Annotated in this window: 49 protein-coding genes (2 of these 49 running past the window's edge); 30 read left to right on the top strand and 19 right to left on the bottom strand. The window is 55.2% G+C overall.

From position 1 onward, the window contains the following. Nucleotides 1-260: the start of a hypothetical protein gene (locus CA54_RS18950; protein WP_146372576.1), read on the bottom strand. 295 nt of this gene lie to the left of the window's left edge; only the first 260 of its 555 coding nucleotides appear in the window; its start codon is at nucleotides 258-260; its stop codon lies beyond the left edge, outside the window. Nucleotides 261-617: 357 nt separating this feature from the next. Between CA54_RS18950 and CA54_RS18945 the strand changes: the two genes are divergently transcribed. After that, complete coding sequence (locus CA54_RS18945) at nucleotides 618-1,280, top strand: hypothetical protein (protein WP_146372575.1); 663 nt, start codon at nucleotides 618-620, stop codon at nucleotides 1,278-1,280. Between the two features lie 121 nt (nucleotides 1,281-1,401). Then, nucleotides 1,402-2,196: a class I SAM-dependent methyltransferase gene (locus tag CA54_RS18940; protein WP_146372574.1), complete on the top strand. Its 795-nt coding sequence runs from the start codon at nucleotides 1,402-1,404 to the stop codon at nucleotides 2,194-2,196. Nucleotides 2,197-2,274: 78 nt separating this feature from the next. Here the strand turns inward: CA54_RS18940 and CA54_RS18935 are convergent, their stop codons facing one another. Next, complete coding sequence (locus CA54_RS18935; RefSeq protein WP_146372573.1) at nucleotides 2,275-3,672, bottom strand: hypothetical protein; 1,398 nt, start codon at nucleotides 3,670-3,672, stop codon at nucleotides 2,275-2,277. Between CA54_RS18935 and CA54_RS29470 the strand changes: the two genes are divergently transcribed. The 5 genes from CA54_RS29470 to CA54_RS18915 all read left to right on the top strand — a co-directional run bounded on the left by CA54_RS29470 (nucleotide 3,650) and on the right by CA54_RS18915 (nucleotide 9,524). Continuing rightward, nucleotides 3,650-3,826: a hypothetical protein gene (locus CA54_RS29470; RefSeq protein WP_197532611.1), complete on the top strand. Its 177-nt coding sequence runs from the start codon at nucleotides 3,650-3,652 to the stop codon at nucleotides 3,824-3,826. The genes CA54_RS18935 and CA54_RS29470 overlap by 23 nt on opposite strands. A gap of 278 nt (nucleotides 3,827-4,104) precedes the next feature. Then, nucleotides 4,105-5,451, top strand: coding sequence for a glycosyltransferase (locus CA54_RS18930; RefSeq protein WP_146372572.1), 1,347 nt, complete (start codon nucleotides 4,105-4,107; stop codon nucleotides 5,449-5,451). Between the two features lie 23 nt (nucleotides 5,452-5,474). Continuing rightward, nucleotides 5,475-6,470 carry a glycosyltransferase family 2 protein gene (locus tag CA54_RS18925; RefSeq protein ID WP_197532610.1) on the top strand — a complete coding sequence of 332 codons (996 nt, stop codon included), beginning with the start codon at nucleotides 5,475-5,477 and terminating at the stop codon, nucleotides 6,468-6,470. Between the two features lie 304 nt (nucleotides 6,471-6,774). After that, nucleotides 6,775-8,271: a hypothetical protein gene (locus CA54_RS18920; RefSeq protein ID WP_197532609.1), complete on the top strand. Its 1,497-nt coding sequence runs from the start codon at nucleotides 6,775-6,777 to the stop codon at nucleotides 8,269-8,271. 464 nt (nucleotides 8,272-8,735) lie between these two features. Continuing rightward, entirely contained in the window at nucleotides 8,736-9,524 is a 789-nt protein-coding gene (locus tag CA54_RS18915) for a TIGR01457 family HAD-type hydrolase (RefSeq protein ID WP_146372569.1), read from the top strand. 14 nt (nucleotides 9,525-9,538) lie between these two features. Here the strand turns inward: CA54_RS18915 and CA54_RS18910 are convergent, their stop codons facing one another. Continuing rightward, a complete protein-coding gene (locus CA54_RS18910; RefSeq protein ID WP_146372568.1) occupies nucleotides 9,539-10,528 on the bottom strand; it encodes a Gfo/Idh/MocA family protein in 990 nt (329 codons plus the stop codon). A gap of 331 nt (nucleotides 10,529-10,859) precedes the next feature. Here CA54_RS18910 and CA54_RS18905 point away from each other — a divergent pair, with 331 nt between their 5' ends. The 3 genes from CA54_RS18905 to CA54_RS18895 all read left to right on the top strand — a co-directional run bounded on the left by CA54_RS18905 (nucleotide 10,860) and on the right by CA54_RS18895 (nucleotide 12,953). Beyond that, on the top strand, nucleotides 10,860-11,441 hold the full coding sequence (locus tag CA54_RS18905) for an NADPH-dependent FMN reductase (protein WP_146372567.1): 582 nt from the start codon (nucleotides 10,860-10,862) through the stop codon (nucleotides 11,439-11,441). Between the two features lie 118 nt (nucleotides 11,442-11,559). Then, nucleotides 11,560-12,579, top strand: a complete 1,020-nt coding sequence (gene nadA, locus CA54_RS18900; RefSeq protein ID WP_146372566.1) for a quinolinate synthase NadA — start codon at nucleotides 11,560-11,562, stop codon at nucleotides 12,577-12,579. After that, nucleotides 12,579-12,953, top strand: coding sequence for a hypothetical protein (locus CA54_RS18895; protein ID WP_146372565.1), 375 nt, complete (start codon nucleotides 12,579-12,581; stop codon nucleotides 12,951-12,953). Before nadA ends, CA54_RS18895 begins: the two co-directional genes overlap by 1 nt. A 190-nt stretch (nucleotides 12,954-13,143) precedes the next feature. Here CA54_RS18895 and CA54_RS18890 read toward each other — a convergent pair whose 3' ends face one another. Next, a complete protein-coding gene (locus CA54_RS18890) occupies nucleotides 13,144-14,937 on the bottom strand; it encodes an aspartate kinase (RefSeq protein WP_146372564.1) in 1,794 nt (597 codons plus the stop codon). Nucleotides 14,938-15,158: 221 nt separating this feature from the next. Between CA54_RS18890 and CA54_RS18885 the strand changes: the two genes are divergently transcribed. The 6 genes from CA54_RS18885 (at nucleotide 15,159) to CA54_RS18860 (ending at nucleotide 20,244) form a co-directional block, all read left to right on the top strand. Further along, complete coding sequence (locus tag CA54_RS18885) at nucleotides 15,159-15,860, top strand: NAD(P)-dependent oxidoreductase (RefSeq protein WP_146372563.1); 702 nt, start codon at nucleotides 15,159-15,161, stop codon at nucleotides 15,858-15,860. A 172-nt stretch (nucleotides 15,861-16,032) separates the two neighbouring features. Further along, nucleotides 16,033-17,145: a hypothetical protein gene (locus CA54_RS18880; RefSeq protein WP_146372562.1), complete on the top strand. Its 1,113-nt coding sequence runs from the start codon at nucleotides 16,033-16,035 to the stop codon at nucleotides 17,143-17,145. A gap of 118 nt (nucleotides 17,146-17,263) precedes the next feature. Continuing rightward, entirely contained in the window at nucleotides 17,264-18,298 is a 1,035-nt protein-coding gene (locus CA54_RS18875; protein WP_146372561.1) for a ThuA domain-containing protein, read from the top strand. Nucleotides 18,299-18,469: 171 nt separating this feature from the next. Then, complete coding sequence (locus tag CA54_RS18870) at nucleotides 18,470-18,913, top strand: hypothetical protein (protein WP_146372560.1); 444 nt, start codon at nucleotides 18,470-18,472, stop codon at nucleotides 18,911-18,913. A gap of 390 nt (nucleotides 18,914-19,303) precedes the next feature. Continuing rightward, the gene (locus CA54_RS18865) at nucleotides 19,304-19,858 is read left to right on the top strand and encodes an RNA polymerase sigma factor (RefSeq protein WP_146372559.1); all 555 of its coding nucleotides are present in this window, start codon (nucleotides 19,304-19,306) and stop codon (nucleotides 19,856-19,858) included. Then, entirely contained in the window at nucleotides 19,855-20,244 is a 390-nt protein-coding gene (locus CA54_RS18860; RefSeq protein WP_146372558.1) for a DUF6768 family protein, read from the top strand. Before CA54_RS18865 ends, CA54_RS18860 begins: the two co-directional genes overlap by 4 nt. A gap of 25 nt (nucleotides 20,245-20,269) precedes the next feature. Here the strand turns inward: CA54_RS18860 and CA54_RS18855 are convergent, their stop codons facing one another. Both CA54_RS18855 and CA54_RS18850 read right to left on the bottom strand, forming a co-directional pair. Then, nucleotides 20,270-21,205, bottom strand: a complete 936-nt coding sequence (locus CA54_RS18855; protein WP_146372557.1) for a hypothetical protein — start codon at nucleotides 21,203-21,205, stop codon at nucleotides 20,270-20,272. A 333-nt stretch (nucleotides 21,206-21,538) separates the two neighbouring features. Further along, on the bottom strand, nucleotides 21,539-22,300 hold the full coding sequence (locus CA54_RS18850) for a gamma-glutamyl-gamma-aminobutyrate hydrolase family protein (protein ID WP_146372556.1): 762 nt from the start codon (nucleotides 22,298-22,300) through the stop codon (nucleotides 21,539-21,541). A 457-nt stretch (nucleotides 22,301-22,757) separates the two neighbouring features. Here CA54_RS18850 and CA54_RS18845 point away from each other — a divergent pair, with 457 nt between their 5' ends. The 5 genes from CA54_RS18845 (at nucleotide 22,758) to CA54_RS18825 (ending at nucleotide 30,999) form a co-directional block, all read left to right on the top strand. Next, nucleotides 22,758-24,941, top strand: a complete 2,184-nt coding sequence (locus CA54_RS18845) for a DUF1549 domain-containing protein (protein WP_146372555.1) — start codon at nucleotides 22,758-22,760, stop codon at nucleotides 24,939-24,941. 74 nt (nucleotides 24,942-25,015) lie between these two features. Beyond that, entirely contained in the window at nucleotides 25,016-26,443 is a 1,428-nt protein-coding gene (locus tag CA54_RS18840) for a DUF1501 domain-containing protein (RefSeq protein ID WP_146372554.1), read from the top strand. A 346-nt stretch (nucleotides 26,444-26,789) separates the two neighbouring features. Then, on the top strand, nucleotides 26,790-27,392 hold the full coding sequence (locus tag CA54_RS18835; RefSeq protein WP_146372553.1) for a metal-dependent hydrolase: 603 nt from the start codon (nucleotides 26,790-26,792) through the stop codon (nucleotides 27,390-27,392). Between the two features lie 84 nt (nucleotides 27,393-27,476). Further along, a complete protein-coding gene (locus tag CA54_RS18830; RefSeq protein WP_146372552.1) occupies nucleotides 27,477-28,073 on the top strand; it encodes a hypothetical protein in 597 nt (198 codons plus the stop codon). A gap of 55 nt (nucleotides 28,074-28,128) precedes the next feature. Continuing rightward, a complete protein-coding gene (locus tag CA54_RS18825; protein ID WP_146372551.1) occupies nucleotides 28,129-30,999 on the top strand; it encodes an FAD-dependent oxidoreductase in 2,871 nt (956 codons plus the stop codon). Here CA54_RS18825 and CA54_RS18820 read toward each other — a convergent pair. From CA54_RS18820 to CA54_RS18805, 4 genes are all read right to left on the bottom strand, one after another. Continuing rightward, complete coding sequence (locus CA54_RS18820) at nucleotides 30,996-31,226, bottom strand: carbon storage regulator (protein WP_146372550.1); 231 nt, start codon at nucleotides 31,224-31,226, stop codon at nucleotides 30,996-30,998. The genes CA54_RS18825 and CA54_RS18820 overlap by 4 nt on opposite strands. Before the next feature lie 437 nt (nucleotides 31,227-31,663). After that, a complete protein-coding gene (locus CA54_RS18815; protein ID WP_197532608.1) occupies nucleotides 31,664-32,074 on the bottom strand; it encodes a hypothetical protein in 411 nt (136 codons plus the stop codon). Nucleotides 32,075-32,163: 89 nt separating this feature from the next. Beyond that, on the bottom strand, nucleotides 32,164-32,589 hold the full coding sequence (locus tag CA54_RS18810) for a hypothetical protein (RefSeq protein WP_197532607.1): 426 nt from the start codon (nucleotides 32,587-32,589) through the stop codon (nucleotides 32,164-32,166). Between the two features lie 144 nt (nucleotides 32,590-32,733). Then, nucleotides 32,734-33,840 (bottom strand): GTP-binding protein, encoded by a 1,107-nt coding sequence (locus CA54_RS18805; RefSeq protein ID WP_146372549.1) that lies wholly within the window; start codon nucleotides 33,838-33,840, stop codon nucleotides 32,734-32,736. A 135-nt stretch (nucleotides 33,841-33,975) separates the two neighbouring features. On the opposite strand from CA54_RS18805, the gene CA54_RS18800 reads away from it, so the two are divergent. Further along, entirely contained in the window at nucleotides 33,976-35,175 is a 1,200-nt protein-coding gene (locus CA54_RS18800; RefSeq protein WP_146372548.1) for a DegT/DnrJ/EryC1/StrS family aminotransferase, read from the top strand. A gap of 134 nt (nucleotides 35,176-35,309) precedes the next feature. On the opposite strand, the gene lipA is transcribed toward CA54_RS18800, so the two are convergent. From lipA to der, 3 genes are all read right to left on the bottom strand, one after another. After that, entirely contained in the window at nucleotides 35,310-36,248 is a 939-nt protein-coding gene (gene lipA / locus CA54_RS18795) for a lipoyl synthase (RefSeq protein ID WP_146372547.1), read from the bottom strand. Then, nucleotides 36,235-36,972 carry a lipoyl(octanoyl) transferase LipB gene (locus tag CA54_RS18790; protein ID WP_146372546.1) on the bottom strand — a complete coding sequence of 246 codons (738 nt, stop codon included), beginning with the start codon at nucleotides 36,970-36,972 and terminating at the stop codon, nucleotides 36,235-36,237. Before CA54_RS18790 ends, lipA begins: the two co-directional genes overlap by 14 nt. A gap of 199 nt (nucleotides 36,973-37,171) precedes the next feature. Continuing rightward, nucleotides 37,172-38,563 (bottom strand): ribosome biogenesis GTPase Der, encoded by a 1,392-nt coding sequence (gene der / locus CA54_RS18785; protein WP_145425562.1) that lies wholly within the window; start codon nucleotides 38,561-38,563, stop codon nucleotides 37,172-37,174. A 143-nt stretch (nucleotides 38,564-38,706) separates the two neighbouring features. Between der and hpnC the strand changes: the two genes are divergently transcribed. From hpnC to CA54_RS18770, 3 genes are all read left to right on the top strand, one after another. Continuing rightward, nucleotides 38,707-39,639, top strand: coding sequence for a squalene synthase HpnC (gene hpnC / locus CA54_RS18780; protein WP_231963126.1), 933 nt, complete (start codon nucleotides 38,707-38,709; stop codon nucleotides 39,637-39,639). Between the two features lie 57 nt (nucleotides 39,640-39,696). Next, the gene (locus tag CA54_RS18775) at nucleotides 39,697-40,611 is read left to right on the top strand and encodes a phytoene/squalene synthase family protein (RefSeq protein WP_146372545.1); all 915 of its coding nucleotides are present in this window, start codon (nucleotides 39,697-39,699) and stop codon (nucleotides 40,609-40,611) included. A gap of 525 nt (nucleotides 40,612-41,136) precedes the next feature. Further along, nucleotides 41,137-43,101 (top strand): protein kinase domain-containing protein, encoded by a 1,965-nt coding sequence (locus CA54_RS18770; RefSeq protein WP_146372544.1) that lies wholly within the window; start codon nucleotides 41,137-41,139, stop codon nucleotides 43,099-43,101. 81 nt (nucleotides 43,102-43,182) lie between these two features. On the opposite strand, the gene aroE is transcribed toward CA54_RS18770, so the two are convergent. Continuing rightward, the gene (gene aroE / locus CA54_RS18765) at nucleotides 43,183-44,037 is read right to left on the bottom strand and encodes a shikimate dehydrogenase (RefSeq protein WP_146372543.1); all 855 of its coding nucleotides are present in this window, start codon (nucleotides 44,035-44,037) and stop codon (nucleotides 43,183-43,185) included. Between the two features lie 255 nt (nucleotides 44,038-44,292). Between aroE and CA54_RS18760 the strand changes: the two genes are divergently transcribed. Further along, a complete protein-coding gene (locus tag CA54_RS18760; protein WP_146372542.1) occupies nucleotides 44,293-45,513 on the top strand; it encodes a hypothetical protein in 1,221 nt (406 codons plus the stop codon). A 17-nt stretch (nucleotides 45,514-45,530) separates the two neighbouring features. Here CA54_RS18760 and CA54_RS18755 read toward each other — a convergent pair whose 3' ends face one another. Then, complete coding sequence (locus tag CA54_RS18755) at nucleotides 45,531-45,923, bottom strand: hypothetical protein (protein WP_146372541.1); 393 nt, start codon at nucleotides 45,921-45,923, stop codon at nucleotides 45,531-45,533. A 439-nt stretch (nucleotides 45,924-46,362) separates the two neighbouring features. Then, nucleotides 46,363-47,418 carry a DUF1559 domain-containing protein gene (locus CA54_RS18750; RefSeq protein WP_146373389.1) on the bottom strand — a complete coding sequence of 352 codons (1,056 nt, stop codon included), beginning with the start codon at nucleotides 47,416-47,418 and terminating at the stop codon, nucleotides 46,363-46,365. 873 nt (nucleotides 47,419-48,291) lie between these two features. Between CA54_RS18750 and CA54_RS18745 the strand changes: the two genes are divergently transcribed. Further along, entirely contained in the window at nucleotides 48,292-49,353 is a 1,062-nt protein-coding gene (locus CA54_RS18745; RefSeq protein WP_197532606.1) for a leucine-rich repeat domain-containing protein, read from the top strand. Between the two features lie 69 nt (nucleotides 49,354-49,422). On the opposite strand, the gene CA54_RS18740 is transcribed toward CA54_RS18745, so the two are convergent. Next, nucleotides 49,423-52,410 carry a PVC-type heme-binding CxxCH protein gene (locus CA54_RS18740; RefSeq protein ID WP_146372539.1) on the bottom strand — a complete coding sequence of 996 codons (2,988 nt, stop codon included), beginning with the start codon at nucleotides 52,408-52,410 and terminating at the stop codon, nucleotides 49,423-49,425. Nucleotides 52,411-52,960: 550 nt separating this feature from the next. Between CA54_RS18740 and CA54_RS18735 the strand changes: the two genes are divergently transcribed. Both CA54_RS18735 and CA54_RS18730 read left to right on the top strand, forming a co-directional pair. Further along, nucleotides 52,961-53,620, top strand: coding sequence for a PEP-CTERM sorting domain-containing protein (locus CA54_RS18735; protein ID WP_146372538.1), 660 nt, complete (start codon nucleotides 52,961-52,963; stop codon nucleotides 53,618-53,620). Between the two features lie 203 nt (nucleotides 53,621-53,823). Continuing rightward, on the top strand, nucleotides 53,824-54,246 hold the full coding sequence (locus CA54_RS18730; RefSeq protein WP_146372537.1) for a hypothetical protein: 423 nt from the start codon (nucleotides 53,824-53,826) through the stop codon (nucleotides 54,244-54,246). A gap of 45 nt (nucleotides 54,247-54,291) precedes the next feature. Here the strand turns inward: CA54_RS18730 and ftsH are convergent, their stop codons facing one another. Continuing rightward, nucleotides 54,292-56,295: an ATP-dependent zinc metalloprotease FtsH gene (ftsH, locus tag CA54_RS18725; RefSeq protein ID WP_231963125.1), complete on the bottom strand. Its 2,004-nt coding sequence runs from the start codon at nucleotides 56,293-56,295 to the stop codon at nucleotides 54,292-54,294. 334 nt (nucleotides 56,296-56,629) lie between these two features. Here ftsH and CA54_RS18720 point away from each other — a divergent pair, with 334 nt between their 5' ends. Further along, nucleotides 56,630-57,289: a DUF2459 domain-containing protein gene (locus CA54_RS18720; protein ID WP_197532605.1), complete on the top strand. Its 660-nt coding sequence runs from the start codon at nucleotides 56,630-56,632 to the stop codon at nucleotides 57,287-57,289. 138 nt (nucleotides 57,290-57,427) lie between these two features. Here CA54_RS18720 and CA54_RS18715 read toward each other — a convergent pair whose 3' ends face one another. Beyond that, nucleotides 57,428-57,671: the end of a glycosyltransferase family 2 protein gene (locus CA54_RS18715; RefSeq protein WP_146372535.1), read on the bottom strand. It continues 578 nt past the right edge of the window; 244 of the gene's 822 nt are visible here — the last part of the coding sequence; its start codon lies beyond the right edge, outside the window; it ends in the stop codon at nucleotides 57,428-57,430.

Below are 57,671 nucleotides of genomic sequence, written 5' to 3'. Positions count from 1 at the left end.
TCCGCAGAACCACTGACCGAGGAAAACTCGCCGAGGTACACCTCTGTTGGTTCTTTAGATTTTGCTGCTTGAGCAGATTGGACAGTCTCCTCGGGAGCATGATGTTCGCCGTTGACCGGGTGGCTGAACCACACAATCAGCCCCGCCACGGGAGCGAAGACCAGACTGAGCGAGCCAACAATCTTGACTATATCCCAGATGGTTTGGCGACGACTGTTGGCCGTCACACGCGAACGAATGAGTGCTTGAAGTCTTTGCATAAGTGAGTCGCTAAATCAGTCGGCGCAAGTGGGACAATGACGGTACTGACGGACAAATGCCCACGTCGAACGACGTAAAACCGGGCGCACAATAAAACATAGCTCACGTCTGAGCCCGGTTTGGGGCCACATTCGCCGGATTTCTTCATTTTGCAACGATTTTATGGGGACAAAACATTCTTGTGACTCCAGAAGTCGCGATTTTTCCGGACCAAGGCGATCCCGATAATTTTTGCCCGCATTGATGAAAAATGCGAGGTATAATAGGGGGATTGTGTCGCCCGGGTGAATTTCCGCCGCCGCGATTTCCTACTCTCAATCGACCCGAACCCAGTGATTCCCTTCGGAGAGAACGTCATGGCCCAAATCAACTCAATATTTGCTCTCGCGTTTCTCGGCTGTGTGGTAGCCCTCCCCCTGGGAACGCTGTCGAATGTCGCTCACGCCCAAGACAACGACATTTTCGTGCCGCCGGCCGAAGCGGTTACTACTCCCCAGTTGACCGAAGCGGAGATTCGGCATGAATTGGACAAATGGAACGATCTGGAGATCACGCAACGCAAAGACAAGGCACGGCAGTTGATCGCCAAATATCCCAATACCCGGACCGCTCGTCTGGTACAACGCTATCTAGAAGAACTTGAACTCTACGACCAAGCGGCTCAAACGCAGCGTGACGTTGCTGCGGCGCGTGCGGCCCGCGTTCGAGAGTTCTGGCGGCAACGCATCGACGCGGAATTGTCGATGGTCCCCAACTATCAAACACTGCCTTTGGTGCGCCTGACCAATAAAGCTGATCAGGCCGTCCTGTTCCAACTTCGCGGCTATGGCATGGGCTGGACGCGTCCTCGGTTACTGTTGGCTGGGGCTTCTGAAACAGTGAATTATCCGGTGGAATATCGCCGAATCACGACCGCAGGCACCACGACCTACATGCTACATCCGGGAAATGAGTTCGTCTTCCGCCAATCCAAGCCGGACGAGATGCCGCGACTTTATGAAGCTGCGGCAGCGCAATGACCCCATCGGCCTGCCGTGTGGAATCGTCGCATTTTGTCGTTGCCTGATGAATACCGCCCCCTGAGACCGATATGGTCTTTGTGGGGCAATGTTGGCAATGTATTGAGATGGGGTTTGCAGCATGATCACGGATGATCTCTTGCGCAAAGGAACGGCGCAACACAGCCAGGGGCAACTGGTGGAGGCGACGCAGTCGTTTCGCGCCGTCTTGCGAATCAATCCCACTCATCCGGCAGCGACACGATCACTGCTGAGCATCGCCAAGCAACTCCGCCAACCGGCCTCCCAGCCGACGGCTGGTGTGGACCAGCAAATTGATCAAGAACGTCGCAAATATGAGCAGGTGTGGCAGTGCGACGACTACCGCCGATTTTCGCCCGGTTTGCAGGGCGCGCAGCTGGTCGATCTCATCGGTTATTTCCGCCAGCACCAAGTGCGGACAATCCTAGATGCCGGTTGCGGTTCTGGGCAGCTGATGCAACAAATCATGACCGAATTCCCCGAGGAATTCGATCTGCATGGGTTTGACATCTCCGCGAATTGTCTCGACCCATTTTTTGACGCGATCCGCGACGAAATTCTCACCGTCGGCTGTCTGTGGAATTTGGCAGAATTCGGGGAGATCTACGACGGCGTGATCTGCACCGACGTCATGGAGCACATCCCCACACATCAAGTCCCTGCTTGTTTGGAGAACCTTCGTCAGTGCACGGCGAAGGCCGCCTATTTAGGCATTGCTCTGTTTCCCGACGGTTACGGGCAAAAGATCCTCGGCGAACCTTTGCATCTGACCGTCAAAGAGCCGCAGTGGTGGATTTCGGCGATTCGGAACGCAGGATTCACCGTCACGAAGGCCTTGGTGGAAAACGGCCCCAATGAGAATCCCATGTGGCTGCATGCACTGCTGACGGTTTGAATCGTGATGTCCCGAGCAACCATGCTCGGAACGTAGCCCTACGGTTTCAGCGGCGATTCTGCGCGATACTCGTAGCCGTTAGGCTACTTGGTTGTGCGCCGCCGTACTAGGCCGTTCGTAGCCGAAAGTGCGGCAGTAGTCGTCGCATGTGCTCCAAACACGATTCACGAATGCGACCAATTCCGGTCGGCGCTCCAGCAAATGCCGCTCTGCCGGGCCATCGGCCAACGGCACGCTTTCGCCGGCAGGTCCGGGAATTTCAACGCCCAGTGTTTCAGGCAGCCGTTGCAAGCCGCCGGGGGTTGCTAACTCTTCGTAGCGGATAAGAATGTGCGGTCGCTGTGAGATTTCCATCAAGGCCGCTGCCGAGGTCCGTGTGCGGTGTTCGACAAACGAGCCATCAATCGGAATTCCCATCCGCAGCGCCACATCAACGTGCGACAATACGACATCGCGAATGTCGCGTACGCACAAAACTAGGTTCCGAGGCGGATAGGTTTCGAGCAACTGTTGCCAGCCCTCCAAACGTGTTGTTCGCAATCCCCATTGAGGAATGGCAGCTAGTTTCGGCAAGACCTGCACGTCGAAGAACTCTTGAAAGGTTAGGTACTTTTTTCGGGTCCAGTCTTGCTCATCAATTTCAATACCACACTTGCGCAGTTGTGTGTGAACGTGCCGGGCCCATTCGTGGCCCAGAATGGCCGGTTCGTCGAGGATGATGCGTTGATTGGGAATCGTCATCAGTTCGGCGATTTCGCGGGTTCCACAGCCGATCAAACCGAAGAGGGTGAAGTCCATTCCGTAGTCGACTTCTTGGGGCGCAGTCCCCTCAGTCGCCCCGTGTTTGATTCGAAATTTCGTGAGCACTCGTTTCGCCACGGCATTCTGCTCCGACTCGTTGCCGTCGATCCGGTGTAGTGAAATCGGATGTGGGATCTTCACACAGCGGCCTTGTTCCCAGATCCGCAGGAATTGATCAAATTCGTGGCCCTCCGATAGCGACTCATCATGCAGAAACTGCTGAGCGACGCTCGTTTTCAGCATGTGCCCGGACTGCAGCGACGCTTCCGGGCGGTAGGTCAGCAGTTCCGCAAAGGAATCGGTGTGGTCGATCTGCGGCTCGCGTTTGATCGCTTCGCTACTTCCCTCTTGGAACGTGTACAACTGGCCCCAAATGGCATCGTAGTCGTCGAGAAACGGTTTGATGTCGCCCAGCGCATTAGCGGCGAGCAGGTCTTTGGCATCGATGCACAGGACCCAGTCCGCACCGCGCGATGCGGCGGCTCCCACGGCAAGATTTCTAGCCTGGGACACACTCATCGTGCCGTTGTGATCGTCGATCCGCAGTGCGATCAGGTTTGCGAAGCCGCCATTATTGGTTTGGTAGGCGCGTTTGATCGACTCGGTGCATTGGACGTAAGCAGCTTCTTGTCCGCTGGCAACGAACGTCACAATGGCAACTGTGGATTTGGGCATGATCGCTCCGGCTTGGCGATGTTTGGCTAGTGACGATGTGCTGATCGGACGAAATTGTGCGGCAGCGGGATTTGAGATACCCGCAGCGGAGCCACACGACCCGCGCAATCGTTACAACCCGTATCGACCGTCTCCCGCTTGGGGCATGAAGTAATTCGCCAGGTTCAGTGGACCAAAACAATTCGGTTGGAAACGGCCTGTGTCAATTGAGTGTTCCACGATGTCCTGAGCCCCCTATACAACTCAAGCGGTCTTGCGAAAAAACAGCGATATTGATAGGTTACGCGCGGATCGCATCTCAGAATCGGGGGTCTTCCGGTCGGGCGGGATCCACACGTTCGTCGTTCCTGTTAGTGCAGCCAGTTTCGCGTTCATGGATGATCTCGAATCACTTTGTCAAGGACCGGTCGCCGGACCGGACAATACAGCGGTATGCGGTTTTTGGTTCTCGCCTATTCCTATCCCCCCACCGTCAATCCACGGGCCGTTCGTTGGGGTGCCATTGCTCAGCGCTGGGCGGCAATGGGGCATCACGTCGACGTAATCAGCGGGTGGGCGCCGGGACAACCGCGTGAAGAATGCCACAATCAACTCCATATTCGCCGCGTCGGGGGGAACCTCACCGAACGCATGAGAGGACTGCTGCGTCCGGGCGGTGCGATTGCTTCACCGAAAACGGATCGCCGGTCCAGCGAAACACAACACGTCGGACGCCATTCATTAAAAAAAATAGCGCGTGCCTGTCACGATGCGACTTGGAAGAAACTGTACTGGCCCGATTCCAATTGCCTATGGCAGACGCCGGCGGTTAAGACGGCGGGCCGGTTGCTCGAGGAACATCGCTACGATGCCGTCGTTTCGGTGTCGATTCCGTTTACGTCGCACTTAGTTGCTCACCGTCTGCGTTCGCAGATGCGCAACGCAACCTGGCTGGTCGATGTCGGCGACCCGTTTTCCTTCATGGATCAGTGCACCCCGAACAATACGGCGCTGTACCGAGGAAAAAACACAGCCTGGGAGCATCGCATCTTTCGTGGCTCGTCGGCGGTCTCAGTGACTAGCGACGAGACAGCGGACCGATATCGTGATCTTTTCCCGGATTGTGCTGACAAAATTCATGTCATCCCGCCACTGGCGACGCAGCCGTGTGGCCCTGTGAATCGCCAATTGCAATCCGAACCCCTCAAACTGGTTTACACTGGTACGTTGTACCGCGACATTCGTAACCCCAGATTTTTATTCGAACTGTTTGGGGAAATGCTCAAAACAATACCGCGGCGGGGATTGGAATTGCATCTGTACGGGCTTGTCAATGATTGCAGCGATATCGTCGCCACGTATCAACGCAAATTCGGCAGCGCACTGCGAGTTCACGGAACCGTGCCGCCTGCGGCGGCGCAACAGGCCGTCGCGAATGCCGATGTCCTCATCAATTTGGGGAATTCCACCAGCTATCAGTTGCCCAGTAAAATTGTCGACTATGCGGCGACAGGAAAACCGATTCTCAATTTAACGACGATCGACCACGACAGCTCCGCCGCATTTTTGTGTACTCATCCGGCAACGATGACGGTCCGCCACAATGACTTCTTGGACCAAGAAAGAATCATCCGTGATGTCGTCGGATTTATAGCCGCGCCTCCCACTGTCGATGCGGCTACGTTATTTCAATGGATGAGTCCCTTCACAGTCGAAAACATCGCAGACCGATATCTGCAATTGGTCGTTCCTACGGAAACGGTTCAAGATCCCACAACGATCTGGCGAAATGCCGCATGAAAACTTCGATGGAATCAAAGCCAGTGAATAGCATTAAGATAGCGGAGTCCACCACCAAGGAACCGCGTAGCACGCAGACACCAACATTTTCTGTGATGACTCCTGTCTACAACGGCGAGGCGTTTATCCATCGCTGTTATGGAGTACTCCGAGAGCAAACGTTTACGGATTGGGAATGGGTCGTGGTGGACGACGGCTCCACAGACGGGACCGCCGAGATTGTTCGGTTGATCGACGATGATCGGATTCGCCTCATCAGTTATCCGGAAAACCAAGGTCGCGGTTATGCGCGGACCGAAGCGCTCAAAGCCTGCCGTGGTGATTGGGTTGTTTTGTGGGACGCCGACGACATTTACTTTCCGGACCGCTTGGAACGGATCGAAGCGGCCCGTAAGCAAGATTACGATTATTATTGTTCATATGCCGTCGTTGTCGACAACACATTGCGGATCAAAGGCGTGCGAGGATTCTTACCGGCATCGGGCATTCTGCCGCGATTCTTCGTGCATTCCACATTGGCCTGTCCGGTCGAGTTGGCCCGGGAGATTGGTTATGACATCTTTCGCGAGAAAGGTGGGCCGGGAGAGGATTTTCGGATCGTGATGACCTTGGGCGGCCATTACAACGGTTTTTATGACAACGATGCTTCGGCCGTGTATCAAGAGGACCGCGAAGTCAATTTGCAGAAATCTATTGATACTAACAAAGCCCAGAAGCGGGCATTACGGATGCTGTACCACGAAGGAATCCTGCCGCAACGTCCCTGGGGTTTATTCGCCCTCATGGTACGGCGGTCGATAAAAATCACAATTTTGCACCTCATGCGAATCGCCCCCGGGTTGTATCTGCGGACGGTCAAGCTTCGAGCCTACGGCGATACCGCACCCGGTTTTCAGCTTTCCCAACAACGGCGGGAATTCATCGACTGGGTCCATCGCACCGACTTTTCAGAGTCGATTCAGCAACCGCAGGCCTGTCCGCTCGTGTTTCCAACAACGCCACTGCGCAAAGCGAATTAGCTGTTGAGTGGGGCGTTCTCCGCGTGGAGGACAACGTTTTGGTCAAGCGACTTCTTGAAATGTCAGGTCGCTGAGGCCCGTTCACCCGTCCGGCTCGCTCAAGGGAACTGGCAAAATCAAAATTGCCAGCCTCTACACTTCTTGACAACAGTGCTGCCAAAGTGCACGCTATAAGTTGGGCGTTGTCTTGGGATGAGGCTAGGGGGCGCGGAACTCGTTTTGAATCGCGCTCGAATTGCCAAATTCCAGACTTTTTTTCAGGCGGAGAATGGCCACAGTGACTTCATTGCGGAAGGGTAACACGATGTCGGCCCGGGATATGCGGTTGGGACTGATGGGGGTGATTGTCGCCGGTCTAGCCATGGCTGGTGCCGTCGGCTGCGGGGGCATAGGTGGCGACCCGGTACCGGTTGCCGGCGCCGTCTCGCTGAACGACACTCCGTTACCATTTGCCCGTATCATTTTTCATCCTCAACAAGTGGGAGGGCGAACGGTCGCTGCGGTCACCGATCTCCGCGGCCGCTATGATATTCGCGACGGCGACCGTTTGGGACTGCCGCCGGGGCCGTATGTGATCACAGTCGATTACTATGTCAGTGGCAACGATTCTCCCCAACGCCCTGAGCCGACGGTCAGTTTTAGTGGGGAGGGTTTGAAGCAACTCCTGCCGGAGAAGTACAGCGACGAAGCGCAGTCAGAACTCTCCGCACTGGTCTTGCCGCCCGATGCAGAAACCGAAGCAGGAAATGTATTCATCTTTCCTTTGACGGGGGACACTGTTCCGTTGCCATCCGGTGCTGAACGATTCCCTGGCCCACAACCTGGCCCGATAGGCGACGGTTCTTCGGATCCGGCCCCTTCGCCTCAACAGATGCCAAGTACTTTTCCGATCGCCAACCTTTTAGTCTACGTTGGTGGTGGTTTGATTTTTCTCGCGGTCGTAGGGGGGATGTTGTTCCTCTTCAAACGGCAAAGTAGTGGTCCCGCAATGGGAGACGGCTCAGCTTACCAGTATGACGGAGAAGCGGAAGGCGATAGCAGTGCCGCAGAGATGCAGCAACCAGCTCGTGCGGCGCCGCGGCGGAAGAAGAAACGTAAGAAAAAGAAGGTCCGCAAAAAAGGCGAGGCGGATGCAGGTGATATCGGCGCGCCGACTCTCGAAACGTCGGCCGATGAACCGGAACCGGAATTCTCTGGAAGCCCGTTTCCCGTTTTGGATGAAGGTATGGACGACGACGATGTCGCCGCCGCATTTTTGGCGGCGGATGACGAGACGGTTCCCGCCCCTAAAAAAACCGGCGAAGCGGATGTCGTTAAGTGGATGTTGAGTGTTGGCGGCTTTGTCAAAATTCAAACGGCTGGCAAAAAAGTACTCAACGTCAAATCACTCGAGGCATTACCCGACGAAAAATTCCAAATCCAGGGAGCGTTCTTCGAAGGGGTCGAGGATTTTGGCGACGAGGAATTGGCGAAGATCAAGAAGCTGCCGCACCTCGACACGTTGGATTTAATTTCCACCAACATCAGTGATGCAGGCTTGGCCGCGTTGGAAAAACTCCCCAGCATTCGAACCTTGGCCTTGTCACGCACGTCGATTACCGATGACGGTCTGGAACATTTGACCGCGCTGCCCAATCTTCGGGTGTTGTTGCTCTACCGTACGCACATCACGGATGCGGGGAATGAGCACCTCAAAAAGCTCACCAAACTCAAGACGATCGAGTTGAAGAAAACCGAGCTGACCGAAGCGGGCGTTCAAGAACTGCAAGAACAGTTGCCCGACTGCAAAGTCATCGCGTAGCCACGTCACCTGAGTTACAGATTGACCGCAGCGCATAATTTCGCGCCCAGCGCAGCGTAAATCAATTGCCGCCTGCGATTGGTTGAGAAACCGGTCCCGATCAGATTCCGCCCAGGCTTCATGAATTCCTGTTCGACGGTTCATCCACTCTTCAAATGCCCCGGGTATTATTCGGGCGGCGATTGGTGCGTGACGAACTCTCTCTTCATTCTCCCTTGGCAACCCGCTTAGCCGAATATCGGGTCAACCTCCTTGGGAATGCCGCTAGGCGCGGCATCACCAAGCCGATGCGTGGGAGGTGCATTTTGCGTTAATGCTTTAAGCCTTTTTGTGTTAATGGGTTATGGCATTGTGTCGGCGGGCGGTTCGGTTTGGCACATCAATTGCACTCTCTTAAAGACTGGACGGCCATCGCTCGCAGTTTGCGGCCTCAGGCCAAAACAAAACATGAGAAAGACCTAGTTATGAACCACGGATTTTTGATCGACATGGATGGTGTGATTTATCGGGGCAGCGAATTGATTCCGGGCGCGGATGAGTTCATATCGAAGCTGAGACGGGAAGATATTCCCTTTCTGTTTCTCACCAACAACAGCCAACGAACCCGACGCGACGTCGCCACAAAATTGCGGCGGATGGGGATCAATGTAGAAGAAGAGCACGTATTCACTTGTGCGATGGCGACGGCCCGCTTTTTAGCACGGCAAAAACCGTGCGGCACTGCCTATGTCATTGGCGAAGGGGGGCTGACCCAAGCCCTGCATACCAATGGCTACTCAATCGTCGACCACGATCCCGATTATGTCGTCGTCGGCGAGGGGCGTTCTTTCAACTTTGAAATGATTGAAACCGCTGTCCGAATGATTCTGAACGGCGCAAAATTGGTTGCGACCAACATGGATCCGAATTGCCCGACCCAACACGGACTTCGACCAGGCTGTGGAGCCATTGTGGCCATGCTAGAAACCGCAACCGGTCAGAAGGCATTCAGCGTCGGAAAACCAAGCCCAATTATGATGCGTCACGCGCGCAAAGAATTGGGTTTAGCAACGTCCGAGGTCACCATGATTGGCGACACCATGGAAACCGATATCCTGGGTGGCGTTGAGATGGGTTACAACACCGTGCTGGTCCTCTCCGGAGGCACTTGTCGAGACGATCTGGTCAATTTCGCTTACCAACCGGGACGAGTCGTTGATTCGATCGCCGACCTTTGCGAAGCACTCGAATTAGTCGCCGGATCCGCTGCGTGAAAATCGCACACGCTTCAAACCTGTTCCCATGCCCCTGCTTTGCCTGCCCGCACAATTGCCTCGATGACGCGCATGTTGGCAACCGCATCTTCAATCGGGGTGGGAACGGGAGTGTTGCCCAGTATTGCTTCTGAGAATAGATCCCCCTGGATGCGGTATTGATCGCAGATGTCAAACGATATCTCCTCAATTCCGGCGGCCGTCTCGTGCCAAATTTTGCACGGGCGGTCTGGCGGGGCGTTGAAGGGAATTTCAATCTCGACGCGGCCGGTCGTGCCAAAAATATTCACCCGCTGGTAGGGAGTGAGCTGCGTCCCGCAGGTGAACGTACTTGTCCCAACACCGAAATCCATCGTTGCTGAGGCAAGGCGATCGATCTTGAACTGCGGATCATATTCGACTGCGCCGCTGACAGACTCCGGTTCGGAGTCGAAAATGAATCGGGACAACGATATCGGATAACACCCAATGTCCATCAATCCGCCGCCGCCCCAATCGGCGTGGTTGCGATAATTTTCGGGGTCGCTCAAAAAGTAAGAGAAGAATGATTGAATCGTCCGCAGTTCGCCAATGCCGCCCTCTTTGACCAATTTTTTGGCCCTCACCCATTGGGGATGGTGGCGGTACATGAAGGCCTCCATCAACTTGAGTTGCGGATGTGCCTTGCCCGCATCGACCAGTTGCTGGCCCTCAGCGGATGTCAGTCCGATCGGTTTTTCACAGAGCACATGCTTGCCAGCTTCGAGCGCTTTGATCGACCAGGGGACGTGCAGATGATTGGGGAGCGGATTATAAACCGCATCGATGTCAGGGTCCGCCAGTAGGTCCTCATAAGACCCATAACTTTTGGCGATTCCCAACTGCTCAGCAGCAGCCCGCGACTTTTCCGCCGTCCGCGAGGCAATGCCCGTAATTTCGCACAGGTCGCTTTGTTGCATGGCGGGGATGACTTTGACGGTCGCGATTTTGGCGACGCCCAGAACGCCCCAACGGATTTTGCTCATCGTGGTAGATTCCTTCGTGCGGTTTTTATCTTTTCCCGTGACGGTGGCCTGCTATGCTATGTTCTCGAGCGGTCACTCTCAACCATTAGCATCCTCTCGCAGTCTTTGGCTGCAATAACAGAAAAAATATAACCACGAAAGAAACGAAAGACACGAAAAAGAACCGAAGTATTTGCTTCCAAATCTTTTTGCTGGGAGTTCTACTGCAGCGTCGCTAAGCATTGTCAATTTCTCTGCATTGTTTTCGTGGTTTTCGTTTCTTTTGTGGTTAATCTTCTTACCCAAACCCAAAAATGCTTCCCGCTACGTTTTCATTGAATTCGAGGAACCCATGTCCACACCTAAAATCTTGGCATTTGCCGGCAGTACACGCACTGATTCATTCAACAAAAAACTGATCCACGTCGCCGCCAATGCCGCCCGCGCCGCCGGGGCTGAGGTGACGGTGATTGACCTGCGAGATTTGGAATTGCCGCTCTACGATCAAGATGACGAAGAGGCTCACGGATTGCCGCCGGGGGCGCTGCGCCTCAAGGAGTTAATGGCGACCCACGACGGGCTGCTGATTTCTTCACCGGAATACAACAGTTCGCTCTCAGCGGTGCTGAAAAATGCTATCGATTGGGCGTCCCGCAAGGCGACTCCCGACGAACCGGCGCTGAGTTCGTTTACAGGAAAGGTCGCCGGAATCATGAGTGCTTCGCCCGGTGGTTTGGGGGGCTTGCGAGGACTTGTTCACCTGCGGTCCATACTGTCCAACATAAAAGTGCTCGTCCTGCCGCAACAAATGGCGATTTCCGCAGCACACAAAGCATTTTCTGAGGATGGGTCGTTGAAAGACACGAAGCAACACGAGGCCATCGCCGAGATCGCCGTCCGTCTCGCAGTCGTGTTACAGAAGCTGAACAGCTAGCCGAGTCTCAGTCAAAGGGTGATATTTCTGACGCAGACGCTAATATTTTGGCATCCCTAGGGATATAATCCCCCAGTTGGCCAAAAAACGGTTCTAGACAGATAGAGATTGCGGAGAAATGTCAGAGTTTGCTGAAAATTCGACGTTGAAATTGTCCCCCCTCACGGTGACGGAGCCGGAGGACTACGAGGATCCGTTGGAGTTGATGGACGAAATCGACCGTCTGAAGGTCGAAAAGGATGCCACGATTCTCGCGCATTATTACGTGGATGGCGAAATCCAAGATGTGGCCGATTTCAATGGCGACAGCCTGAAACTGGCCCGGGATGCGACGCAAGTGTCGACCTCGACGATCGTGTTTTGCGGTGTGCACTTCATGGCCGAATCAGCCAAAATTCTCAATCCGGAAAAGACGGTCCTGCTGCCTGATCTCTTGGCTGGCTGTTCCCTCGCTGAAAGTTGCCCAGCCGAAAAGTTGGCCGCCTACCAAGCGGACTTGCGTGCCAAAGGGCACGACTTTGAGACCGTCTCGTACATCAACACCTCAGCCGCTGTTAAAAGCTTGTCGGATTGGATCGTCACCAGCGGCAATGCTCGCGAAATCATCGATCGCGTTCCGACGGACAAGGAAATCCTGTTTGTCCCCGACCAGCATCTGGGACGATACCTGTCTGAGGTCACCGGCCGTGATATGATCCTTTGGCCCGGCAGTTGCATGGTGCATGAAATCTTCAGCATCCAGGACATGCGGCGGGTGAAGAAAAATAATCCCGGCAGCCAAGTGATCGCCCATCCGGAATGCCCTAAGTCGATTTTGGATGAGAGTGACTTCATCGGCGGCACGGAAAAAATGCGGCGACATGTGATGGAGGTCACCAAACCGACAACGTATCTCGTCGCGACCGAATCGGCAATGATCCATCCCTTGGAGAAGGCCGCGCCGCAACACACTTTTTTACCGGTCCCGGGCGTCATGGAATCGACCGGGGAGACCTGTGCCTGTAACCGCTGCCCACACATGGCTCGCAATACTCTGCAAAAATTGCGGGACTGCCTCAAAACCGGCCAACCGGAAATCGAGTGGCAGCCGTATTTTGAAAAAGCACAGGAAGTCCTCACGCGGAGTTTGTTGCAGTAATGCCTGACGACTCCGCCCCCGCCCCCACTGCCCTACTCCTCAGCGGCGACCTGTTTTTTACTAGCAAGATCACCGGCACTGCCCAGGCCGTGGGCCTACATATGGATGTACGGGCGTCGATTCCCGAAGAAATCCCCGGCCCCGCTGCCGGCGGGTATCGGCTGGTGATTATCGATCTCGCCCAACCGTCGATCGTGCCGGCGGAGGTCATCGCTCGTTTGTCCGCAACGGACCGCCCGTACGTGATCGCCTACGGTTCGCACGTGGCAACAGCCAAACTCCAAGCGGCGCGTGATGCCGGTTGCAATGAAGTATTGCCTCGCAGTCGCTTTTCGTCGGAGTTGGCAGAGATTTTAAAGCAAGCTACTATCTAATCGACCATCACCTTTCAGGGTGGCCGCGATAGCTTCGCTATCGGGGCGGGCGAAGCCAGCAGGAAGCCGCTGCTTTCGCTCTGCACAATAGGTGATACTTCATCGGCAGGGACGGCTGACATTGCTGCCTTTTGTGCCTGACGGCACACCGATTACTGCGTAATCGCTGCCACCCTCGTCGGGGGTAACATCATCCCTCCAACCCAAACGCCTCCAGCACCGCGCGATGCGCCGCTTCGCCGCTCTCCAGGTCGATCACCGTGCTGATGCGGACTTCGCTGGTATTGATCAATTGCACGTTGATATTGGCCGCCGCTAGCGCGTGGAACATTCGTTCTCCCACGCCCGTATGGCTACGCAGACCGATGCCGGTGACCGTCAATTTTGCGATGTGATCCTGAGAATTCAGCTCCGCCGTTGGCCATTTCTCAGCCACTGCACGAGTAACGTCTAAGCTGGTTTGCAACTGCGCTTTGGGGACTGTGAAGGAAAGATGCGCCAACCCGCTGTGGCTGATGTTTTGCACAATCATATCGACCATCACGTCTGCCTTGGCATTGGCGCTGAACAGATCGGCGGCAATGCCGGGGGTGTCCGGGATGTTGCTGATTGTGACCAGCGATTGTTCGCGATCCAGGCGGACATCGCTGACGACGATATCTTCCATCGACGACAATTTGGCGATCACATCGTTTTCCCACTCTTCATTCGTAAACGTCGCGGTCCCTGTTACCGGGGCATGCGCCTGTCCCAGTGGCGGGGTCTGCGCGTGTTCCTTGTGCAATCCAAATCCCGCATGGACCGCATGGACGGCTGCCTCGCATTGATCTCGGCTGACCAGCACGGAAATCTTAATTTCGCTGGTGGTGATCATGCCGATGTTCACCTCCGCATCACACAACGCTTGAAACATCTGGGCTGCCACTCCTGTATGCCGCCGCATACCCGCACCGACGACCGAAACCTTAGAGAGATTCGTGCCGTGCAAGACTTTCCCCGCGCCCAATTCTTCAATGGCGGCCTCAGCGGCGGTCAAAGTTTCGGCGAGGTCATTTTGCGGGACGGTGAAGGAGACCTCGGCCAAACCGCCGTCCCCCACGTCTTGAACGATCATATCGACGGGGATTTTGCGCTCCGACATTTTCTGCAGCACAACCTGCATCACACCGGGACGGTCGGGCAACTTCGACAAACTGACGCGGGCTTCATCGCGCACAAAGGCCACTCCCGTGACCACCGGCAGATGATCCGCCGGTTCAGGAGCAACCAAAGTTCCCTCCGCATCGGAATAGGCGGGACGCACACGGATCGGCACGCGGAATTTGTCGGCGAATTCGATCGACCGCGAGTGCATCACTCCCGCTCCCAAACTGGCCAACTCCAGCATTTCGTCGTAGGAGATGCGGTTGATTTTTTGGGCGGCTTCCACCATCCGCGGGTCGGTGCTGAAGACCCCTTCGACATCGGTATAGATTTCACAGACATCCGCTTGCAACACGGCCGCCAAGGCGACCGCCGTCGTATCGCTGCCGCCACGACCGAGTGTGGTGATGTTGAAGTCCTCATCGGTTCCCTGAAACCCAGCGGCGATCACGATTTTGCCTTCCTTCAGCGCCTGCCGCATTCGATTGGTCGAGATGCTGCGGATGCGGGCTTTGGTGTGCGTCGAATCGGTGACAATCCCGATTTGCCCCCCGGTCAGGCTGATCGCCTCTTCGCCCAACGTCTGCACCGCCATCGCCATCAGCGCGACTGATTCCTGTTCGCCGGTCGAGAGCAACATATCCATTTCCCGCGCCGGCGGCGTCTCGGTAATTTCCGCCGCCAATCCGACCAACTCGTCGGTTTTTTTACCGCGGGCACTGACCACCATCACGACCTGATGCCCCAACCGTTTGGCCTTCACTGCCCGTGCAGCGGCCGCCTTGATTTTATCAGCATCCGCGACGCTGGTTCCCCCAAATTTCTGCACAACTAACAACACGACGTTTCGCTCTCGATAAATAACTAACTCGGGGCGCACTGTCCCCGGGAATACTGAAAAATCAACGATCAGAGAGGATAACAGATGCAATCGGCGGCGTGAAGAAACCGGGCTGGTGGTATGTTGTTTCGTCGTTGCAGGCAGTATCGTAGGGCCCGCTTTATGAGCTATAAAAACAGTAAGGCACGTTGATTTCGCGAACAGGCAGGAATAACGACTCAATGAAAATCTGTATCGTCGGCGCTTCCGGGAAACTCGGCAAATACATGGTGCAGCACGCGCTCGACCGGGGTTACGAGGTTGTGGGCGTCTGTCGCGAAAAGAGCGTCCCCAAGCTCGATGCGTTCCAGGACCAAATCACGATCATGCCCGGTCCAACCAACGACCGCGATTTGATCAAGCGAGCGGTCCAGGGGTGTGACGGTGTCCTCACGGTGCTCGCCCCGTGGGGTGTACACGATTATGCCTCCGGCACGGCTCAAGCGGTGATGGACTACGCGCCGCCGGGGGCGCGGTTGATCTTCTCCTGCGGTTGGCACATCACCCGCGATGGCCAGGATGTCTACTCAACATTGTTCAAAGTGCTTGTGGCAGGTATCAGCTTTATCGTGCGGCTGGCACGATTGGTCGACCTCAACGATCAAGTCGAAGCCTGCCGCCGCATCTTCGCCAGCGACACACGTTGGACCGTCGTCCGCGGTAGCGACCTCGAAGAGGGACCCAGCGAAGGACTCCCCGTCTGGAGCCACCACGTCGGCGATCCGATCCTCAAAAGCAACCTCACCCGCCGCATCGACTTCGCCCTGTTCATGGTCGAAGCGCTGACGAACGATGATTTGATCCACGAAGCTCCAGCGATTGTTGGGTGTAAGACGGCTTCGGCGCTGGAGCATGGGGGGAAGATTGACTCGACTGAGGAATAAGTGACGTCGTGTTATTTGAGTCCCTAGCGGCGCCCATGCTTCATGTCACATTTGCGTTACATTCAAAGATTCTTCCGTTTGTACATCCGATTCATCTTCCCCCAATGATTGGACCGACGATAAATTGAATGTTCCGGAAACTACAATCCACAAGCGTTCATGAGGGGATTCGATGATGATCGGAGATGCCAACGCTCAAACGCGAGCGAAGCGCCGCGGGGCGAAGCGGTTGGTCTTTGCGTTCGCGGGTTTGCTGCTCGCTTCGGCGACCGTGGTTGCTGGGGGCAACGATCAACCACAGGGGCAGCAGGTTACGACGACCGGTGGAGCGACCGAGGAATCAAAAACCGGAGACATCTCCGAAGCGGAAGAACTTCGACGTCTCCGAGAAGGGGTCCGCTTTGAAATGTTGTTCACCGGAGAATGTGGACCGCTGAATCGGATCGGGTCACTCTCCGCACATCGCTTTTGGACACAGGTTCTCCCGCTGAGCGATGCACAAGCCGCCGTGCTCACCAAGCTAGACGATATTGTACAAGAAGGCCGCGACATTTCTGTCCGTGCTGATTCGCAGTACTTTGCCGAGACTGTCGACGCGTATCGGGCATATTTAGCGCGCAGTTCTAAGAGACGTGAAGAGACTCTCTTTCATGCACGCGTTGCGGTGGAGTTGGGGTTGCTTACGAAACAGCAGACCGCTTTCATGACGCAACGCTATCTGTCCAGCGCCAGTTCAAAGGCTTTGTTCCATGCGGTTACGCAAACAAAACTGGGAATGACTGAACCGCAAATACAGGAACTGCGGCAACTGGCAAAGACGTTGCCGATTTACTATCAACGGCCCCGTGGAGAATGGGCGACAATTACCAAGCAGAACGATGCCGCGCTGCTGGATCTGCTCACGCCGCAACAACAGGAGCGGTGGGAGCAACTCACTGCCGAACGCACCTTACCGGCCGAACCGCCCGATTTACCTGCCGTCGATGATTCCAAAGTCGCGGCGATGCGAATGAAAATTCCCGGCGATTCGCCGATCCTTCACTATTTGACGGAAAATCCGCGATCTTCGACCGGCATCTCTCGTTATCAAAAACGGTTGTTGGACGACCTCGTCGAAGTGGCGCGGGACGGCGTCTTTTGGATCAGCCTGGATGAGCCTGCTAGCAATGATAGGCAGACGGCCAAGCGCTATCAGGATTTCATCTCACACTGCGAACAAATCGCTCTGCTTGGTATTCTGACCGAAGGCCAGGCCGCATGGGTGCAAAAGGTTGTGAAGAAATAGACGCGGTGTTTGCTTCTCCTAGCGTGGCTTCCCACACGCATCTTTGCTGTGGGCCGCAATTCACGGTACCCTAGACGCAACCGAACCCACATCACACCCGCACCTATGGACCCCGCATATGCCGATCGCATTCCCGAAAATCACCGCCGCTCTCGCTCTGCTCGTACTCGCCTCCCCTGCTCTGTTCGCTGCGGAGCCGCATCCCAATCGTGTGGTTTGGGAAGGCGATGCCGGGCCGGGTCAGGGGAAGCACATTGTGTTCATTGCCGGCGATCATGAGTATCGCGGCGAAGAGACCTTACCGGCGCTGGCTAGGATTTTGGCCAAAGAGTATGGTTTCAAATGCAGCGTTTGCTTCACGACCGATCCGGCGGACGGCACGATTAAGCCGGGCAGCAATCACATCACCGGACTAGAAGCCCTCAAAACCGCCGATTTGATGGTGCTGTTCACGCGGTTTCAGGCGTTCGATGATGAGCAGATGCAGTACATCGACGACTACCTCGCCAGCGGCAAACCGGTGATCGGTTTACGGACCTCGACGCACGCCTTCAACGGCCTGAAAGGCAAATTCGCCCATTACAACGAAGGCTACGACGGCGAGCAGCAGGAGTGGCAAGGCGGTTTCGGCGAAGCGATCCTCGGCGAACACTGGGTCGGCCACTACGGCCGCAATCATCAACAAAGCTCGCGGTTGTTGGTGGAACCGCGACAACGCAAGCATCCCATTCTGCGGGGCGTGAACAATGTGCACGTGCAGTGCGGCGGCTACAACGCACATCCGCGCGAAGGCAGCACCATCCTCGCCCGCGGACAAATCCTCAACGGCATGCAACCGACTGCTGAGCCGGATGAAACCAAGGAAATCCTGCCCGTCGTCTGGGTCCGCCACTACCAAGCGGACAACCCCAAATCACGCGTCTTCGCTACCACCCACGGCGCTTCGGAAGACATCCTCAACCCCGGCTTCCGCCGCCTACTCATCAACGCCCACCTGTGGTGCTTAGGCCTGGACGAAGCCATCCAACCGGGAAACCCCATCGACTTCGTCGGCCCGTATCACCCGAAGACGTTCAATTTTGATGGACACCGCCAGGGGATGAAGCCGGCGGATCTTGAGGGGTGGGAAGCGGCGATTTTGGGGGCGGAGTAGGGCCGCTGTGTGGACCGGTTGCTTGGGTGCCCAACATGGATTGCGGTCCCTACCCTGCTGGCAAAAGGCAATTTGATCCAAGAAGCCCCGGCGATCGTTGGTTTTAATACATCGCCGGCGCATGCGCCGGAACAATGACCCTATTTGTAGGACGGACTGGGGGAATGTCCCATGTCAAGTTTACCAATCCGAAAGATCACGCTTGCACTGTTGATTGGCCAATTGTTTTGTTGGCTCGTATTTCTCTACACGCTTTACTTTTACGTGCCGGCATACGCGAAGGTGCATGACGACTACGATGCTGTCGCGATCGGAGTTGGCTGGCAGGCTCTCGTCGCGATTTGTGAATGGATTGTGGTTAATACGCCTTCCGACTCCGTGTTTCCGCTGTACCTGTTTCTATTCCTTGTCGCGATAGCAGGAGGGAATCTATACGTTGGCTCGCCATCATACACGGAAAAATGGTGGGTGGTTTGGTCCATTGTGGGCTTCGCAATTCCTTGCTTGTTGTTGGTCTTCGAATTCGTCACGGTGGCCGATCTAATTAGACGAACCGTCGACCGTCATCCCGAGATCCGGGACTACGAAATCTGGTGGATTAACATATTGCTGTAAAGCGCCCCCGCAGGGTGGCCCACAAATAAAAGAGCCGGCCGAACGTCGTTTCCGGGCGCCTTTTTTCGTGTAACAGTCCACTCAATCTCGCGCCGCAAACTACGCCGCTTGTCGCAATCTCGATTAGCACGCGGCTGGTCGCAGCAAGTGAATACTTCCCTTGCCTTTATTCTACGCGAACTGTGGCGGGCCGATTGCCTACACAGCCAATCCCAATTCGCGAAGCGCTCGAATAAAGCCCACGAATTTCAAACGTATCGGAATCGGCTAACTTTGGCCGAATGTAACATTGAAATATTCCTACCGAATATTTGTCCACAATTACCGTTTTTCGCCAACCTTCGCCCGTCTGCCGCGACCTAAAGGTAGTTTCCCGGATTCAATGGACGCATGAGCCGAAATGCTGACGACATTTTGAACGAACTTCTTGTGATACGCGCGCAACATGGTGACGCGTCCGCCTTGCAGTTGCTTATTCGTCGTTGGCACCCCAAGCTGATTCGCCACGCTCACAAACTGACCGAGCGCGAGGACGTGGCCGCGGACGTGGTTCAAGAGGGGTGGGTGGCCATTTTTCGTGGTCTGCATCGATTGAAAGATCCCGCCACCTTTCGCGGTTGGGCTTATCGGATTGTCCACCACAAGTCTGTCGACTGGATACGCTCGCAAACGCGCGAGCGACAACTTAACCACGATCTCGGCCAACAAATCACTTCGCCGACAGTGCAAAAACCACCCGAAGAATTGACTGATGTCGAGCAGTTACGAAACGCGATCGTGCGTTTGACGGCCGAGCAACAGCTGTTGTTGCGAATGTTCTACGACGACGAAATGCCTTTAAAGGAGATCGCGGCTGTTTTGGCCGTACCGGAAGGCACGCTGAAATATCGACTTTTTTCACTACGACAACAACTCAAAAAGATGATTGATAGGGAGACGTCATGACCGGACACGATATTGATGACAAGATCAAGCAAGCACTCGCTGCCGAAGACGCGGATCTCTACGCGCAGTTTGCGCAGGAACCATCTTTGCTCGAACAGGGATTGGAATTGCTGCAAAGCCGCAACCGTTGGGTGACTGCGTTAGTGATGATTTCGACGATGATCTTCCTGGTCCTCGGCTTCTACTCGCTGTGGAGGTTTTTCGGTGCCCAGGAGATGAAAGCGCTGATGAGCTGGGCGCTCGGATTTGGATTCTGCATGGCAGCAGTCTCGATGATGAAGATCTGGGCCTGGATGGAGATACAAAAGAACAACACCGTCCGCGAAATCAAGCGACTTGAGTTGCAGGTGGCTCGGCTGACGCAGCGGTTGGGCGAGCCGCAATAGCCAGCTTCCGGGCTAAACCTGCGTACTATCGTTCGGCTTTGACTGGCTGGTAGCCTGAGACTTCGGTGACCGCTTGGTTGTCGACGTGGCTGTTCAGGAATCGTCGGATATCTTTTCCCGTATTGACCAAGGCGATTTCTTGATCATTTTGTTGTGCGACAATGCGGACAAAACTTTCCGGTAGGAATGGCTGGCCATGCGTTCCGGTTTTGATGCAGATGTCGTACACACCCTGTTTTAAAAGCACGTCACCTGCACTGAGCTGATTGCCGTTGATGAGAAACTCCGTCCCGCGCTCGGGTAGCTCGACGCGATACGCCCCATCGCTGGGGATAATCAGCTTGGCGGTCGCTTCGTAATTGATTTCCATGAAATCGATCCGGCCTCGCAACTTGCCTTGGATCTCTTCCGACCAAAGATTTCGATTGGGAACTGCCAGATTGACCACCGGATGGTTTTTGCCCGTGGTGAATTGTCCGTACATCCCCAAAACGCATTCGTAAATCTCGTTGTCGACAAATTGTGACGGATCCGTTCCAGACGCCGGAATGCTTTGACCGTCGAACGCGTCCCGTTCTTTGGTCAAGTGGGCAGCTCGATCGAGATTTCCGTTCTCGATAGCCCTCGTGATGGCGACATTCAAATTTGTCACAAACTCGGCGCGGACAGCTGCCGATTCCTGTTTCCTTAATTCGCTCGCCCGCTGCCGCGCCTCGCGAATCGCATCTTCAACAATCTGCTGCGCTCGTCGCTCGATTACGCTAATCTGTTCGCGGTACTTCTGCCGCGCACGTTCATACGACGATTCCGACTCGCCGGCTGCAGCCTCAACCGCCGTGCTGTCCTCCGCTGAACCCGATTCGGGCAATTCCGCATTGATTTGCTGGACCGCGCCGCACATCAATATGATGAATCCCGTGAGGAACATCACCTTCAATGAGTGTCGAGATGAACCTAACATGACCGAGGACCCTTCTGTCATTGAATGGGCAAGATATTGAAAACGGAGCATTGCTCTGCAATCCACACATCATTTCCGCGACGGATTCGGTATTGACCGTACGGGCCGTTCATTGACTCCAATGATACAATCATGTGGTCACTACTTCCAGAAGATCTCGTCGTCATTAGTCGTGGCCTCGCCCACTCGGGTTGGGCAATCTCACAAGCCGTTCGTCCGACAACTAAAGGTATATCACGACGCACCTCACCAACAAAAAAGGCGGCCGAACTCCGTGTCCGGCCGCCTTACTATTTCTCGGTGAACTCATTCACTCGATTTCAACACCACTAACTACGCTGCGTGGCGCAGTTGTAGGATCATTGGTTGTTCCACGGCTGTGCAGGCTTGCAGGAAGTGTTGGAAGACTTGCATGTCCAGGGCCGATGAGGTTTCGCTTTCGGGGTGCCATTGCACGCCGAGGCAGTACCAGTCGTCCAGGATCGATTCGTACGCTTCGACCACGCCGTCGGGGGCGGTGGCGCTCACACGGAACGGGGTGGCGAGTTGGTCGACCGATTGGTGGTGCGAACTGTTGATGCGGATTTCGCCCGGGCCGTAGATCTCGTCCATCCGTGTTTCGGGAACGATCTCGATAATGTGCCGCAGGTTCTTTTCGACCGGATCGAAATGGTGCAGCGGACGGGGGTAGGCTTCGGAAATGTGTTGATAGATCGTGCCGCCGCAAACGACGTTCAGCATCTGCATGCCTAGGCCGACGGCCAAGACCGGAATGCGGCGTTCGTAGGCGATTTTGCACAAGCGACGGTCAAAGTCCTCGCGGCGAGCGGGCATGGCGCGGGTGGTCGGATGCGGTTCCATGCCGAGTCGTTGGGGATTCATGTCTTGCGTGCAGCCGGCCAAGACCAGGCCGTCGACATTGTCCAGAAATTGGTTCAGGTCCTCATCATCGGCAAACGGCGGCAACGGCATGGGCAATCCGCCGGCAGCGGTGATCGAGTCGTAGTAGCCGGTGTTGAACCACGAGAGCGGATTCACATCTTTGCGTGCGGGGCGAAAGTCACCATTGAACGCGATCGTCGGTTTCTTGGACATCTAAGTTTTCCTCCCTGATTAGAAACACACCTTTAGGGGCGGTGCGCGCACATCATGTGCGTCGAGAAACGAGTAGGGGCAGCGCCACTGCGAGAGGCCGGCTGAGGGCACAGGGCGTAAAAAAAAGCGGCAGAGATTTCGGCGGATGCTGAGTTGCCGATTCTGCCGTCAAGCGACGTGATTATATCTGTGTTTTGCAAGGATCCATCCTTCCATATTGTCGTGCAGCCAATCCTTTGACTGCGGAGGGGATGTTAGCCAATGAAAATCGCGTTGTAAAGCGAATGGCCGATTTTGTGGAAAATTGCTCTTGTCTCACCACATCTGGTAGCCGCACCAACCCGTTGTCGCACAAGTTGCTGTTGCGGCATGGAATATCACGCATCCCGCATGGTAAAATCAAGTCCAGCCTCGCAAATATCTTGTATCTCAAATCCAGCCGGTGATCCAACACACCATGCATACTCCCCGACACGTTCAGCTTGCCGTGATTTGCGCCTGTTCGGTCTTGATGTCGACCCTATTTCTCGCACCCACATTGGGCGACGAAGAGGCCAACCCCGTGGCACCGCGCCGCCCGGACTTGCCGTCCATCGAAAAGGGTTCGGCCCTCACGAATCCCATCGATCGTTTTTTGCAAACGACGTATGCAGCGGAAAACATTGACGTGGAGCGCCTGGTGAGCGACGAAGTCTTTGCGCGGCGCGTGCATGAAGATCTGGTGGGGTTGTTACCATCGCCGGCGGAACTACAAGCATTCGTTGCCGATTCGCATCCCGATAAACGGCAGCGGTTGGTGCGCAAACTATTGGCTGACCGTCGCGCGTATGCGGAGCATTGGTTGACGTTTTGGAACGATGCGCTGCGCAACGCGTTTCGCGGCACCGGATTTATTGATGACGGTCGGCGGCAAATTACTGGGTGGCTATTTGCAGCACTTTATGACAACAAACCGTATGACCAATTCGTACACGAGTTGATCAGTCCGGTCGACGGATCCGCAGGGTTCATCAAAGGAATCATTTGGCGGGGCACGGTCAATGCCAGTCAGCGGCGGGAGATGCAAGCAGCGCAGACGATTTCACAGGTTTTTCTGGGAACCAACATCAAGTGCGCCAGTTGTCACGACAGTTTTATCGACACGTGGACCCTCGACGACGCCTACGGTTTAGCCAACGTCTTTGCCGATGAGCCGCTAGAAACATTTGAATGCAACAAACCCAACGGCGAGTTTGCCACGGTCAAGTTTCTGTTTCCGCAATTGGGCAAGATCGACAGCACGGCGCCGCGCGACGAGCGGATTCAACAACTCGCCGACATCATGACCAGCCCACAAAACGGACGTTTATCGCGGACGATTGTGAATCGGCTTTGGGCGATATTGATGGGGCGGGGACTGGTCGAACCGGTGGATGAAATGGATTTGCCGCCCTGGCACGCCGACCTGTTGGATTGGCTAGCGGTCGACTTGGCGGAGCACGATTACAACCTTCAGCACACGCTGGAGTTGATTTGCACATCGCGCGCCTATCAACTCCCCTCGGTCGGTTTCCCCGATCCTGAAGAAACAAGCTACACCTTTCGCGGACCGTTGGTGAAACGTATGTCGGGGGAACAGTTTCTCGATGCAATTTCCTCGCTGACCGGCGTTTGGCAACCAGTGGAACCTGCCATGGTCCAACGGGACGGTCGCGGACAGGGAGGACAATTGACCGACGTGGCGCTTGTGTTGGCGGAGAGACGGCGAGACCAAACCCCGGCCACTGCGCATTGGATTTGGAACGACGCCCAGGCAGCACAGGGGACCATCGGCGGGACGTTGTTCTTGCGACGGGAGTTTACCTTGAAAGCCGCTCCCCAAACAGCGCGCGTGATTGCGACCGGCGATAATTCCTTTACGTTGTACGTCAACGGCAAGCAAATCGCCCGTGGAGACAATTGGCAGAAGGCGACGGTTGTGGACCTGCAGCCCCACTTGCGGGCGGGGCAAAATGTATTCGCCGTGGCCGCCGTCAATTCTGCCGACAAGGACAAGCAGCCCGAAGAGTCCTCCAACTCAGCCGGTTTATTATTGTCAGCTGATATCCAGATGGCTGACGGGGAAAACGTCGTCATCGAAACGGATGATTCATGGTTGTGTAGTACGCAGTCGCCCGACAAATGGGAAACCGTCGAATTTGACGCCCAGGATTGGAAACCGGCCGTCGAATTGGCCGACATTGATGGTGGTCCCTGGAAAATACGTGTGCCGTTGCTGGCCGCATTGATCATCAGCGACAGCCAGGTGCGCGCTGCGATGATCATGGACGACGCGCTGACGCGTGCCTTAGGCCGCTCGAACCGCGAGCAAGTCGTCACCCGTCGTCAATCCGTCGCCACTACGCTACAGGCCTTGGAACTGACCAACGGCGGCACACTGGATGCCGTATTAAAGCAAGGAGCCGAGAACTGGCTGCAGCAGTCGGAGGCGAACAGCGTTGCGATCGTTGATGGAATCTACACACAAGCCCTCGGCCGAGCGCCAACGTTGGACGAGGCTGCCTTGGCTCGCGCGTTGGTCGGCGAGAAACCGTCGGTCGAGAGCGTGCAGGACTTGCTGTGGGTGGTGGTGATGCTGCCCGAGTTTCAGTTGATTGAATAATGTAGCTGCTGTTGTCGGTGAGAAACGCGAATTACGGCCGGTACAACCGGCCCTACAATCTGTGAGTGATGACTATGTCCATAAACAATTTCCCCAACCGCCGCGACTTCCTCAAAACGGCTTCCGCTGCGACGTTGGCAACGCTCGCTGCGGGTGAACCGACCTTCTCTGCTGGCGCCGAAGACGACACGCCGACCGCCAAGGCCGATGCGGTAATCGTACTTTGGATGGGGGGCGGAATGGCGCATACCGAAACGTTTGATCCCAAACGTCACACGCCGTTTCGCAAGGGCCTGCCCGCCAATGAAGTGCTCAGCACATTCCCCGCCATTGATACCTCGGTGGACGATATCAAGATTTCCGAGGGGCTGGAAAACATCGCGTCTGTGATGGACCGTGGGACGCTGTTGCGGTCACACTATCTGGCCGATCTGGGGAAAATTCTGCATTCGCGGCACCAATATCATTGGCACACTGGCTACGAACCGCCGCTGACCGTAGCAGCGCCGCACATTGGGGCTTGGATTGCCTCAGCTCTAGGCCCCAAAAACCCTGCTGTGCCGGCGTTCATCGATATCGGACAGCGATACGAAGGAAACGGCGAAGCGGAGGAACTCAAAGCGTTTCAGACAGCCGGAATTCTGGGCAGCGAGTTCGGCCCGTTTCGTGTCCCCGAACCGACACAGGCGATCGAAACTGTCCGCCCGCCGGCGGGGATGAGCATCAAACGATTTCGCAATCGTTACCAGACGTATCGCAAAATGCTCGAGCAAAGCCCCGTTGCCCGACACGGCAGCGACTACCAACGCGAGTCGTTGCTGCGATCATTGGACAATGCCTACAAACTACTCGATTCCCCGGCAGCACAGGCATTTGATTTGTCGATTGAACCAAAGGAAACCTACGAGCGTTACAACACCGGTCGGTTTGGTTTGGGGTGCTTGCTGGCGCGGCGGTTGATTGAACAAGGCGCCCGGTTCATTGAGGTCACGACTGAGTACATCCCCTTCTTCGGTTGGGACACGCACGACAATGGCCATACGCGATTGGTCGAGATGAAAAAATCGATCGATGCGCCGATTGCGCAATTGGTCCTCGATCTTGAACAGCGAGGTCTGCTCGAGAGCACATTGATTGTCCTCGCCAGCGAATTCAGCCGTGACATGCTGGTCGAGGGCAAACCGGACAAACCAGTCGGCGGCCAAGTCGCGCAGCCTGACACGATTGATGAGCTCAAATTCTACGGCATGCACCGCCACTTCACCGGCGCCAGCAGCGTGTTGATGTTTGGCGGCGGCGTGAAGCAAGGGTTTCTGTACGGCAAAACCGCCGACGAACGCCCCTGCACAACCATAGAAAACCCGGTCTCGGTCACCGATCTGCATGCGACAATCTACCGTGCCTTGGGTATCTCGCCCCAACACAAAGCGACCATCGAACAACGCCCGTTCTTTGTAACCAAAGACGGCCACGGCCAACCGGTGACGGACCTGTTGGGCTGATTGTGAGAAGATTCACCACGGAGCCACGGAGGACACGGGGCAGCTGCGTCGCTATCTTGTAGACGATGAATATTAGCCACAGATGGAACACGAATGGAACACAGAATTCTTGACGTCGCACATGGCAATCCACGCCAAGAAACGCAACACAGTGGAGTCCGCTACGAATGATAAGGCTTATGAATTCGACAACAATCTGCACTGGAAACATGTCATCCGAACGTATAAGTGCTTAGGTGGACTGACTCAAAAATCGATCCATATTGATTTCTACAGACTACAGTCTAAAGTCTACAGCCTCTCCCTATTTCGCGTCCTCAATCCTTCCGCGTGAAAAAAACACCCAATGACTCTCCCCGAACATGCGATCTGTTCCGTGATGCTAGCGCAATTTGGGGTGCAACAGCGGTTCGGTTGGCGGGGCACGTTGGTTGTGGCATTGGCGGGGATTTCTCCGGATGCGGATACCGTTGCCAAACTGTTTGGGGATGAGCATTTTTGGACGCTGCACCATGCCCTGGGGCATAATGTATTCGTCCTGGCCCTGCTCGCCGCCATTGTTTCTAGCTTAGGACGTTGGCTGCTTGGACTGAGTCCTTGGACGTATCTATTTTTCTGGTGCATGCTCGCCGCCACGGCGCATGCGGTCACCGATTGCCTGTACTGGTTCGCCGTCAAACCGCTTTGGCCGCTCAATGACTGGGCGATCAAATGGGAGATTCTGGAGTACCTGGACCTGATCGTCCTGGCGATGTGGTTAATGGCAGCGATCTGTTTGTGGAAATGGCCACAGCGCGGACGACTGATTGCGAAGGTCACGCTGTCGCTCTTTACCAGTTACGTTCTGCTGCGCTTCGCCGCACCCCCGCCGACGGGGATCTGGAAAGTTGTCACCGGCGGTTGGATGTACGACATCCCCGAAGGGACGCCGGGGTTTGGGTGGTGGTGAGGGCCGCAAGTTTTCTGTAGGATAAATTGCCGTCCCATCCATCTCGTCAAATCACGAACCTTCGCTCGCTCAGGATATTTTCACATGGCCCGCAAGCGTCGGCCCGTCGCCAAATCGAAACGTGAGGCCTCTGCGGAACAGGATCCGCTGGGGAAATTACTCAAGGTCTATCGCCCAGCGGTCGGCAGCTGCTTTTTGGTGATCGGATTGGGATTCATTATTGGCGTGCTGTGTGTGGCCTTCGCGGCATTTCTGGTGAACAACACACTCGTTACCGGAATTGCGATCGCACTCGCACTGTTGTTATTGATCGGGACGATTCTCTATTCCGTCATCAATTATCGACAGCGCTTGGAATTCCACAAAGGGGGACTGCGATACACGAAAGGCCGTGCGTTGGTCGAAATTGTCTGGCACGATATCATTAACATCCAGGCCGGCCGCAGCAACGCTGTTGGCTACGGCCCTCTGCAGACTTTGACACGCTCCGAAGACGCAGAGGCACGCGACGATTTGCTAACCGAAAGTCTGAGTGATTCGTTTTGGGATGTCACGATCGTCGATATCACCGGTCAAACAATTTATCTAAACCAGATGTTCATGAACGGTGTGAAAAATCCGCGCAAGTTCGTCAGCAACCTGCGTAACGGGGCCGGACTGCAAGCCGGTGAAGTTCGATAAAACTAGCTTCCGACATGAACAGTCCTCAATAACGACTCATTTGGAAATCCTACACATGCACACCTCAATCCTCCTCACGGCAATCCTTCTCGCCCCCGCAGCAGCGCCGCAAACTGTGGAAACCGATCTGCTCGTCGTGGGTGGTTCCGAATCAGCCGTCGCCGTGGCCGTGCAGGCGGCGCGGTTGGGGGTGCGGCGGATTGTGTTGGTGAATGACATTGACTGGCTGGGAGGGCAATTCACTGCCGAGGGTTTGGGAGCAGTCGATGAATGGACAATCTACAAAGGGAAGCGAGAACCGTTCCCCCGTAGCGGATTGTTTTTAGAAATCATGAATGCCATCGAAGCCGACATGCAACAAAAGTACGGCTTGCCGCGACCAGGAAACGGCTTTTGTTCTTGGACGACCTGTGAGCCGCGGGACACGGAGCGATTATTTCGGGAGCTCGTTGCACCGTATTTGAAATCAAGCGGCGGTCCGCTGGAGATATTCGGCAATTATGAACCGCAGCAGGTCAGCGTCTCCGACGGAGCCGTGACGGGTGTTGAATTTGTCTCCACGCAACCGGGCCAGCCGTCTCTCACCGTTCAGGCGAAATTAACCGTCGATGCCTCTGACTGGGGGGACGTGGTCCGGCTCAGTGGTGCGGCATACATGCGCGGACCGGATTTGAAATCGGCTTTTGACGAGCCAGGCGCGCCGGAAAATCAGACCGCCGTCCGCCCCAACGAACTCAATCCAATCACTTACTGCATGATCCTCCGAGAAACGGACGCTCCGACAGTAATCCCGCAGCCCGCGCATTACGATGAGCGCCGTTACTACGGTACGACCTTAGCGACCAAGGAAGAGTTTGGGAGGCTTGGTTGGCCGCGGGGGACTATGTCGCCACGTGTTCCGGCCTGGAAGGAGAGCACGATGGCGAACGGCCCGTATGGAGAACAGCCGTCAGTCTATACACACCGCCGCTTAGTTGATCGCCGACACAATGAGCTTCAAGCTGGCAGCGAATCCATTCTGGTGAATTGGCCGCTGCAGGATTATCCGACCTATAACTTTCCCGCCTATCTGCGCGATCAATTGGAAGCGACCGAACCGGGGGCCTCGGAGAAAAACCTCGTCGACATGACCCCCGCGCAGCGGCGATTGGTCTTTGCGGATGCCAAATTGCACGCGCTGGGCATGTTGTACCACCTGCAAACCACGGTCCATGAAAAAGACCCGTCACAGGCGGTTAGCTTTCGTGATATGGCATTGACCGACGAATTCGGGACGCCGGACAAAATGCCCTTAAAGCCGTACGTCCGCGAAGGATTGCGATTGGATGCGCTCTATGTGCTCCGCGAACAGGACATTCGTGATATTGACGGCAAGCAATCCTGGGCGACCGTGATGGTGCCCGACAATCTCTTCGGTTTTCAGTTCAACATCGACTTTCATCCGACAAAGCGAATTTTCTTAAACGACGATCCCAGCGGACCGTGGGCGCACATTCATTCCAGTTACCGCAATTGGGGCACGCACACCGACCGTAGTGGGTTTCCGCTACGGAGTCTTGTCCCCAAAGAAATGGGCGGATTGTTGGTAGCAGGAAAAAACCTGGGGTACACCAGCATCGTCAGTTCTGCCGTACGGTTGCATGGGCATGGCATGCTGGCCGGACAAGCGACCGGTGCCTTAGCTGCGATGGCGTTACGTGAAGGTGTTCCCCCCCGCGAAGTCGCTGCCGATTGGAAACGCATTCGCGAATTGCAAACACAACTCGTTTCCCCCTCCAGCGACCCGAAAACAGGACAAAACCCGCCCGGCGTGCTGCTGTGGCCCTATCACGACCTACCAGTCGAGGCGGAATATTTCGCCGCCGCGAACCAATTGGCCATTCGCATGATCTTGCCGGGCGACCAGGGACTGCAGGACTTTGAGCCGGACCGCGTCGTCACACGCCGAGAGATGGCTCGGACAATCGCGCGCGCCGCTTTGAGCACGGGACAATTTACCGATTTCGATTACTCTACTAATACTGATCGGCCGGCATTCAGCGATGTGGACATCTTCGATGCTGACTATGCGGCAATCGAATCACTGCAGCGCTGGAAACTAATCACCGGCGATAAAAAATTTCATCCGGAGCAGCCCGCAACCTGGGAGTTCCTCCGCTCTCTGGCCGGGAAACTAAATTGGACCGTTGCGGATTCCTCAACCGAACCGGGAACACCGCTAACCCGCGCTGGATTGGCGCAGGCGTTGTGGGGGGCGATCCAAGAGCGACCGGATGGAACGCTTGAGGCGACGGCGAACTATCTGCAGCCGGGACACGATGCGGACAAAGATGGCGTCGAGGACCTCAACGACCCGTTGCCGTTCGATCGCGACAACGACGGCTTGCCTGATCGACTGGATGCGGATGACACTGGCAACGGATTGCCGGACCGTGTAGCGGTCGATGGACTTTCTGTTCGTCGATTTAATTTTACCGGGCGCGGCGCTGCGCAGGTTCCAGGCTATCACAATGATTCTGGGCTTGCGTTTGACGATGAGCGGGGTTTCGGCTGGCGTACAGACATTTCCGCCAACCATCGCCGCCGACATCAACATCCCGATCCGGTCAAGGATTCGTTTTTATTCACCCGGAAAACCGCTGTTTGGGAATGCGCGCTGCCAAACGGCACCTACCGCGTCAGCGTTACAGTGGGAGACAGCGGGCATGCGCAGCCCGGACAGCAATTGTCCGTCGAAGGCATGCCGGCCGTGAACAATGTTGATACGGCTCTCGGGCGATTCCACACAGCCAGCGTGACAGCCAAAGTCACCGACGGGCGTTTGACGATCGAGATGGGAACTGAAAATCCCAGACTCAATACCTGTCTGAACGCCGTTACGATGATGTCGGTAACGACATCTTCGGAAAAATCGTCAGCCGATTAAATTGCAAAATCGCACAGGCCCTCGAGGTTTGTGACGACCGATGTGGCCGCTAACGGTTTCTGTGGGGCGACGTTCTTTGTCGTCAGCAATTCGCTTCGCAGAATCTCGACGTCCTGCGGCGCATCGATTCCTATCCTGACCGTGTTGTTTCCTGTGTCGACGACCGTCACACGGATGCAACCGTTGATGACGATGCTCTCATTCTTTTTCCGCGATAGTACAAGCATTTTACCCCTCCTTGACTAAAAAGTTGCCATTACAATTGTCCGGCGCACAATGGTGGCCGGGTCATTCGCAAGAAGAAACGCCAAGCCTCCCACGCAAAAACGGCGCAAGTCGATCCATAGCGGTAGCTGCAACGTCAAGGGGGTGGAATCAAGGTCGGTGGGAAGCTTGGCGGAAGTACGGCAGGTTGGTGGGGGGATGCTACGAAGCGTTCACCGCGCGCATCCCATAAGCCGCTCAAGCGGTAGGAGGGGTAATCTATCCGATCTTTGACGGTTGTCAAGCTCGGGTTGTAAAGTTTGCAAAAGAGCGTGTCCTCCCCTTGTTCAGAAGGGAATTACGACACCTATTGAGTGTCCCGAGGCTGCGACACCCAACGTATGCTGAACAAACAGTTAGCTCTTTTTTCTTCCTGTGCCAGCAAGCAGACAGCAGCTCCTTAGGAGCCTTGCGGGCGGCAATTCGCTGGGGTTTCCACTCCGCAAGCCAATGATTCCAGCGTGGCAGTCGCTTTGTCGGGCCAGCGGATGGAGAATAGGACGATGAGATTGAAGAAATGCATCCCCCCTAATATCACCATCACCCACCCGACTTTGTAGCTCAACAACTCGACAAATGATTGCGGCGTGTCCGCCTCACCACCGTAACGGATGCCCAGGCTCACCAGCGCGATGTTTGTTAAATAATACCCTACGAGCAACAGATGATTCACCGCATCGGCGGTGCTGATGTTGCCGGCAAAGATGTCGATCAAAAATAGCCGGCCATGTTTGTGCAGCGTTCGTCCGACGAGGACCGTGATCAAGATGCTAAACGTCAAATAGCAAACGTGGCTCCAAATCATAATCATGTCGAGTCTCCCCTGGGGCATTTCTTGGTGAAACGCGAAAATTGCCCGAAAGCCCCGGCGGCGCGACGCCGGGGTTGAGTGTTCCTTCATCAACTCGGTTGTTCATGGCGTACCGCAGTTGGGTTGCTGAGTGGTTCGCCATAGCGATTTTCGAAAATTGGTTCTGTGCCAGGCCGATTGTTTTTGCGGATGCCGGCGAAGACGATCAGGATGATGAAATGCATACATCCCAAGGCCAACAAGACGCCGCCGATTTTCGTGCTCAACAATTCAATAGCGGATTGAGGATCGGTGACCTGCGCACCATGTTTGAGCGCCAAACAGATGAAACCGAAATTGATCAGATAGAATCCAACGGTCAGCAAATGGCTGATCGCATCGGCCAATTCGGAGCGGTGATTTCTTCCATCAGTGACATAGACGGTCCCATTTTTTCGCAGCGTGTGGGCCACCCAGATCGTAATGCCACCACAGACTGCCAAATACGCCGCGTAAGTCCATACCATGGTCGTCATGAGCGATTCCCCCAACAAGTGGTTGACGTTGATTCGATTGCCGAAGCATCGGTGGACGTTGTGTCCTGCCTAACCAACCGTGGAGAAACCGCCTGCTTAACCAAAAAATGGCGACGAATCGGCGCCAGGTATTGGATATCGCCTTTACTCACCCGAATCGTAACGATGCGTGGGGACCGGACGGCCGGGGCGGAAGCTTTGTGTTTGACGAAATTCAGCCGTCGTCGCATGCCGCTGACAAACATCGGCGACCGCCTGTTTCACATGCTCTTCCAAGATGACCGGATCGCAGGCGACACGGGCATTGACGATCAAATCGACCTCCTTGACTTGGCAGTTCGACGGCAATGACAACTCTGGCTGGTCTTCACTACTGATCAAGTTGGCGACTCCAAAGAAACCTTCCCACAGGCCGATGGTTTTAAGGTGGGCGGTCTCTGCTTCAGCGTCGGCCAGTGAATCGCGCAGGGAGTTAACAATGTCCAGCAACACTTCGTCCAACGAAAACTCCGTTTCCGAAGTCATCCGCAGACTGCTATTCAGCCAGCCAAGTTCCGCTTCGCCATCGGCATAAATGTCGTAGTCGATGTCCAAGACCCGGCGGCCAAAATCGCCGTCTTGTTCCAAAAACTGAACCAAGCCATCGAAACCATCGCCAGTCTTGGCCGACAGACGCAGCAAGGGGATCCCGGGATGGTGCGTCGAAACCAACTCCGCCAACTCATTCACCGCATCGTCGGACAGTTCGTCGATCCGATTAACAATAATCGCGTCCGCTTCTTCGAGTTGCTTCTTCAAAATATAAGCCGCTTTCGGAGAAAACCCGGCGCGTTGTTCGTTTCGCAAAATCCGACGGCCGTGGCTCGGTTTGAGGATCACCGCATAAGGGGCGATGCTGAACTGGGCCTCGTAGATCCGTTTGATTGGCTGAATCACCGTCGCCACCAGATCGGTACAACTCCCGACCGGTTCCGCCAAGATCACGTCCGGGACCTCTTCGGTGCCCAACCGCTCAATGGTTCCCATCAACTCGTCGAAGTTACAGCAAAAGCAGGCTCCGGCGACTTCACCAACGGAATAGCCTTGGGAGCGAAGCGTATTCGTGTCGACCAGATCCGTGGCTTGATCATTGGTCACAATGCCGACCGTTTTGCCTTGATCCATGTAATGCTTTGCCAAGCGACCGAGCGTGGTGGTTTTTCCAGCGCCCAGAAATCCGCCGACCATGATGAATCGAATTTGGTGTGACATGGCAATATGCTCTTCAAGGAGTTTAAAACGCGGCCTCAAACGTCTGTTTCCAGTTGAGGCGAATTGACAAGGTCCGGATCAATGACCATTTTAGAGAGTTACCGCTCTCGAACCAATCCTCACAACGGATGTCCTATGAATTCTGACAATCCCGATCAGCCCGCATTATTGGGTGGCACGCCCGTTCGCCCACAAGGACCGCCGTTATGGCCGACGGATATCCCCGGCGTTGCTGAGGCCATCATCGGTTCCGTTGAGGATGGTTCCTGGGGCAAGTACCACGGTCCGCACGTGGCAAAGTTATCGAAGCAGTTGTCCGACTATCAACAACGAGATCATGCGGTGCTCACCTGTAGCGGAACCGCAGCTATCGAATTAGCGCTTCGTGGTCTCAAGGTGGGAGCCGGTGATCAGGTGATTCTGGCAGCGTATGATTTTAAGGGCAGCTATCAAGATGTGTTGATCGTGGGGGCCACACCGGTCTTGGTCGATGTTGATCCTCTCAGCGGAAATCTGGACCCCGCGATATTGTCCGCCGCAATTAGCGACGCGACCAAGGCGATCATCGTGTCGCACCTGCATGGCGGTATGGTCCCGATGCGAGCGGTGATGGAGTTTGCCCGTGCGCACGACATCGGCGTGATCGAAGATGCCTGCCAAATGCCCGGTGCGCGAATCGAAGGAGGCTGGGCGGGAAGTTGGGGGGACGTCGGCGTCTTCAGCTTCGGCGGTAGCAAAACCTTAACAGCCGGACGCGGGGGAGCACTGGTGACCGACCGGTCCGATATTGTGCAGCGGATCACGTTGTACAACCAGCGCGGAAATCTCGCCTATCCGTTGTCGGAACTGCAGGCGGCGGCGCTGATCCCACAACTGGAACATCTCGATACCGCGAATGCCGCGCGGGCCGCCAATGTCGAGGCCTTGTGTCAACTGCTGCAAGATGTCCCGGGGCTTGTGCCGCTGCAAAACACAGTCGCTGATTGCGAGCCGGGATATTACAAGCTGGGGTTTTGGTATGATCCCGAAAAGTTCGACGGGCTCTCACGAGAGAGGTTCTCGCAAGCGATGCGCGCCGAGGGTATCGCGCTCGATCCCGGTTTCGAAGCCTTACACAAAATCCACAGCGCCCGCCGCTACCGCGCCGTCGGTGATCTACAAACCGCCAATGCCGCACACAACCGCATGCTAACGCTGCATCATCCCGTGCTGTTAGGCACAACAACAGACATCAAAGAAATCGCCCGAGCGGTTCACAAAGTGAAAGAACACGCCTCCGCCCTAAAAACGCACTCTGAACAGTTCAAGTCTCCGGGAGGGCGAAGCTCCCGCTGAGCCGCATCGGTGCATTAAGCGTAAAACAGAGAATTAGTTTCGCCTGTTGACGCATCTCGGTCGCGCGCGGCCCGGACGGAGCCTCGCCCTCCCGGATACCGTAATGGCAAATCGCAGCGACCAACGGGAGCGGACTACGTCGATTCGTGCGGTAGCACGGGCAAAGCGGTGGATACCGCAGCGGCTGCGCCGTCGGCCATTTCTCCGGCGTGGTAGCTGGAGCGGACGAAGGGGCCGCTGGCGACCATTTTGAAGCCCATGCCGCGTGCCATCTCTCCGAGTTCATCGAATTCTTCGGGCGGAACGTAACGCTCGACCGGCAGGTGGTCCCGTGTGGGTTGCAGGTATTGTCCCAGGGTGAGCATATCGCAGTCGACCGAGCGCAAGTCGGCGAACACGTCCAGCAATTCCTCAGTGGTCTCGCCCAGTCCCAGCATCAATCCACTTTTGGTCTGCATCGTGGGCGCTTCGTCTTTGACCTGCTTGAGCAGATCCAGCGTGCCGCGATAGACGGCGTTGCGACGGACGCGGTCGTAGAGGCGGGGAACCGTTTCGGTATTGTGGTTGAACACATCGGGCGCTGCTTCAATGACTCGCGAAATCGAGGTGCGGTTACCGCGAAAGTCGGGGGTTAAGACCTCGACCGCGGCCCCGGTGCGGTTGCGGACCGCATGGATGCATTCAAAGAAATGCTCCGCTCCGCCATCGGGCAAATCGTCGCGGGTGACTGAAGTGATAACCACATGTTTCAGCCCCAACCGGGCCGCTGCTTCGGCTACGCGGTGTGGTTCATCGGCCTGCAGCGCTTCGGTTTTGCCTTTGGGGACGGAACAAAATCCACACGGACGGGTGCAGACGTTTCCTAAAATCATAAAGGTGGCCGTTTTCTGTGCCCAACATTCGGTGCGGTTGGGGCATTTGGCGCTTTCGCAGACGGTCTCCAATTGAAATTCGTCAATCAGATTCGACGTGAACAACATTTCCGGCTGCGGCATCGGCCGTTTGAGCCAAGAAGGCAGACGGCGGCGCGGTTTGGGTTGAGGGACGTCGTTGAGTATTTCAAGCGTAGACATTGGCTTTCCTAGTCCGCCGCAGCAGGTGGTGTCCGGTGTAAACGTGATGCTGTTCATATCCCCAACGGGCCGACAAATGCCGAATCAGGCTTTCTCGCACGCTGCCGACGGAAATGGGAGCATTTCGTTCACGTTGTAAAGAGGTGATCGGCGGCGCATTGTCGCCGGCTTGAACGAGTTTCGACCACGACAGGATGGGGGAGACATTCAAAAATAATCCATGGTAGCTGAACCATGATTTGACCGCTAAACCGACGTGGGCAAGTTGCCCGGTCCGGCAAAATACGCCGGGTTGGTCGGCATCGCGCTGTGCCACGACGCGCTGTTCGCGGCAGGCGTCGATCACGGCGTTTTCTAAGGTGCGGCGGTAGGCCGTTAATCCCAAGCCCAGACGCGCTAAAGGCAAAATGGGATAAATCGCCAATTGTCCCGGTATGTGCACCAGACAACCGCCGCCGCGATTCAACCAACGGATGTCGAGCATCCGCGCCCGAAGTTCTTCATCTGTGCAATCCAGGTGTGCCCGGCTGCCTTCGCGCCCCACGGTGATCAGCGGCGGGTGTTCGCAAATCAACAAGGCCCCCTGGGCATCCTCCCGGCCGCTCAACTCATAGACCATCCGTTCTTGCAGAAACAACGCCGCATCAAAATCGACGGTCCCCAATAGATGCACCTCCAGCGAAGCACTCACGGTCGCTGGATGGTTTGCAGGGGACGTATTCATCAGAAGAACCGAGGTCTTTTAAGAGTAATGTCATAGGGAATTACGATGCTGTGACGTATTGATTGTCCGTCGTATCGCAATGCTGTGTGTTTTCGTCTGAATTCTATTTTAACAAACGCTCGAAATGCTCTCAATGTGCGGCCCGAGCAATGACAGGAATCATTGCTTGCCGATTCAACGAGCAAACGGTCCCGGTTGGCTATTCCGACACATCGACCGATTCCGCCTGGTCCTCCAGACTGGTATCCATCCCTTCCTCACGTTTGAGGCGCGAACGCATATAGAGCCGGATGGGGACTTCTTGGAAGGGAAGTTGCTCGCGAAGTACGCCCAGCAAGTACCGCTTCCAACTCGGGTCGAACAGTTTGGGATCGTTACACTTCAGCACGATTGTCGGTGGTTCGGTCGAGACTTGCGTGCCGTAGAAGATTTTCGGTCGCCGGTTCTTACGGTGCGGCGGCGGGTTGTTTTCGATCGCTGCGCGGACGACCGTGTTGACTTTCGATGTCGAGACGCGGATGCAAGCTTGTTTGTGAATCGTCTGGGCCAAGTTGATCAGCTTTTTCACGTTGCGCTGCTGCTCGGCGGTGATGAACGCAATAGGCACGTGACGCATCGAGGCAAACTGGTGAAATAGGTACTCCGTCCACTTTTCAGTGGTCATATCACCGGCCAAGTCCCATTTGTTGACGACAAAAATGCACGGTTTGTGGTGCGTGGCGATTTCGTCCACAAGCTGTTTGTCGACGCGGGAAATCGTGTCGATGGCATTGAAAAACATCAAGACCACATTCGCGCGGCGGACACTCCGTTTGGCACGGGTCAAGCCGTACCATTCCACACTCCCGGCAAGACTCTTCTTCTTGCGAACTCCGGGGGTGTCGATGGCAATGAAGGACTTTTCGTCCAATTGAAAATGAATATCCACGCTGTCACGCGTTGTCCCGGCGACTTCGCTAACGATCATCCGGTCCGTTTCGGCCAAGACGTTAATGAAAGTGCTTTTGCCCACATTACGACGCCCAACGATCGCCAACTTCAATTCCGGCGTTGCCGACAACAGGGCGCCTTCATCTTGTTCGACGTCGTCTTCCGACGGCAGCATCTCCAACACTTTGGCTAACAAGCCGTCGAGATTCCGTCCACTTTTAACGCTCGTGCAGACGACCGGCGCATTGGTCAGGCGGTAATATTCTGCGATGTCGTCATCCAGTTTCGGAGAATCGCATTTGTTGATCACCATCAACATCGGCTTTTCCAGTTTGCGGAGTCGCTCGGCAACGTCGATGTCGAGCTTTGTGACACCCGTTTTTCCGTCGACAACAAACAGAATCACCGCTGCTTCTTCAATCCCGACCTGGATCTGGTGGTCGATATCAGCCGAGAGGTCATCTAAGTCGACGATCCCGATTCCACCAGTATCGACTAATTCGAAATAACGGTCCCCTTCGTGCATCAAGTACGTAACGCGATCGCGGGTGACTCCCGACATCGGATCCACAACCGAGATCCGTTTTCCGGCCAACCAATTCAACAGCGAACTCTTTCCCACATTGGGCCGGCCCACAATGGCCACTTTCGGAACACCCATCGTCGCGTAACTTTCACTTCCTCTTTGGTGATGTTTTCAGTCAAACGGAGTATTGTAGGGGCACAGGCGTACATAATCCACTGGTTCCCCAACCTGCGCCTTGAACCCATGGAATCCCATAAATCCTAGTAGGACAACAAACATTGGCAGATTTTGCGGCCGATTTAGCGATTTGGGGCCCCGGTGGCTCAGCACACGGCATGGTTTCGCTCAAAGCCGGGCAGAAATATTGTCGAGATTTGGCGACCACGCACTACGAAAACTTTCCGGTCGTCAGTTGGCTACTGCCCCGTGAATTGCACCAGCATTTTTACAATGTCTATGCGTATTGCCGCTGGTCGGATGACCTAGCGGACGAAATCGACGAGACCGCACGGTCGCTGGAACTGCTCGATTGGTGGCTGGGGGAGCTGCAAAATTGCTATGCCGGGAGTGCAACGCACCCGGTTTTTGTCGCTCTGGCTGAGACAATTGAGCAGTTTGATATCCCAGCCGAGCCGTTTGAAAACTTGCTGTCTGCCTTTCGGCAGGACCAAAAGGTGCACGAATATGCGACCTTCGAGGACCTCCGCGACTATTGCCGCCGCAGCGCCGATCCGGTGGGGCGACTGGTGTTATACCTATGTCGTAGCTACAACGAGCAAAACGTGGCCTGGTCCGACTCGGTTTGTACCGGCTTGCAATTGGCCAATTTCTGGCAGGATGTTGCTCGCGATCTCGATATCAATCGCGTTTATTTACCGATTGAAGATTGTGACCGATTCGGATATAGCCGTGATGATTTGCGAAACCGTGTGACGAATCCAGCGTTTTTGAAGCTGATGGCGTTTGAGGTCGATCGCGCGCGCGATTTTTTAACCGCGGGTTTACCACTGGTCCCCGCCCTGCCCGGCCGACTGCAAATGGATATCGAATTGTTCATTCGTGGCGGGTTAAAGATTTTGGATCACGTAGAACGGATTGATTACAGAGTTTGGGAAACTCGACCGAAAGTTCGCAAACATGAGTTTATTAGTCTGTTGGCCGGATGTGTGTGGCGGGCATTTGGGAGACGGGTTGCGAGACTGGGCCGCTAAGGTCAAAATCGAGACCCCATGTCTCAATCGGCGGCAATGTTATAGGCCTTCACTTTCATGCAAGCGTCCATCGACAAACTGACAAGCGATGCTCCAAGCGCCTCCTTGGCGGAGTCGCACGCCTATTGCCGCACGCTCGCCAAACGGGCGGCAAAGAATTTCTACGTCTCCTTCCTCACGCTTCCCACTGCGCACTATCAGGCGATGTGCGCTCTTTATGCCTTCATGCGGATTTGCGACGACATTGGTGATGACACAACGGTCTCGCTCTCCCAACGGAAAATCGCATTGCAAGAATGGCGCGATGCGGTGATTGTCGCCTTAGAGGGGGGACCGGCGACACATCTCTCCTTGCCCGCATTGTACGATGCCGTCGAACGTTTTCAGATCCCGCGCGAGTACTTGTTCGCTGCGATTGACGGTGTGGAAATGGATCTGGGCACTGTGGAATTTGCCACCTTTGAAGAACTCTCCCACTATTGTTATCACGTTGCCGGCGTGGTCGGGTTGTGTTGTATCCACATTTGGGGATTCCATGACGACCGCGCACCCGCAGCGGCGATCGAGTGCGGACTGGCGCTGCAATTGACAAACATTGTACGGGACATCAAGGAAGATGCGCAAATGGACCGTGTCTATTTGCCGCAAGAAGATCTGGAGCAGTTCGACTATTCTCTAGCGGACATCCAACAGCAACGGCGTGATGAACGATTCCGCGCGTTGATGCAATTTCAAGTTTCCCGCGCGCGGGAGTATTACACCGCCGGTCGCCGATTGTATGATTACCTCGAACCGGTCGGCCAACCGATTTTGGATGCGATGTTGCGGATTTATGGGGGCCTGTTGGATGAAATCGAGCATCGTGACTACGACATCTTCAGCCGGCGAGCGCGGGTCAGCACATCACGCAAACTGGCCATCGCCGGTTCGGCTGTCCTGCGGCATCAATGGCGACGCCTGACGCAGCGATAGTCAAAATTCGCAGCGGCAATTCCCAGAGTGATGAGCCTCCGATCGTAGTGCGAGATCGTCGATGAGCTTCACTCCAGAGGGGGCCGTCATTTCATCCTTTTGGTTGTCAGATGTCCTGGGCAACTTGATGGGGACGGAATTCATAGGATGATACCCTAGTGTTTAGAGGCGTTTTCTAGACGGAACGTTGGTGGATTGTGAAGATAAGCGGCTTGCTGGCTCAGTGTCTTCTGGTTAACCCTGGTTCTGCGAAGTTAACTGCTAGATCTCATTGACTTTGGGTCAATCAGACCGTCAAACTGATAAGGGACTGTTAGGCCACCAGTTTTCGACCATTTTGAGCGCGGATTTGAGTCTGTCAGGGGACTGGAATCTGCTGCGGAACAGCGCCGAGTCGTGGGTCAGGACTTGCGACAGCTGTTTGTTGGTCGCCTTCAATATAGATTCCTACCAGTCGTTCCTGACGACGACGCATGCCCGTGCCGATCAATTCGAATTCCCTTCTTCGATTTATCTTCTGGGGTCATGAACGACAACCGTGCCCAACTACTTAAGCAGTCAGTACTTTCGACGGTACCGCTGCAATTGGCCATCACCGAAGCCGGATCAACTGACCCGGTTCTGTGTGAGATGGGCAATGCGTTTGCGCTGATCGGCCGATCAGAACGCTGTCAGATCCGGTTGAAGCACTCCGATGTCAGCTTTCGTCATGCCTATTTGCAAAATGTCGGGGGCCGCATTTTTTGTGTCGACCTCAATAGCCGGTCCGGTACCATGTGGGGAGACAAACGGCGACGCGGCGGTTGGTTATCCGTTTCCGACGGACCGCAGATTGGGCCGTACCAAATCCGCTTGGCGAAGCCCGATGTGGGCGACGATTCGCCGTTTCCGAATAATTTTAATCCACTGGATGCTATTGATGACAAGATGTGCTCCGTGGGACCGGTCCAGTTGGAATTCCTGAACCGCTCGACGATCGGCCGGACCTGGACGATCAACCGCATGCTCACATTGGTCGGCAGTGGAACCGGATGCAAGATCCGTTTGGAAGATGAAACCATATCGAACGTGCATTGTGGATTGTTGGTCACGCAGGGCGGGCTGTGGGTGATTGACTTTCTGGGTCGCGGAGGAACCCATGTCGACGGTCGGCCCGTCGATTTCGCATGTTTGGGGGCGGGCCAAGTCTTGCGCGTCGGCCAATTTGGTATGCGGGTCAAATATGATTCCGATCCAACTTCGGACATGGACCTGCCCAGCGATAACGAGGAATTCCGATCGTCTACGGAATTCCCTATGGGCGAGACATTCATCCGAGAATCCATTGAGGATCCCCCGGGCGGGCAAAATGGTTCCTCCACAGACTTCGAGGTGGTACCGACGGTTCTTCCGGGCAATTTTGTGGATTCCGTTGTGAAATCGGGATTGTTGTCGCGCGAGCAAATCAACATCGTCACCGAAGCCGCCTCGGAAGTGGAGTTGAGTTGTGCGGAGAAGGCGAAGCTACTTGTCGAGCGGGGAATGTTAACCGCTTGGCAAGTGGAGCAAATCTCGGCCGACAAAGCGCAGTACCTCATCGTGGCTGAGCGTTATCGACTGTTGGAGCGGTTGGGGCACGGCAGTATGGGAACGGTGTATCGCGCCTACGATCCGCAAATGGCGTGCGACGTGGCGATCAAATTTCCCAAGGCCCGCGCCTTCAAAAAGCCACGGATGTTGATCCGCTTTCGCCGTGAAGCGATGATCAACGATAAGATCCAACACCCAAACATTGTGCGTGCGTATGACGTGGCGGTCTCGGGCAATTATATCGTCATGGAGTATGTGCCGGGGCTGAATCTCAAACAGTTTTTGCAACAGTCCGGCGCGCAATCTCCGGAATTCGCGGTCTCGATCTGTGTGCAAATCGGCGAGGCATTACAGTTCGCTTATCGAAACGGCGTGACCCACCGTGACATTAAGCCGTCGAATATTTTACTATCCGCCGACGGCACCGCCAAACTGCTCGATCTCGGTTTGGCGCGACTCGATGACGATCCCGATTCGGAAACGGAATGGGGCGAAAACCAGACAGCACAAATGACGCAAGCGGGTGTTCAATTGGGCACGACGCGGTACATGGCGCCCGAACAGGCAGCCGACGGGCATTCCGCCGATGTCCGTAGCGACATCTATGGACTGGTCTGCACACTCTACAACCTGTTGGCGGGCCATCCGCCGTTTGACGCCGAAAATCCTGTCAAAATTATGATGATGCACGCGCAAGACCCGGTTTCGCCCATTTCCGGAGTCGACGAACGGTTGACGGCCATCATCGAAAAAGGGCTCGCCAAAAAACCGGTCGACCGCTTCCAAACCCCCGCCGACCTCGTGGATCGTTTGCGGGATTGGTTGACGATTCGCGAACTGCAGCAAGAGATCGAAGCATTGCGGCAGACACGGCCAACCGGCGACAACCAAAATGTTGACACGGCATCGAGCTCGGATTGAATCGTTAGGCATTGCTGCAGACGGAATCGATCAAAGCGTAGATAGCTCGACACTGGAGTCGTCCAGTCGACCTGCCGGATGCTATCCAAACACCTCTTCCAGCGCCGTCCGCATCACCGCTGGATTGGGTTCGATGCCTGTCCACAGCCGAAAGCCAATCACGCCCTGGTTGACGAGCATGCCCAGACCATCCAACACGGTGCATCCCGCCGCTGTGGCTTCCTGTACCAATCGCGTGGCCGGGGGATTGGGGATCACGTCGGCGACGACCATGTCAGCTGTGAGGCTGCCGGTGTTTAGCGGAATACGGGCGTCGACGTCCGGAAACAGGCCGATTGAAGTTGCGTTGATCACTACGTGCGTGCCGGTGGGAATATCGTAATCGTCGGTCCAGTGCACGAACTCAACGGCGGCGCCGGTTTTGGCTTTGATCAGCGCGGTCAATTGTTCACCGCGTTCCGCCGAGCGATTGACGATTGTGAATTTGGCAGCTCCAGCCAGCGCCATTTCGACGGCAATGGCCCGCGCCGCTCCCCCGGCGCCCAGGATTACGACGTTTTGCCCTTGGGGGTCCGAGACCTCGCGGAGCGACTCCACAAACCCCTTGCCGTCTGTGTTTTCACCGATCAACTCGTCGCCGTCGCGAATCACACAGTTGACTGCCCCCATCTTTTCGGCCGCCTCGCTCAGCCGGTCCAGGTGTTGAATGACCTCGACTTTGTGCGGAATCGTAAGATTGAATCCGCGAAACCCCATCGCCTTTGCTCCGGCGACGGCTGCAGCGAGATCGCTGGGCGCAACTTCCAGCGTCAAATATCGCCAAGCCAGTCCCGCATCGGCAAAGGCGGCTTCGATCATGACCTGCGTGGGATTTTCTGCAACCGGTTGGCCGAATACAGCGGTGATTTCCTGTTTGAAACTCTGTGGTTCAGGCATGTATCGAGGCTTTCTTGTTATTCATTTGAATTCTTCAGTCACACACTGTGTCAGCCGCGTTTTGATGGCCAAGCGATCAACACAAACATACTACGGGGGCATGCTGAAATGCCGCCGGCCTTTGTGTGGGATTTGGCGTTCCGGTTCACTTCCGGCCCTGCCCATCTTGACGATGCGCAGAGCAGTATCGCATAATACCGTTGCGTGACCAACTCGGGGAGCCAGCGAGCGCGGATCGAACAAGGAGCGATACGGATGAAGTTTTTCATCGCCGGCGCAGCGCTAGCTGTGTGCGCGTGGACTCCAGCCACGGCACAAGCACAGCCCGGCAAAACCTACCCCAAAGTCTATGGGGCATCGGGCGGGTTATATGGCCCCACGCAGGCACACTATCAATACGCCCGCCGCTACGGCCGTGCATGGACCGGTGGCTCCAATACATCGGGGCGGCACCATCATCATCGCCACCGAGGCGGTTATGGCGGCCGGGGTTTCTACGGCGGCCCCGGTTTCTATGGCGGATATGGGTATTCCAACAGCTATGGATATCTCGGTGGGTATGGCCTGTACGGTGGGACCTATGGGGGGTATTACGGCTACAGTGCCATCAGCTACCCGGTGGTCGCACCCATCTTTAATTCCGTGCAATGGAATCCGACCGTGATACAAGGGCAGCCGCTTATTATGGGAGCTGACCCGTTTGATAATGAGGTCCTCAAGCAGGATCAACAGATTGCGGATCTACAGCAACTCAAAAATGCTTTGATGCCCGCGGCGAACGCTCCGGTTGTTGTGGCTGTGAAAAAATCGAACGGAGCCGCCAAGCAGCGCAGCTTGCACCAGCAAGGCTTGGGCGATGTCGCGTTTTTGCAACAGAAATACAGCAAAGCTTATTCGCATTACCGCAGCGCGACCAAAGTCGCCCCCGATCTGACGGACAACTATTTCCGCATGGCCTGGGCTTTGGCGGCCATGGGGCATGAGGCATCAGCGGTACGGGAAATCAAGCGAGGCTTACGTCTTGATCCGTATTGGCCGCTGACCGGGGTGAGTCTCGATGAGCGATTCGGACCACAAAACGAAATCGGCAAGGATGCCGTCTTGCTGAAAACGGCACAATGGGTCCGCGAGGATATCCGCGATCCCGACCGGCTGTTTTTAATGGGCGTGCTGTTGCACTTCAACGACGACATTGATCGCGCGCTGAAGTTCTTTGAGACGGCAAGCCAACTCGCCGGGGCTCCGCAGTATGTGCAACTCTTCCTGCACCCGCAGGCGCCGCCCCAGGATGCGGATGCTGCCGGCGGCGATCCAGCTGCCGGCCAGGATCCCCCGATCGCGCCACCACAACAACAGCCCGCTCCAGTCGTTCCGCCGGGCCAACCGCCATTACCACCGGCTCCCATGCCCGAACCGGCGCAGTTACCCGCCAACGAAGCGGCAGTTTCGGGTCCGGTGTTGCCGGTCATCGAGTGACCCGGAGCACGATCAAATTATTCCCGTTTTCCGGCCGGGCTAGCATACTTATGTGCCGGCTGTTGCTTCAGCTCGTCCAATTTGATGTCAATGGTGGGGATGACTGTCGGTTCGTCATCGACCACCGTCACTTGGAACCTGGGGTCTGTGTTGGAGGGGGAATTGAAGTTGTTGCCAAATCGATCTGGGCCAAATAGTCCCCCCAAGGCAACTCTGAGCATCTCCATCGTGAGCACGTATTCGCCGGGGACAGCACCATCTCCAGCTCGATAGGAATTGAAGACAAAGTTTCCATCTTTGTCGGCAAGGCATTTTGGAATCCGTTCTCCTGGCTTCGGATCTCGCCCCTTGGGGTAGAGCTTCAATTCGATCTGTCCATATTCAATCACGGGGGCCGGTTTCCCGTTCACTAAGACCGTTCCGCTGACGACGGACGTCTTGGGCGGAGTCGGGCCATCCGGTCCTTTCGAACAACCTGCAATCAGGACTGGGACCAAAACTAAAAGTAGAAGGCGAGAGAGCTTCGTTTGCAGCATTTCATTTTCCAACGAGAAAGCAGGGACGGATGTCATGATGTGAAGTGTTTGCGAGCCGGCTTCATAACCCGTTGACCACAACAGGCGTTGGTGGGTTCCTCACGAATCGTGATTCTTCGCCCGGTTTGGTCTTCGAGGCTGTGTCGTGGTGACAGCTGGATTTCTGCTAAAAAACGGTTAACAGACGAGCACACAAACGCGAAAGAAAGGAGGCCTATTGACTGTCGTGCATAGCGCCAGCAATAGGCCTCCCAAAAATCTCCAGTTCTGTCGGAATTCCAACTTCAATTACGAAAGATAGAACTTCAACAGCTTAGAAGTCTCCAGTGATTTCACCACCGGCAAAGGAAACAAGGCGACCAATGACTCCTGCATCGGTGCTTTCGCCTACGAATCGAGCCGAGCCGTCACAAAGCAGGACCATAGTCCCGCCGGCGTGGAAGCTATACCCGCCGCCCAATCGTTCATTGGTGCAATTGATGGTACATAAGCCCGATCCGACATTCGTTCCATCATAGAAGGATCCCCGCACGTAAGAGGCTCCGAGGTACGGATCATTCCAGGTTCCACCAGGTGTGACGATTCCGGGCACGACCTGACCTTTGCGGTAAACGGTCGGGGCACCAGCCCGCTCGATGACGAATGATGTGTTCGTCGTACCGTCGATGATGTGCCGAATCCCGATATACTGTTCATCCGAGAGCACTCCACGATTGAAGTCTTCTCCCGCAGCATTGTCGATGTCTCCACCGACCGCACTCGTCGCGGAGTAGTCCATCGCTCCCCCTTTAATGGTAATGCCTGCGCCAGCGAGTGCCGGATTCAACATCGCTCCAAAGTCAGCTCCTTCAATCAAATCTGACGCACGCGGGGTGCTCGGACAGATGAATCCAGGAATGACATGGAAACACGCCAATTGATTGTCGACCTGGGGGTCGGTCGCTTGGGGCGCCATGTCGTAGGGGGGTGGAGCACCGGCAACAGAAAGGTCCAAAGGGGGCAGCGTGGCGAGGATTGTCACGCGGGAATCGATTCCTTTGTAGATGTTCTGTTGATCCATATACGGCAGCAGAGCTGTCGTCCAGACTTGGACATTCGGATCATCGGTTGGGGAATTCTGCGGGTTTCCGAAGAAGGGATTGTTCGGCCCTTGGACGTAACCGATCCCCAGTGGAAACTGAGTGTACACATCATGATAGTTGTGTAAGGACAGGCCCATCTGCTTCATGTTATTGCGGCACTGAGTGCGACGGGCGGCTTCTCTGGCTTGCTGAACCGCCGGCAATAGCAACGCGATGAGGATGGCGATGATTGCGATCACCACCAACAGCTCGATCAAAGTAAAACCTCGGGAGCGTACTTTACTCATAACTTCTCTTTCCGAATTGTGGGGAAATGAAAAAAACTAACAGATGAGGATTTGAAAAGAATTAGTGGCCGTTGAGTAATCCCGTGACTCGAGTACTTCCCGCGAATCAGACGGAGCTTGATGACAAGTCGCCACGCAATTCATGAATACTGCAAGATTGGCCAAGAACCATTATATCCTGCAATAATCCATGATCATTGTCAAACAAAAACAGGACGAAAAACGCGTGTCTAAGCCGTTTGCCTATAGTACTTAAGTACCTTTCAGAGTAAGTCAACAAACAACCACTGTCGTGGCGATTGGTCCGGCACCTTGTCTCCAGGCCAGTTGATGGATAAAAACGCCCCCATTGCGATCCACGACCATTCCATCAGGATAGAAATCAAGGGTTATGTGCTACAGCCTTTGCCAAATCCACTTCAAATTCGTGTGATCTTCAAGTAAAGAAAATGGTTCCCACGATGTTGATATTGACGATGTTTTCGACATCGCAAAGTGGAACTCATGCTGGATTTGATCGTTCTGCTTAAAACACAACAATTGACAATTGCTCACAAAACGAGCATGATTCATACCCTCGCGCGGACACTTTGCGAGGGGGCAAGCAACCCCGTTTAATTCAATTCAACCTCGCTCATTTATCAAGAAACGGATGCAAATGGCCTCAAGACTGTGTTGCTCTGTTGGCGTTCGTTAGAGTAGGGAGCGGTTCCAGCTCAGCTCTTACTGCTTTTGCTTTCGATGTATGGTGAATTCATGAACGCCCCTCAGTCTGCTCCCGTATCAACCTCTGCTCCGTCGCCTCGGCGGAAGAAGTGGCTTTTCAAAATACTTCTCGCGATCGTTCTACTCGTTTTACTGGTTCCGATCGCGTTGCAAGGATTAGTCGGTTACTCGCCGGTTGTCGAAGTTCGCAACAAAGTGAGCTCACTAGGCGGGACAATCCAGACAGCCGTGGCTGCCCCTGAGTTTTTGCAATCGATTGTCGGAAAAGATTGGGAGGGCTGGGACAGGTTCTACGGCGGCGTTGAAGTCGGCCAAGTCAGTCTCAATCAATCCTTGGTCGAGGATCAGGATCTGGTTTTGCTCCAGCAGACTCCGGGACTCCGGACATTGAAGCTTCAGACGACAAGAATCACCGACGCAGGTATTGAACAACTCTCCAGTGTGCCGCAGCTTCAAAAACTCGATTTGGGGAGAACAGAGATCACCAATGCCGGGCTCGATCATTTGCAATCTCTTGAGGAACTGCAGGAATTGGCGATTGCAGACACCGCTGTTTCCGACGAAGGTGTCGCCAAGTTGGCGGGATTAGAAACTTTGACCGTGTTGGATGCCTCCGGAACCAACCTCACAGACGCTTCGCTCAAGACGCTTTCGGAAATCCCCAACCTGAAGACTCTGAAGTTGGATGGATGCAATCTGACTGACGATGGGTTGACTGTGCTCAAGAACTGCAAGTCACTCACGTCTCTCTCTCTCGATGAAATTCCCTTGACGGGAAGTTTCCTCAAGGAGTTGCAAGGTGTGCCGCTCGAAGACCTGAGTCTTGCCCATACCAACTGCGATGGCACCGCGTTTACGGATGCAGGCGAATTAAAAACGCTGAAGACACTCAGCCTGAGTCATTGCCCAGTTGAAGAGGCGGGGATCGCCTCCATCGCCGCAATTCCCGCTCTGGAAACCTTGTCACTCGACAGTACCAAGATTACCGAAGGGTCCGTTGCGGGGCTCAAAGGCATGCCGCGACTGAGGATTTTGTCAATCAATTCAACTCCGACCTCAGCCGACACGTTGAGAGAGTTGAAAGATATGCCCAACTTGAAATTGGTCATTGCCAACAAGACCCAAGTCTCTCGAGGTGACGTCGATGCATTGGGAGCGGAGATCAAATCATTTTCCGTCCTGATTGTCGCATCCGGCGGTGGCGGATGATCAACAACTCTTCGATCCGTGAAGGCGAAGCGCGGGGCGAATCGGTGATTGCAATCACCGCAAGCTCCCCTACTCGACCGCATTCAAATACGCCAGCAGATCCGCCATTTGTTGTGGGTTGAGTTGTTTCTCTAACCCTTCGGGCATGAATGAAATGCCGGTGCTGCTGAGTTCGTCGATGTCGACTCGCAACACCGTGTCGCCGGTCCCGTCGGCGCGTTTAAGTGTGACGCTGTTGGCCGTTTCGTTGGTGATTAATCCTGTGATCGATCGGCCATCGCTGGTGATCAACACATAGCCGACGAATTGCGGTTTCACTTCGCGATTGGGGTCAAGGATGTTCAGCAAGATCGCCGCGCTGCCCCGATCCTTAATGGCTTTCAAGTCCGCACCCAGAGCGGTACCCACCTTTTCTAACTGATGGCACGAGGTGCAATTTTTGCGGAACAGTTGGCGGCCGGCTTCAATGTCTCCCTGCAGGGATAAGGCCGACTGATAGGCTTTGACGACATCATCGCGTTTGCCGAGCGCCTGCGCGGCGAACAACTGCTCTGCCCGTTGGCGAATGGCCCTGTTTTTGTGTGTTTTCAGCAATTGAATTCGCGCTGCTCCGACATCCGCGGGACGAACCAGATCATCGTCCACGGCATTGAACAATGCGGTAATCCACGCCGGTCGCGCGCTGAGTGTTTCTATGGCCCGTGCGCGAACCGAAGGACTCAGTTGGGGCCAAGCTTCGAGGATCAACTCCGCGACTGCTGCATCGTCGAAGCGGACCAATGTTTCGAGTGTGGCTGATTGAATTTTCGGGGGTTGACGAAGTTGCAGTAACTCGGTGAATAAATCGGTGACAGCGGCGAAATCGCTCAAGCCGAGCGTGCGGATCGCCTCGATGCGTTGTGCGGGTTTGGCCTGTTCGTCTGTCGCGGTTTTTTGAGCTTGTAGGATCAATTCCTTCAACAAGCCGGCAATCTTGGCGTTGCTCGTGCCGGTAAGTTGTTGTTTGGTCTTGGCGTTGGCTTTGCCGAGCAATCCGCCGATCAATGTTTGTGCTAATTTTGTCTCCTCCGCAGGTAGGGACTGCACGCTGGTGAGAAACGTGGCGACGTCGCTGTCACGGTTTTGCGTGCCAACTTGCTCAGCTAATTTCCCGAGAAACGCGACGCCGTGACGGCTTTCACGAAACGGCTGATCACGCAATAATTCCGCTGCGACTCCGGCAGCGCCCTGTCCCAAGGAAGCCTGCACTGCAAGGCGAAACCAAGCATCGTCGCCATCTTTAAGGATCAAAGCAGCTAAGACTGCATCCCGTCGCGGTCCGTTGCAGGCCCCTATGGAAAATGCGGCCTGGTAACGGACCTGCCGATCAGTGTCGCCAGTCGCTTGGTACAACGCCTCGCAGATTTGCGGCGAATCGGCGGCGAATTGCTCCGCGAGCCGCAGGCTTTCGATCCGTACGTGCGGGTCTTGATCGGCAAGGCCCCGCAAGACATCCTCGGCGGTCAATCCTTCCAATCCGTTGAGCGAATGCAGTGCGTGCGCTCGTGCTAGCGTCGATTGTGATTCCGTTGCCAGTTTCCTGAGCAGCGGTTTGGCCGACGGGTCTTTTCGTTCATAGATCAACCGTGAGGCTGTGTCCCGGCTCCAACTGTTTGGGCTTTCCAACAACGACACTAACTCGGCTGTGGAGGCTTGTCCGAGCTTGGGTAACGGTGGCTGCTTGAAATTATCTGGGACAATGCGGTATATCCGTCCACGGTCCGCGCCGCTATTCACGTCGAGATGTTTCAAAATCATCGGCGGAATAAACGCCGCCCCTTCGATCAACTCGCGGTACATATCCAACACGTACAACGATCCATCGGGAGCATTTGCCAGTTGGACCGGGCGAAACCAGTTGTCGGTCGAGGACAAAAACTCCGCATCGGCGTCCGCACGGCGTCCGACCACACCAACCCCTTTCGGTTCGACCGTTGCGCGGTAGATCAGATTGTTCGAGACTTCCCCCACCAACAGATTGCCGCGATACTCTTGCGGCCAGGCATTGCCGCGATAAGCGGTGATCCCGGTGGCAGCGGTGAAAAAACCACCCGCCTTGCCCCCTTCGTCGCTCCCTTTGACAACCCCTTGGGAGCGAAGTCGCGTACGCACGTTGCGCCAAGGTTCGATGCTGCTGGTACGGAATAGTTTTGTGTACTTTCCATCCGGCGCGATCGTGACCGCAGGCGGCGGAGGCGCGAGGTACGGGTTGCGGGCAATGTATCGGCCATCGTACATCAAGGTCTGCATGGGATTGCTGTTGGAGCAGACGAATTTCCGGCCCCAATCGTCCAAAGTCATGCCATGCTGCCCGTCGCCAGTGGTGAGCTCGAACGTTTTGTTTCGCGGATCAAACACCATCCCCCGCCCGCGGACCTCAACCGGTTTGGCATCTTCCAAAGCTGTCGACACGACCTGTCCGCCAGCCAACGACAACGAGAGATGGATGCGGTTATCCATCCCCCAACGAAACGAATTGAGTGCCGCTTCTCCGGCATGATCCAAGTTGAAACCGGTCATCACCGTTTGCCGCACGTCGGCACGTCCATCGCCGTCGGTGTCTTTGCAAAACAAGACCCGCGGCGGATCCGCAACGAAAGCGCCGCCGTTATAAGCAAAAACCGCCGTCGGGTATTTCACGTCATCCAGGAACACTTTGGCAGTATCGAACGTCCCGTCGCCGTTGGTGTCCTCGAGGATTTTGACCGTGCCATTCCCTTGAAATTCATAGCGATTGTAGCGGGGAAGTTCGGTCACATAGGCGCGGCCGTTTTCGTCGAAAGAAATTGAAACCGGGTCACGGACCAGCGGTTCAGCGGCCACCAATTCGATACGAAAGCCAGGTTGCAATTTGAAAGTGGCGAGCGCTTCCTGCGGACTTTTGGCGGCAATGCGGGGGAGTTCCGCTTGAAGATCATTGTCCGACTCAGCGGCATCCGGTTTTTGGGCGGCAAGGGTTGCCAGTGAAAACGGGACTAAGAGTAAGATCGTCAACAACAACAGCAGCAGACGGGGCATAATCGAGAGCTTTCTTCAGGGCAATTCAATATTTCGCTTGGAAACCGATTCTTGCAAACCTAGGCGATGGCATGCAAGTGGCGTGGCTTGTCAGTCGCAATTCATTCAGACAACGTTTACCTGGAAACAGAATGTGTGCAACCGGGTTGTTTGAGGCATTTTGGGGGAAATTACCAATTGCGTAGCTGTCCAGGAAGGTTCATCTTAGCAGTTGAACGCACCTTGCGTATTGCACCGTATCTGATTGGACTTGGTTCTCGAACGTAACGCCACGATCAGGTCTTAGCACGAATATTCTTCGCACTAACGATTGGCAGTGGCAACAACCAGTAGTCGTGAACTTCCAAATCAAGCCGCGACCTCGCGACAAAGACGTATTTACTCTCTGCATGTTACGGGCCAGATTCAAGGATGTCCCAATATCGTGTTGTTAGTTTATCTTGTCTTGAACTAAGGAGGTGCGAATGTGAAGAGTTTCAACTGCCGGGATGGTGAGAGGATTCTCCCATTTAAACGAAGCCCATACTATCGAGGAGTGGGAAGAGCAACGTTGGCAGCTGTTTTGGCAGCAACTCTGTTTGGAGTTTGTTGTGTCGGCTCGGTGAACGCTGGATTGTTGACGGCCAATTATTCTGGGACCTTAACCAGTGTTCCGGTGGAATTGATGCCGCAATTCGCAGTGGGGCAAACCGTCACCGGGAGCTATACGTTCGAGTCCACAACAACCGCTCGGGCGGGCAGTACGTCAAATGCCGCATTCTTCGATGCGCTGACCAATGCTTCCTACTCAGCCGGAACCTACACGGCCACCACGACCGGGGCTCCTGAAATCCAAGTCGACAATGATGTTGCTGGCAATGATCGATATGGTGTGGTGTCGAGTGTCCCCAACGGTTTGACCGGGGCCGCTGTGAATGGAATACCGTTGCTATTTGCCAGCATTCGGCTGGATGATTCCACGGGTACGGTTTTCAATAATGCCCTGAATCTACCAACTTCGATCGACCTTAATGATTTCGACAGCAACGAGTTCATTCTGTTTTTTGGGGCCTTCGAGGCAGAGACGTTCGTGGTCAGCGGGGAATTAACGTCCTTTGAGATCACAGGACCTTCAGCAGTTCCTGAACCCTCATCGTTCTTCCTTGCCTCAATTGGCGTGGTTGGATTGGCTGTCGCTGGATACAGAAAGCGGCGGGCTAGGAATCTGTAAGTGCGGTCTATTGGCAACGAGTTGATTGACCTCAGCCGGTGGTTCCCCGTCGAATCGCAAAGATTCGTCGGGGAATACCGGCTTTTTGTTTCGCGGGTCTGCCGACACTGAAAATTCGATTCTCGAATTCCCTGAGGGTGATCCTTCGAATATATTGGTGAAACGTGAACAACAGTGTTCCACCAATCTCTATGGGCAAGCGAATGCAAAAAGAACAACTCGCATCGATCGTCGGCTGGGGATTCGTAGCGCTTTCCACATTTCTCGTCTTTTTCATGACGATGGGCAAGTATGACGGCGGGCCGATGTTTCCCAGTTTGGTCCCAGTGTTTGGGATCCCATTTGCCGTCTTTTACTTCGTGTCCCAAGCTGGTATCTGTCTCTGGTTGCGATCCAAGCTGGGCGTGATCCTCATGATCGTTGCCTGCTTGCTAGGGTATGGGATCGGGAGTGTGCGCGAAGCCCGATGGAAAAAGTCCCATCCCCCGCAACCCGCGCTCGATCAAGTTTTGGAAGAGCACGGGATTCCCTCGTCGAATTACGATTGGACGCGAGACAGAATGATCACGGCCGCTAGTTTTAGCGGTTTTGTATTGGGGCTCATCTGCATCCGAAAATGGGACTGACGAGATTCCCCACGTTAAGAACCGCAACGATTCGGCGGGATCGTACTATTTCTCCGATCCCCCCCGGGTGCGGGAGACAGCCGCACCGATGATCTCACTGATGTCGTCAGCAGCGAGTGCCTCTTTCTCCAAGAGACCTTGCGACAGTTTATCTAGATCTTCACGATTTTCGGTGAGCATTTGCGTTGCGCGTTCGGCAGCACCAAACAGGATTTTTTGTACTTCCTGGTCGAGAATGCGAGCGGTCTCGTCGCTGTATTCTCGTTGGTGCTCAGCGATCTCCTTACCCAAAAAGGGTTGATGCTCCGCGTGCCTGAGCGAAATGGGACCGATCGCTTCGCTCATGCCCCAATAGCCGACCATCCGCCGCGCCAAATCGGTCGCTTTTTTGAGATCGTCCTCAGCGCCGGCACTGAATTCGTCGAACACCAGTTTCTCCGCAGCACGGCCGCCCAACATAAACGCCAGTTGTGCATGCAGCCGTTTCTCACCGACATTGTAGCGTTCTTCATCGGGAACCAATTGGGTGACTCCCAACGAACGTCCGCGGGGGATGATGGTGACTTTGTGCAACTCATCGACGTCGGGGAGCAACCAAGCCAGCAGCGCGTGACCTGCTTCGTGGTACGCGGTCATTTCCCGTTCATGCTCGTTAAAAACTTCTTCACGGCGCGGGCCGAGCAGGACTTTGTCGTGGGCATATTCAAAGTCCTCGTTTTCAACACGGTCTTGGCCTTCGCGCGTGGCGTGCAGGGCAGCTTCGTTGACGAGGTTCTTCAGGTCCGCTCCGGAAAACCCAATCGTCCCCCCGGCGATCGAATCCAAATCGATGTTGTCCGCCATGGGGACTTTGCGGGTATGCACCTTGAGTACGCCTAACCGGCCTGCTTTGCTGGGACGGTCGATTGTGATGTGCCGGTCGAAACGTCCCGGACGCAACAACGCGGGATCCAGCACATCGGGGCGGTTGGTGGCGGCTAAGACAATCACCGCTTCGCTCGGTGTGAATCCGTCCATCTCACCCAAGATTTGATTGAGCGTCTGCTCCCGTTCGTCATGTCCACCACCAACGCCGGTTCCCCGCGCGCGGCCCACTGCGTCAATTTCATCAATGAAGATTAAACAGGGCGCACTTTCCTTGGCGGTACGAAACATATCGCGGACGCGGCTGGCCCCCACGCCGACAAACATTTGGATGAATTCCGAACCGTTGATCGAGAAAAACGGGACCCCGGCTTCACCAGCGGTGGCGCGGGCCAGCAAGGTTTTGCCGGTTCCCGGTGCTCCCATTAGCAAAATTCCCTTGGGGATTTCTGCACCAAGTTTTTGAAACTTGGTGGGGTTTTTCAAATACTCGACCACTTCCTGCAACTCGGATTTGGCATTTTCCATCGCGGCCACATCGTCGAACGTGGTTTGTTGCTCCGCCGGCATGAAGCGTTTGGCGGGGCTTTTAATAAACCCACCCAGCATCCCGCCCTGCCCCATCGGGTCAGAGGTGCGGCGCATGATGTACCACAAAACTCCCAACATCAACAGAATGGGAAACAGGACCATCAACAGAAACTGTGAGCCCCACGGTGTTTTGGCGCCGGTGACTTCTACCTTTTTTGCATCCAGGTCGGCGAGTAAATCCTTATCCTCAGCCGGTGGGCGAATGACGTTGAATTTCTTCGGGAACAACGCTGGCTTGGATTTCTCTCCGTCCGCATCGGCTTTGGGCGGAGGAGTCGTCGCACTGTCTTCCAGTTGACGCTCGGGAGGTTTTTTCCAAGTGCCGTAAATGGTCTCCTCTTCAATCAGCACCGATTCGATATTGTCGGCGGCGAGCTGTTCGCGGAAAAAGTCATACCGCACATTCGCCAGTGATTCCTCACGATATTGCAGCCAAAAGAGGAGCAACACCACACTGATGAGGATGAACATCAACATTCCCCGCGAAATCGGAGCGGGACGGATCGGCCGTTTGGCGCTGGAGGGACCGGTCGACGGTTGCGGGGGACCGGAATTTGGGTTGTGTGGTGGGGGCGAGTCCGTGGGGGTATTCAATCGAGGCTCCCTGCCTTTTGTGTGCAAACTATCAAATTGGAGTGCCGTTACCGGCTCATACAGTGTGCAGGGTACTAAACGAGACGCGAACTGGCAATTTAGGGCACCATCGGACACTCGTGAATATTAGGATAGTAAACAGCCGCAATGACCGTCGCTCCCTGATCGGCGTTTTTCGCCGGTCCTCAAAAGTCACACGGTGTTTTTTATGAAAACCACCACAATTGTAGTGCCAATCCAGGTAAGCGCCGTTTTCAAAAACATGAGGTGGGGTATAGATTGCGTCCGTGAACAGGGGGAAGACTGGCTAGGTTTTTTGAAATGGAATCGTAAGATGCGTTTCTCTTTGTTCGGCTATGTGGTTTGCTTGCTTTTTATCTGCGGGGGGTGTGCGACCCCAATTCAAGAATTATTTCCGGTTCGTGGGCAATCACCATCACGCACTGTTTATGTGGTGAGTCACGGTTGGCATACCGGACTGGTCGTGTTGCGGGATGATATTCCTGCGGACCTCTGGCCCGAAATTGCCGACTTTCCCAATGCGCGATATCTTGAAATCGGTTGGGGAGACGAAGGTTTCTATCGGGCAGAGAAAATCACCGCTCCGCTCTGCTTAAAAGCGGCGTTACTACCGACGCCGAGCGTGATGCATGTTGTCGGATTCGATCAGCCGTTAGAGGAATTCTTTCCCACGAGCTCGATCATCCAGGTGGAATTAACTGAAGCTGGGTTTGATGAACTCTGCCAACACATTTCCGACGCGCACGCCCGAGATGATTGGGGGCAAGCCGAATCGTTAGGACGTGGGATTTACGGAAATAGCCAATTCTACAGGGCGAACGGTTCGTATTATTTTCCTAAAACATGCAATGTCTGGACGGCGCGGGGCCTGCGGAAAGCCGGTTGTCCGATCGTTCCGAGCATCGCCGTCAATGCGGGGAACGTCATTTCACAAACACGTGACTTCGGCCATGTGATACGCGATGTGAAATAGCATGCGGCAACTTCCACATCATCGATGCGGAACATCAGCAGCGCATCTGTAGCTGTGGAGACGCAGGTCAAACGGCGGCCCCCATGAATGCCCGCACATGTGCGTTTGTGCGACAGGTCATCCGTGGTGGGAGTGCCTTTAGTCTTTCCAGGCGTAGCGGACGATGCACCACAGCGCCTTAACGCCGTCGCGCCAGCCGATCTTTTTGCCTTCGGCGTAGGGGCGACCATTGTAGCTGATGGAGAGCTCATAGATTCTCAAATCGCGCCTCGCGATTTTAGCGGTAATCTCCGGTTCGAATCCGAAGCGATCCTGTTTTAACGTGGGCAAGATGTCCTGCAGCACTTCCCGGCGAAAAAGCTTGTAGCAGGTTTCCATGTCG

This window comes from Symmachiella macrocystis, from assembly GCF_007860075.1.
Classification (GTDB): Bacteria; Planctomycetota; Planctomycetia; order Planctomycetales; family Planctomycetaceae; genus Symmachiella; species Symmachiella macrocystis.
The sequence above is the reverse complement of the archived record's forward strand: the minus strand, read 5'-3'. Positions and strand labels throughout refer to the sequence as shown.

What these genes read in the sequence shown, in the direction of transcription:
- CA54_RS18945 (WP_146372575.1), top strand. Translation starts at nt 618, where the DNA reads ATGGCCCAAATCAACTCAATATTTGCTCTCGCGTTTCTCGGCTGTGTG.
- CA54_RS18940 (WP_146372574.1), top strand. Translation starts at nt 1,402, where the DNA reads ATGATCACGGATGATCTCTTGCGCAAAGGAACGGCGCAACACAGCCAG.
- CA54_RS29470 (WP_197532611.1), top strand. Translation starts at nt 3,650, where the DNA reads ATGGCAACTGTGGATTTGGGCATGATCGCTCCGGCTTGGCGATGTTTG.
- CA54_RS18935 (WP_146372573.1), bottom strand. Translation starts at nt 3,672, where the DNA reads ATGCCCAAATCCACAGTTGCCATTGTGACGTTCGTTGCCAGCGGACAA.
- CA54_RS18930 (WP_146372572.1), top strand. Translation starts at nt 4,105, where the DNA reads ATGCGGTTTTTGGTTCTCGCCTATTCCTATCCCCCCACCGTCAATCCA.
- CA54_RS18920 (WP_197532609.1), top strand. Translation starts at nt 6,775, where the DNA reads ATGTCGGCCCGGGATATGCGGTTGGGACTGATGGGGGTGATTGTCGCC.
- CA54_RS18915 (WP_146372569.1), top strand. Translation starts at nt 8,736, where the DNA reads ATGAACCACGGATTTTTGATCGACATGGATGGTGTGATTTATCGGGGC.
- CA54_RS18910 (WP_146372568.1), bottom strand. Translation starts at nt 10,528, where the DNA reads ATGAGCAAAATCCGTTGGGGCGTTCTGGGCGTCGCCAAAATCGCGACC.
- CA54_RS18905 (WP_146372567.1), top strand. Translation starts at nt 10,860, where the DNA reads ATGTCCACACCTAAAATCTTGGCATTTGCCGGCAGTACACGCACTGAT.
- nadA (WP_146372566.1), top strand. Translation starts at nt 11,560, where the DNA reads ATGTCAGAGTTTGCTGAAAATTCGACGTTGAAATTGTCCCCCCTCACG.
- CA54_RS18895 (WP_146372565.1), top strand. Translation starts at nt 12,579, where the DNA reads ATGCCTGACGACTCCGCCCCCGCCCCCACTGCCCTACTCCTCAGCGGC.
- CA54_RS18885 (WP_146372563.1), top strand. Translation starts at nt 15,159, where the DNA reads ATGAAAATCTGTATCGTCGGCGCTTCCGGGAAACTCGGCAAATACATG.
- CA54_RS18880 (WP_146372562.1), top strand. Translation starts at nt 16,033, where the DNA reads ATGATGATCGGAGATGCCAACGCTCAAACGCGAGCGAAGCGCCGCGGG.
- CA54_RS18875 (WP_146372561.1), top strand. Translation starts at nt 17,264, where the DNA reads ATGCCGATCGCATTCCCGAAAATCACCGCCGCTCTCGCTCTGCTCGTA.
- CA54_RS18870 (WP_146372560.1), top strand. Translation starts at nt 18,470, where the DNA reads ATGTCAAGTTTACCAATCCGAAAGATCACGCTTGCACTGTTGATTGGC.
- CA54_RS18865 (WP_146372559.1), top strand. Translation starts at nt 19,304, where the DNA reads ATGAGCCGAAATGCTGACGACATTTTGAACGAACTTCTTGTGATACGC.
- CA54_RS18860 (WP_146372558.1), top strand. Translation starts at nt 19,855, where the DNA reads ATGACCGGACACGATATTGATGACAAGATCAAGCAAGCACTCGCTGCC.
- CA54_RS18855 (WP_146372557.1), bottom strand. Translation starts at nt 21,205, where the DNA reads ATGTTAGGTTCATCTCGACACTCATTGAAGGTGATGTTCCTCACGGGA.
- CA54_RS18850 (WP_146372556.1), bottom strand. Translation starts at nt 22,300, where the DNA reads ATGTCCAAGAAACCGACGATCGCGTTCAATGGTGACTTTCGCCCCGCA.
- CA54_RS18845 (WP_146372555.1), top strand. Translation starts at nt 22,758, where the DNA reads ATGCATACTCCCCGACACGTTCAGCTTGCCGTGATTTGCGCCTGTTCG.
- CA54_RS18840 (WP_146372554.1), top strand. Translation starts at nt 25,016, where the DNA reads ATGTCCATAAACAATTTCCCCAACCGCCGCGACTTCCTCAAAACGGCT.
- CA54_RS18835 (WP_146372553.1), top strand. Translation starts at nt 26,790, where the DNA reads ATGACTCTCCCCGAACATGCGATCTGTTCCGTGATGCTAGCGCAATTT.
- CA54_RS18830 (WP_146372552.1), top strand. Translation starts at nt 27,477, where the DNA reads ATGGCCCGCAAGCGTCGGCCCGTCGCCAAATCGAAACGTGAGGCCTCT.
- CA54_RS18825 (WP_146372551.1), top strand. Translation starts at nt 28,129, where the DNA reads ATGCACACCTCAATCCTCCTCACGGCAATCCTTCTCGCCCCCGCAGCA.
- CA54_RS18820 (WP_146372550.1), bottom strand. Translation starts at nt 31,226, where the DNA reads ATGCTTGTACTATCGCGGAAAAAGAATGAGAGCATCGTCATCAACGGT.
- CA54_RS18815 (WP_197532608.1), bottom strand. Translation starts at nt 32,074, where the DNA reads ATGATTATGATTTGGAGCCACGTTTGCTATTTGACGTTTAGCATCTTG.
- CA54_RS18810 (WP_197532607.1), bottom strand. Translation starts at nt 32,589, where the DNA reads ATGACGACCATGGTATGGACTTACGCGGCGTATTTGGCAGTCTGTGGT.
- CA54_RS18805 (WP_146372549.1), bottom strand. Translation starts at nt 33,840, where the DNA reads ATGTCACACCAAATTCGATTCATCATGGTCGGCGGATTTCTGGGCGCT.
- CA54_RS18800 (WP_146372548.1), top strand. Translation starts at nt 33,976, where the DNA reads ATGAATTCTGACAATCCCGATCAGCCCGCATTATTGGGTGGCACGCCC.
- lipA (WP_146372547.1), bottom strand. Translation starts at nt 36,248, where the DNA reads ATGTCTACGCTTGAAATACTCAACGACGTCCCTCAACCCAAACCGCGC.
- CA54_RS18790 (WP_146372546.1), bottom strand. Translation starts at nt 36,972, where the DNA reads ATGAATACGTCCCCTGCAAACCATCCAGCGACCGTGAGTGCTTCGCTG.
- der (WP_145425562.1), bottom strand. Translation starts at nt 38,563, where the DNA reads ATGGGTGTTCCGAAAGTGGCCATTGTGGGCCGGCCCAATGTGGGAAAG.
- CA54_RS18775 (WP_146372545.1), top strand. Translation starts at nt 39,697, where the DNA reads ATGCAAGCGTCCATCGACAAACTGACAAGCGATGCTCCAAGCGCCTCC.
- CA54_RS18770 (WP_146372544.1), top strand. Translation starts at nt 41,137, where the DNA reads ATGAACGACAACCGTGCCCAACTACTTAAGCAGTCAGTACTTTCGACG.
- aroE (WP_146372543.1), bottom strand. Translation starts at nt 44,037, where the DNA reads ATGCCTGAACCACAGAGTTTCAAACAGGAAATCACCGCTGTATTCGGC.
- CA54_RS18760 (WP_146372542.1), top strand. Translation starts at nt 44,293, where the DNA reads ATGAAGTTTTTCATCGCCGGCGCAGCGCTAGCTGTGTGCGCGTGGACT.
- CA54_RS18750 (WP_146373389.1), bottom strand. Translation starts at nt 47,418, where the DNA reads ATGAGTAAAGTACGCTCCCGAGGTTTTACTTTGATCGAGCTGTTGGTG.
- CA54_RS18740 (WP_146372539.1), bottom strand. Translation starts at nt 52,410, where the DNA reads ATGCCCCGTCTGCTGCTGTTGTTGTTGACGATCTTACTCTTAGTCCCG.
- CA54_RS18730 (WP_146372537.1), top strand. Translation starts at nt 53,824, where the DNA reads ATGCAAAAAGAACAACTCGCATCGATCGTCGGCTGGGGATTCGTAGCG.
- CA54_RS18720 (WP_197532605.1), top strand. Translation starts at nt 56,630, where the DNA reads ATGCGTTTCTCTTTGTTCGGCTATGTGGTTTGCTTGCTTTTTATCTGC.